Source organism: Actinomyces acetigenes (assembly GCF_031296635.1).
GTDB lineage: Bacteria > Actinomycetota > Actinomycetes > Actinomycetales > Actinomycetaceae > Actinomyces > Actinomyces acetigenes.
Genome location: NZ_JASPFC010000010.1, coordinates 57,672 through 102,215, shown reverse-complemented (window position 1 = coordinate 102,215; position 44,544 = coordinate 57,672). Strand labels below are relative to the sequence as shown.

General features: G+C 69.0%; 36 protein-coding genes, 1 tRNA gene and 1 CRISPR repeat array (1 of these 38 cut by a window edge). Of the genes, 23 read left to right on the top strand and 14 right to left on the bottom strand.

Translation table 11 applies throughout. The annotated features are described in order from the left end of the window. A partial coding sequence (locus RIV14_RS05915; protein WP_309325013.1) for an alpha/beta hydrolase occupies positions 1 to 408 on the bottom strand: 408 nt, incomplete at its 3' end. A 40-nt stretch (positions 409 to 448) separates the two neighbouring features. Here RIV14_RS05915 and RIV14_RS05910 point away from each other — a divergent pair. Beyond that, the gene (locus tag RIV14_RS05910; protein ID WP_178387896.1) at positions 449 to 931 is read left to right on the top strand and encodes an S-ribosylhomocysteine lyase; all 483 of its coding nucleotides are present in this window, start codon (positions 449 to 451) and stop codon (positions 929 to 931) included. Between the two features lie 218 nt (positions 932 to 1,149). After that, complete coding sequence (locus tag RIV14_RS05905) at positions 1,150 to 2,109, top strand: AlbA family DNA-binding domain-containing protein (protein ID WP_428978864.1); 960 nt, start codon at positions 1,150 to 1,152, stop codon at positions 2,107 to 2,109. Positions 2,110 to 2,389: 280 nt separating this feature from the next. On the opposite strand, the gene RIV14_RS05900 is transcribed toward RIV14_RS05905, so the two are convergent. Continuing rightward, positions 2,390 to 4,735, bottom strand: coding sequence for an MMPL family transporter (locus RIV14_RS05900; protein WP_075372998.1), 2,346 nt, complete (start codon positions 4,733 to 4,735; stop codon positions 2,390 to 2,392). A gap of 129 nt (positions 4,736 to 4,864) precedes the next feature. On the opposite strand from RIV14_RS05900, the gene RIV14_RS05895 reads away from it, so the two are divergent. The 4 genes from RIV14_RS05895 to RIV14_RS05880 all read left to right on the top strand — a co-directional run bounded on the left by RIV14_RS05895 (position 4,865) and on the right by RIV14_RS05880 (position 8,581). Further along, complete coding sequence (locus tag RIV14_RS05895; RefSeq protein WP_075372999.1) at positions 4,865 to 5,488, top strand: TetR/AcrR family transcriptional regulator; 624 nt, start codon at positions 4,865 to 4,867, stop codon at positions 5,486 to 5,488. Between the two features lie 285 nt (positions 5,489 to 5,773). Then, positions 5,774 to 6,517 (top strand): 5'-methylthioadenosine/S-adenosylhomocysteine nucleosidase, encoded by a 744-nt coding sequence (gene mtnN, locus RIV14_RS05890; RefSeq protein WP_075373000.1) that lies wholly within the window; start codon positions 5,774 to 5,776, stop codon positions 6,515 to 6,517. Positions 6,518 to 6,782: 265 nt separating this feature from the next. Further along, positions 6,783 to 7,922 (top strand): AAA family ATPase, encoded by a 1,140-nt coding sequence (locus RIV14_RS05885; RefSeq protein ID WP_075372142.1) that lies wholly within the window; start codon positions 6,783 to 6,785, stop codon positions 7,920 to 7,922. After that, the gene (locus RIV14_RS05880; protein ID WP_075372141.1) at positions 7,922 to 8,581 is read left to right on the top strand and encodes a DUF4276 family protein; all 660 of its coding nucleotides are present in this window, start codon (positions 7,922 to 7,924) and stop codon (positions 8,579 to 8,581) included. Before RIV14_RS05885 ends, RIV14_RS05880 begins: the two co-directional genes overlap by 1 nt. Positions 8,582 to 8,617: 36 nt before the next feature. Here the strand turns inward: RIV14_RS05880 and RIV14_RS05875 are convergent, their stop codons facing one another. Further along, entirely contained in the window at positions 8,618 to 8,965 is a 348-nt protein-coding gene (locus tag RIV14_RS05875; protein WP_075372140.1) for a winged helix-turn-helix transcriptional regulator, read from the bottom strand. A 64-nt stretch (positions 8,966 to 9,029) separates the two neighbouring features. Here RIV14_RS05875 and RIV14_RS05870 point away from each other — a divergent pair, with 64 nt between their 5' ends. The 3 genes from RIV14_RS05870 (at position 9,030) to RIV14_RS05860 (ending at position 11,000) form a co-directional block, all read left to right on the top strand. Further along, complete coding sequence (locus RIV14_RS05870; RefSeq protein ID WP_075372139.1) at positions 9,030 to 9,896, top strand: NmrA family NAD(P)-binding protein; 867 nt, start codon at positions 9,030 to 9,032, stop codon at positions 9,894 to 9,896. A 148-nt stretch (positions 9,897 to 10,044) separates the two neighbouring features. After that, a complete protein-coding gene (locus tag RIV14_RS05865; protein ID WP_075372138.1) occupies positions 10,045 to 10,575 on the top strand; it encodes a MerR family transcriptional regulator in 531 nt (176 codons plus the stop codon). Continuing rightward, entirely contained in the window at positions 10,572 to 11,000 is a 429-nt protein-coding gene (locus tag RIV14_RS05860) for a carboxymuconolactone decarboxylase family protein (protein ID WP_075372137.1), read from the top strand. The genes RIV14_RS05865 and RIV14_RS05860 overlap by 4 nt, the downstream gene beginning before the upstream one ends. Before the next feature lie 256 nt (positions 11,001 to 11,256). On the opposite strand, the gene RIV14_RS05855 is transcribed toward RIV14_RS05860, so the two are convergent. Further along, positions 11,257 to 12,840: an aspartate:alanine exchanger family transporter gene (locus RIV14_RS05855; RefSeq protein ID WP_075372136.1), complete on the bottom strand. Its 1,584-nt coding sequence runs from the start codon at positions 12,838 to 12,840 to the stop codon at positions 11,257 to 11,259. A 273-nt stretch (positions 12,841 to 13,113) separates the two neighbouring features. Here RIV14_RS05855 and RIV14_RS05850 point away from each other — a divergent pair, with 273 nt between their 5' ends. The 3 genes from RIV14_RS05850 (at position 13,114) to RIV14_RS05840 (ending at position 16,410) form a co-directional block, all read left to right on the top strand. Further along, entirely contained in the window at positions 13,114 to 15,504 is a 2,391-nt protein-coding gene (locus RIV14_RS05850; RefSeq protein ID WP_075372135.1) for a carbon starvation CstA family protein, read from the top strand. Beyond that, positions 15,501 to 15,788: a CstA-like transporter-associated (seleno)protein gene (locus tag RIV14_RS05845; protein WP_075372134.1), complete on the top strand. Its 288-nt coding sequence runs from the start codon at positions 15,501 to 15,503 to the stop codon at positions 15,786 to 15,788. The genes RIV14_RS05850 and RIV14_RS05845 overlap by 4 nt, the downstream gene beginning before the upstream one ends. Before the next feature lie 82 nt (positions 15,789 to 15,870). Further along, positions 15,871 to 16,410 (top strand): antibiotic resistance protein VanZ, encoded by a 540-nt coding sequence (locus tag RIV14_RS05840; RefSeq protein ID WP_081379449.1) that lies wholly within the window; start codon positions 15,871 to 15,873, stop codon positions 16,408 to 16,410. A 278-nt stretch (positions 16,411 to 16,688) separates the two neighbouring features. On the opposite strand, the gene RIV14_RS05835 is transcribed toward RIV14_RS05840, so the two are convergent. Next, positions 16,689 to 16,772 (bottom strand) — tRNA-Leu (locus tag RIV14_RS05835). A gap of 257 nt (positions 16,773 to 17,029) precedes the next feature. On the opposite strand from RIV14_RS05835, the gene RIV14_RS05830 reads away from it, so the two are divergent. The 7 genes from RIV14_RS05830 to pknB are packed head-to-tail and all read left to right on the top strand — an operon-like array spanning position 17,030 to position 25,929. After that, complete coding sequence (locus tag RIV14_RS05830; RefSeq protein WP_075372133.1) at positions 17,030 to 17,737, top strand: FHA domain-containing protein; 708 nt, start codon at positions 17,030 to 17,032, stop codon at positions 17,735 to 17,737. Further along, entirely contained in the window at positions 17,734 to 18,210 is a 477-nt protein-coding gene (locus RIV14_RS05825) for an FHA domain-containing protein FhaB/FipA (RefSeq protein WP_070658866.1), read from the top strand. The genes RIV14_RS05830 and RIV14_RS05825 overlap by 4 nt, the downstream gene beginning before the upstream one ends. After that, positions 18,207 to 19,616 (top strand): PP2C family serine/threonine-protein phosphatase, encoded by a 1,410-nt coding sequence (locus tag RIV14_RS05820; RefSeq protein ID WP_075372132.1) that lies wholly within the window; start codon positions 18,207 to 18,209, stop codon positions 19,614 to 19,616. Before RIV14_RS05825 ends, RIV14_RS05820 begins: the two co-directional genes overlap by 4 nt. 1 nt (position 19,617) lies before the next feature. Further along, positions 19,618 to 21,315, top strand: coding sequence for an FtsW/RodA/SpoVE family cell cycle protein (locus RIV14_RS05815; RefSeq protein WP_075372131.1), 1,698 nt, complete (start codon positions 19,618 to 19,620; stop codon positions 21,313 to 21,315). Further along, a complete protein-coding gene (locus RIV14_RS05810; RefSeq protein ID WP_075372130.1) occupies positions 21,312 to 22,814 on the top strand; it encodes a peptidoglycan D,D-transpeptidase FtsI family protein in 1,503 nt (500 codons plus the stop codon). The genes RIV14_RS05815 and RIV14_RS05810 overlap by 4 nt, the downstream gene beginning before the upstream one ends. Continuing rightward, entirely contained in the window at positions 22,811 to 23,938 is a 1,128-nt protein-coding gene (locus RIV14_RS05805) for a serine/threonine-protein kinase (RefSeq protein ID WP_075372129.1), read from the top strand. The genes RIV14_RS05810 and RIV14_RS05805 overlap by 4 nt, the downstream gene beginning before the upstream one ends. Continuing rightward, positions 23,935 to 25,929, top strand: a complete 1,995-nt coding sequence (pknB, locus tag RIV14_RS05800; protein WP_081381814.1) for a Stk1 family PASTA domain-containing Ser/Thr kinase — start codon at positions 23,935 to 23,937, stop codon at positions 25,927 to 25,929. Before RIV14_RS05805 ends, pknB begins: the two co-directional genes overlap by 4 nt. A gap of 565 nt (positions 25,930 to 26,494) precedes the next feature. Here pknB and RIV14_RS05795 read toward each other — a convergent pair. Beyond that, a complete protein-coding gene (locus RIV14_RS05795; RefSeq protein WP_081381813.1) occupies positions 26,495 to 27,256 on the bottom strand; it encodes a response regulator in 762 nt (253 codons plus the stop codon). Positions 27,257 to 27,390: 134 nt separating this feature from the next. Further along, positions 27,391 to 28,908: an ATP-binding protein gene (locus RIV14_RS05790; protein ID WP_075372128.1), complete on the bottom strand. Its 1,518-nt coding sequence runs from the start codon at positions 28,906 to 28,908 to the stop codon at positions 27,391 to 27,393. 554 nt (positions 28,909 to 29,462) lie between these two features. On the opposite strand from RIV14_RS05790, the gene RIV14_RS05785 reads away from it, so the two are divergent. Together RIV14_RS05785 and RIV14_RS05780 are read left to right on the top strand one after the other, a co-directional pair. Then, positions 29,463 to 30,221: a DUF4352 domain-containing protein gene (locus RIV14_RS05785; RefSeq protein ID WP_075372127.1), complete on the top strand. Its 759-nt coding sequence runs from the start codon at positions 29,463 to 29,465 to the stop codon at positions 30,219 to 30,221. Between the two features lie 131 nt (positions 30,222 to 30,352). Beyond that, on the top strand, positions 30,353 to 31,570 hold the full coding sequence (locus RIV14_RS05780) for a Fic family protein (RefSeq protein ID WP_075372126.1): 1,218 nt from the start codon (positions 30,353 to 30,355) through the stop codon (positions 31,568 to 31,570). A 559-nt stretch (positions 31,571 to 32,129) separates the two neighbouring features. Here the strand turns inward: RIV14_RS05780 and RIV14_RS05775 are convergent. After that, a complete protein-coding gene (locus RIV14_RS05775; protein WP_075372125.1) occupies positions 32,130 to 33,320 on the bottom strand; it encodes a phosphoglycerate dehydrogenase in 1,191 nt (396 codons plus the stop codon). 113 nt (positions 33,321 to 33,433) lie between these two features. Further along, positions 33,434 to 34,513 (bottom strand): 3-phosphoserine/phosphohydroxythreonine transaminase, encoded by a 1,080-nt coding sequence (gene serC / locus RIV14_RS05770; protein ID WP_075372143.1) that lies wholly within the window; start codon positions 34,511 to 34,513, stop codon positions 33,434 to 33,436. A 312-nt stretch (positions 34,514 to 34,825) separates the two neighbouring features. Here serC and RIV14_RS05765 point away from each other — a divergent pair, with 312 nt between their 5' ends. Continuing rightward, positions 34,826 to 36,382: a DUF4832 domain-containing protein gene (locus RIV14_RS05765; RefSeq protein ID WP_075372124.1), complete on the top strand. Its 1,557-nt coding sequence runs from the start codon at positions 34,826 to 34,828 to the stop codon at positions 36,380 to 36,382. A 161-nt stretch (positions 36,383 to 36,543) separates the two neighbouring features. Continuing rightward, positions 36,544 to 37,470: an ADP-ribosylglycohydrolase family protein gene (locus RIV14_RS05760; RefSeq protein WP_075372123.1), complete on the top strand. Its 927-nt coding sequence runs from the start codon at positions 36,544 to 36,546 to the stop codon at positions 37,468 to 37,470. A gap of 944 nt (positions 37,471 to 38,414) precedes the next feature. Beyond that, positions 38,415 to 38,747: a CRISPR direct-repeat array (repeat unit 28 nt; unit sequence CCTCTACCCCCGCATGCGCGGGGCTGAC). A gap of 259 nt (positions 38,748 to 39,006) precedes the next feature. Here RIV14_RS05760 and csb2 read toward each other — a convergent pair. From csb2 to cas3g, 5 genes are all read right to left on the bottom strand, one after another. After that, positions 39,007 to 40,323 (bottom strand): type I-G CRISPR-associated protein Csb2, encoded by a 1,317-nt coding sequence (csb2, locus tag RIV14_RS05750; protein WP_075372122.1) that lies wholly within the window; start codon positions 40,321 to 40,323, stop codon positions 39,007 to 39,009. Continuing rightward, positions 40,316 to 41,527, bottom strand: a complete 1,212-nt coding sequence (gene cas7g, locus RIV14_RS05745) for a type I-G CRISPR-associated RAMP protein Csb1/Cas7g (protein ID WP_075372121.1) — start codon at positions 41,525 to 41,527, stop codon at positions 40,316 to 40,318. The genes csb2 and cas7g overlap by 8 nt, the downstream gene beginning before the upstream one ends. Before the next feature lie 64 nt (positions 41,528 to 41,591). Further along, positions 41,592 to 42,167, bottom strand: coding sequence for a type I-E CRISPR-associated protein Cas6/Cse3/CasE (locus tag RIV14_RS05740; RefSeq protein WP_075372120.1), 576 nt, complete (start codon positions 42,165 to 42,167; stop codon positions 41,592 to 41,594). 24 nt (positions 42,168 to 42,191) lie between these two features. Continuing rightward, positions 42,192 to 43,103, bottom strand: a complete 912-nt coding sequence (locus RIV14_RS05735) for a hypothetical protein (protein WP_256699169.1) — start codon at positions 43,101 to 43,103, stop codon at positions 42,192 to 42,194. Continuing rightward, positions 43,096 to 44,544, bottom strand: partial view of a type I-G CRISPR-associated helicase/endonuclease Cas3g gene (cas3g, locus tag RIV14_RS05730; RefSeq protein WP_075372118.1) — the 3' portion only. 1,329 nt of this gene lie beyond the right edge of the window; 1,449 of the gene's 2,778 nt are visible here — the last part of the coding sequence; the start codon falls outside the window, past its right edge; its stop codon occupies positions 43,096 to 43,098. Before cas3g ends, RIV14_RS05735 begins: the two co-directional genes overlap by 8 nt.

Here is a 44,544-nt window from a genome sequence, read left to right as displayed (position 1 = left end):
GCGGGTGCCGAAGCGGGCGGGGTCCTCCAGGACGACGCCGCAGACCAGGTCGGGGCGGCGGACGGCAGCCACCATGGCGGTGGCCGCACCCATCGAGTGGCCGATGACGACCGGGGCCGGCGGCGTCGGCAGACCCAGGGCGGCCCGGCCGCGCGAGGCGGCCTCCAGGTCCTCCAGGACGGCGATGAGGTCGCCCACGAGGACCTCCCCGGCCCGCTCGAGCTGGGCCGGCGTCCACCGCGGGGACAGGCCGTGCCCGCGGGCGTCAACCGCGACGACCCGGTAGCCGTGGCCCACCCAGTGGTCGATGGCCTCGGCCAGGGAGACCGCGGAGCCGGTGATGCCGTGGAGCAGGACCAGGGTGGGGGCGGCGTCGGGCCCCGCGACGATGCGCGCCAGTGAAGTCATGCCCCCATCCTGCCTCGTGACCGCCCCGTAGGCTGAGCCCATGAGCGAGACGAGCCAGCAGAGCATGCCGAGGATGAACGTCGAGTCCTTCAACCTGGACCACACCAAGGTGGCCGCGCCCTACGTGCGCGTGGCCGACCGCAAGGAGCTGCCCGGCGGGGACGTGCTCGTCAAGTACGACGTGCGCTTCTGCCAGCCCAACCGCGCACACCTGGAGATGAAGGCCGTGCACTCCATCGAGCACCTGAGCGCCGAGCTCATGCGCAACCACACCGACCGGCTCATCGACTTCTCCCCCATGGGCTGCCAGACCGGCTTCTACGCCCTCATGCTGGGGGTGGGGACCGAGGAGTTTCTGCCGCTGCTGGAGGCGACCTTCCGCGACATCCTCTCCGCCCAGGAGGTGCCGGCGGCCAACGAGGTCCAGTGCGGCTGGGGGGCGAACCACTCGCTGGCCGCCGCCCAGGAGGCGGTGCGCGACTTCCTCGCCGCCCGCGAGGAGTGGACGCAGGTCATGGCCTGACACAGCCGCCAAGACCAGGAGCCGAGGAGAGGACAGTCCTCACAGTCTGGCAACACCGGGCCCGGCACAGTGACGGGGTGAGACGTCGCGCCGTCGCCGGGCTCCGACGTCGGCCCGGATCGACGGGGCCGGCACCGTATCCTGACGCTGTTCCGCACGCGCCCACTGGGGCGCCAACCCACCGATTTCCCGAAAAGCGACGAGAAGCATTGACAACCATGGAGAGCACCGTCATCGCCAATCCCGCCAACCCCATCCTCATCTGGTGGGTCATCGCCCAGCCGCTGCTGCTCCTGCTGTCCTACCTCGTGGGACAGGTGACGCGGTTCCTGCTGCGCGGACGGGTCTCCGTGTCGGATGCGGAGGCCACGCTCATCGCGCTCATCGGCCTGTGGCTGGGGCTGCTGCTGGCGGGGTGGATCTTCGACGAGGGCGACCTGTTCTCGGTCAAGATGCTGGCGACCTCCTGCGGCGTGGCAGTCGTGGTGCTGGTGGCGACCTCCGCGGTGCTGGCGCGCGTCCAGCACCGTCGCACCCTGTTGCCGATCGCGGAGGTCGCCCAGATGGGCGAGTCCGACCGCCTGGAGTTCAAGTCCTCGGCCCGCTGGAACCTGCGCACGGACAAGCGCGATGAGGCGATGGAGGAGATCGTGGCCAAGACGGTGGCGGCCTTCATGAACTCCGCGGGCGGCACGCTCCTGCTCGGCGTCGATGACGGCGGCACCCTCATTGGGCTCGGCCCCGACTACGCGACCCTCAAGCAGCCCGACGCCGACCGCTTCGAGCTGTGGCTGCGCGGCATGTGGCGCACGCGCATGGGCACGAACGCGGCGGCGCTGCCGCAGGTGGACTTCGCACCCACACCGGACGGGACCGCGGAGGTGTGCCGGGTGACGGCGCCCCCGTCCCCGCTGCCGGTCTACCTCAAGCCGGCCAAGGGGCGCGACGGGGCGGCGCTGTGGGTGCGGGTCGGCAACTCGACGCGGCGCCTGGAGGTGGACGACGCCGTCGACTACGTCATGCTGCGCTGGCCGCGGATCAACCACGTGACCTGGCCGATCCGGCTGGGGAACTTCCTGCTGCGCCGCGACCAGTCCCGCCGGGCGCTGCCCATCAACCCGGCGGCGGCCGTCACCGCCGCCACGGGCTCCCGGGACGACGAGGGTACCGATCAGTAGGCCGTCGTAGGCCACGGGCCGCCGGAACACAGCGGGCCCCGGGTCCTGGTGATGGGGCGCGGCAAGGCAAGGCCCAGCGGTGGGACGAGGCGAGGCCCGGTGGACCGGTCCAATGCGTGCGGGGACATCCTGCGCGGCCGGGGACGGGATTCCTGTCCCCGACGGCGTCGAATGCCCCGCCCGGAAGGACACGCACCCGGTCGCGCGCAATGTCCCCGGCGAGGGCGGGCCGGCAGCAATCCACCTGACCCGCCCTCGCCAGACACCGCGGCCACCGGCCTCAGGACACGACAGCGGCCTGCCTACCCTCGGCGTCCTCGCCCTCAGAATCCTTGCCCCGATCGTCCGAGCAGTCCGTCACCGGTCGGGCGGACTGGCCGGCATCGGCCTCCTCCTGCTCCAGTGCCTGCTCCAGGCCCTCCCCCTCGACGTCGACGACGGGGAGCAGCCGGTCCAGCCACGCCGGCAGCCACCAGGCCTTCTCCCCCAGCGCCGCCATGAGCGCGGGGATGAGGGTCATGCGCACGAGGAAGGCGTCGGCGGCGATCCCGACGGTCAGGCCGAGGGCGATGGGCTTGACGTACACGTTGTCGGTGTGGACGAAGGCCATGAAGACGCCGATCATGATGACGGCCGCCGCCACGACGACCTTCGCGCTGCCCTGGAACCCCGCCTTGACCGCCGCCGCGGCCGCCTCACGGCGAGCCTCGGGCGTCGCGGCAGTCGCGTCGCTGCGCCGTCGGGTCCACTCCTCGCGCATGCGTGAGACGAGGAAGACCTGGTAGTCCATGGCCAGCCCGAACAGGACTCCCATGACGATGACCGGCAGGAAGGAGATGACGGCACCGACCTTGGAGACGGCCAGGAGGTCGGCCGCCCAGCCCCAGCCGAAGACGGCGCCCACGGCCCCCATGCCCGCACCCAGTGACAGCAGGTACCCGAGGGTCGCGGTCACGGGAACGGCGACGGAGCGGAAGACCACCATGAGGAGGATGAGCGAGAGGCCCACCACCACGATGCCGAAGGGGATGAGGGCGGCGTTGAGCTCCTCGGCGACGTCGATCGCGACGGCGGTCTGGCCGGTGACCATGACGTTAGTGAGTCCGTAGCGGCTCTCGTAATCACCGGCGTGGGAGCGGATGTTGCGCACGAGCTCCATCGTGGAGGGGTCGGTCTGCGACTTCTCGGGGCGGAGCTGGACGAAGGCGAGCGTCCCGTCCTCGTTGGGGGTAGCCAGGGAGACTCCCTCGACGCCGTCGAGCTGGGAGAGGTCGTGGGCCAGGCCCTGGACCGCGGCGACCGAACCGGAGGGCTGAGAGACGTCGGCGATCACGACGATCGGGGAGTTGTAGCCCTCGCCGTAGGCCGCGGCGACGGCGTCGTAGGTCTCGCGCTGCTGCGTCCCCTTCTCGGCGAAGCCGTTGTCGGTCAGGGCCAGGCGCAGGCCGCTGGCGGGGACGGCGCACAGTCCCAGGAGGACGACGACGGCGCCGATAGTCACCCACGGGCGGCGGGTCACCGTGCGCACCCAGCGGGACGCCGGCCTCCGGTCCGCGTCCGCACCGACGTCGGCGGCCTTGCGGCGGCGCGGGAGCAGGCGCTGACCGAGGAGGCCGATGAGTGCGGGGACGACCGTCAGGGCCACGAGCACGGCCACCGCCACGACCGCCGCCGAGGCCAGGCCCATCGTGGTCAGGAACCTGATGCCGGCCACGCTCAAACCGCACAGGGCCACGATGACCGTGGTGCCGGCGAAGACGACGGCCCCTCCGGAGGTGGCGGTGGCCCGCCCGGCGGCCTCGGCCGGATCGACGCCGTCGGCGAGGTACTCGCGCGCCCGCGAGACGATGAACAGGGCGTAGTCGATGCTGACCGCCAGTCCGATCATGACGGCCAGGACCGGGGTGGTGGAGTTGATGTCGGTGATGCTCGCCGTCGCGAGGATGCCGAGCATGCCGACGCCCACGCCGACGGCGGCGGCGACGAGCGGGGTACCCGCGGCTGCGAGGGAGCCGAAGGTGATGAGCAGGACGATCGCGGCGATGGCGACGCCGACGAGCTCAACGGCGGAGATACCGATCCCCACCTCCTGGTCGATGTTGCCGCTGCGCTGGACCGTCAGGGACGGGTCCATGGCCTCGGCGCGCTCGGCGAGGGTGTCGAGGTCCTGGGCGACGGTCTTGGCCTTCGGCGTGGTTCCGGTGGTGATGGAGCCGACCGAGGCGTCCGTCTGCACCTGGACGAGCACGTGGGTGCCGTCGGCGGAGACGGTTGACGCGACCCCGGCGGCCTGGTTCCCGAAGGGTGGGGAGACCGTGGCGACGCCGTCGATCTGCGAGGCCCGAAGGGCGAAGGCGTTGACCGCCGGGGCGTGGTTCTCGATGCGGCCGTTGGAGCTGGTGATGAGGACCTGCTCGCTGGTGCCGGCCGCCTGGGGCAGCCGGTCGGAGAGGACCTCCAGGCCCCGCATCGACTCGGTGCCGGAGATGGTGAAGGTGTCGTCGAGCTGGATGCCGGTGGTGGCGACAACGCCGCCGAGGGCAGCGATGAGCAGCGCCCAGGCGGCGAGGACCCGGGTGGCGTGACGAGCGCACCATCGCCCCAGGGATAAGAGGAAGTTGGACATGGCAGGCCTTCCAGAAGGTACGGAGATGATCGAATTCGATACGAAAACGTACTGGATACAGTCATGTATTGAAACCCGGGACGTTGTGACTCCTCACACCCCCACGGCGCCGGTAAGGTGGGCGGTCTCATGACACCGAGCACCGACCCGCCCGCCGCTGAGCGCACGCTGCGCAAGCGGGAGAACACCCGCGCCCGCCTCATCGAGGCGGCTGCGGACATCGTCGCTTCCAAGGGCATCGCCAGCACTCGCATTGACGACGTCGTCAAGCAGGCCGGCTTCACCCGGGGCGCCTTCTACTCCAACTACTCCTCGCTCCAGGACATCCTCACCGAGGCCATCGTCACGCGCTCCAACACCTTGCTGTCACGGGTCACGCAGGCCATCGACTCCTTCGAAGGCGCCCCCACGATGGACTCGCTCATGGAGCTGCTCGAGGCCATCCGCCCCGAGGCTCGCACCATCTACCTGCTGACCACGGAGTACTCCCTCTTCCAACTGCGCAACCCCGACAGCCCGACGATCCCCGGCACGGCGCGCGCCGATTTCACCGCCAGACTGTCCGGGACGGTCGAGAAGGTTCTCGCCCGCATGGGGCGCCGCCCCACCGTCCCCACGGCGAGCCTGGCCGATATCGTCAGCCTGCTCTTCATGGACTCGATCGCCGCGAACATCGACTGTGGCAGGCTGCGCGACCTCATCGAGGCGGTCATCATCGGGCTGAGCACGCCGACGCAAGCCGGCGACGCCTGACGTCGCCCCGCACCAGAGCTTGCCTCCTGACGAAGCGACGGATTCCACCCCGACAGAAGGCCACCGCCCCACCGACCCCCACTGCACGCTCTCTACAGCGCCTCGACAGAGCTGCCGTGCGGCGAATCTGTCCAGATGGGACGACTTTGAATCACGGCAGCCGCACCGCGGTTGGCAAAAGCCCAGGTCATCGCCCTGTTACTTCCTGATAGTGGCTGCGATCAACCGCCAAAGCCGTCCCATCTGGACACTTTCAGGGCTCGGCCGCCCCTGTAGGCTCGGCGTGTGAGTCGCACCTGTGCCGCGCCCGTCATCGTCTCCTGCGCCATGGCCGAGGAGGTTCAGCCCTTCTTGGACACCCTGCCCGAACGCGCGGCGGCCCAGGCCCCGACCCTGCCGGGGGCCGCACGCGCCTGGTCCCTCCAGCTTCCCGGCGACGAGCACGAACTCATCGTGGTGCGCAGCGGCATCGGGCTCGTGGCGGCCGCGAGCGCGCTGGCGACGGCCCTGGCCCGGGTCCGTCCCAGCGCCGTCATCTCGGCGGGAACCACCGGCGGGCTCGGCCGGCAGGTCGAGGTCGGCGACGTGTGTGCCTCGGCGAGCCTGGCCTACACCGATGCCGACGCCACCGCCTTCGGCTATGCCCGCGGCCAGACCCCGGGCCAGCCGGAGACCTTCGCTGGCGACCCGGCTTTGCTGGAGCGCCTGGAGCAGGTGGGCCAGGAGGCCCTGCGCGGCGCCACGGCGTCGTCGGGCTCGGCGCGGCTGCGTGTCGGTCAGATGCTGGCCGGCAACTCCTTCGTGACGGCCGCGAACGTGGCCGACACCCGCGAGGTCTTCCCCACGGCGCTGAGCACGGACATGGAGTCGACGGCGCTGGCGCAGGTGGCGGCGGGCGCTGGCATCCCCTTCGTCTCGGTGCGCGGCGTGTCAGACCTGTGCGGCCCCGAGGCGGGCCAGGACTTCCACATCGCCGCCGAGGAGGCTGCCGCCCGCAGCGCCGCGGTCGTCCTGGCTCTGCTCGGATGAGTCGCCGACACCCCGCGCCTCACCGACTTTTTCTTCATAGATCGACCTTTTCTTCAGAAACGACCCGGAGCCGCGTCGTTTATGAAGTTTTGGTCGGTTTGCCGGGCGCCGCTCAGTCGGCCTGACGCAAGCGCGCCTCACCGGCACGAGTCGCACCTCGCCATGAGGGCCGACGACGACGTCGGGCGGACACGAGCCGGCACTCCGGGCGGGTCGGCAGCGAGGGCGCCCTCCGCATCAGTTGATTGTTGGCTAGGCTCGGCATATGACTGCTGCACTGGGACGCCTTGTCGTGGAGGGATTCAGGTCGATCCGGCACCTCGAGCTGGACCTGACCACCGACGTCACCGTGCTCATCGGCGCCAACGGCTCCGGCAAATCGAACCTGGTGAGCGCCCTAGAGCTGGTCTCACGGGTCGTTGACAACACAGCGACCGACCGGCTGACAAGGCAAGCGGGTGTCGCCCGCCAGTATTTCGACGGTCCGTCCGGATCGGTGGATTCGATCCTGATCGAGCTCACTCAGGAGAAGTCAAGCAACAACGACCTCTCACTGACATATAGAACGCGCATCGAGAACGACATCAACGATCATCCACTGTACACGGAGGAACTGGCATTCCAAGACAGCAGTGGTAATCCTCGGCTTTTCTGGCAAGAGTTCGGGCCCTCCCAACGCAGTGAGCTCCAGCGAATCGCCTGCAACCCAGCACATGAACTTTATGGGGCAGTAGAGTCGTTCATCCCCCTTGTCTCGAGTTGCCGCGTTTTCCACTTCGATGATGTCAGTGCAAATGCCCCTGTCAAAGGTTTCTCGACCGTGGGCGACGACGTCTACCTGCGCTCGGACGCGGAGAACATCGCCGCTTACCTCTTCAAGGTGCGCAACGATCACCCCAGGCACTATCAGCGCATCGTCTCGGCGGTCCGCCATGTCACGCCGTTCTTCGACGACTTCGTGCTCGTCCCGGATCCCTCGGAGCGGATTCGGCTGCGCTGGAAGCAGCGCGGGCTGGACCGCACCTTCCTGGCTCATGAGGCCAGTGACGGCACCTTGCGGTTCATCTGCCTGGCCACGCTGCTGCTGGGACCGGACCTGCCAGCCACCGTCGTGTTGGACGAGCCTGAGCTGGGGCTCCACCCGGCCGCGATCGGCCTGCTCGCGGAGATGACGCATATCGCGGGCAGGAACGGGCACAAGGTCATCCTGGCCACCCAGTCGGTGCCGCTGCTGTCCCACTTCGCCCTGGAGGAGGTCGTGGTCCTGGAGCGGGTCGACGGCGCCACCCAGGCCACTCGCCCCGACCGCGCGGCCCTGGAGGGTTTCCTGGAGGACTACTCCACCGGCTCGCTGTGGGAGATGAATCTCCTGGGTGGGCGCCCGGCGCGTGAGGGACGGGCCTGATGAGGCAGGTCGTCATCCTCGTGGAGGGACAGACCGAGGAAACGCTGGTCAACGAGGTCCTGGGCCCTGCGGCCTCGATGCGCGGAACGTACGTGACGCCGGTCGTCGTCACGACCTCGGCAACCCCCACTGGCGCCCATCACGGCGGCGGCCACTGGAAGCACTACCACGCCAAGCTCCAGGCTCTTCTCAAGGCGTCTCACTATGAGCGAGTAGGCCTTCTCCTCGACTACTACCAGTACCCCAAGGGCGCACCCGGGCGAGAGGTGACGACGCCTTCCGAGAGTCTCGACAGCGCCGGCCGGCAGTCGGCACTCATGGCTGCTCTGCGCGCCGAGTACCCGGACCCGCGCTTCCGTCCGCTCGTCGTCCTCCATGAGATCGAGGCCCTCGTCCTGGCGGCGGTCGACGCCGGGCAGGGGGACGAGCTGCTCCCCCAGCAGGGACTCGCTGAGCTGCGGCAGGCCATCAGCCGAGCGGGCGGCCCCGAGCGGGTCAACCACGGCCCCAGCACCGCCCCGTCCAAGCGCCTGGAGGCGGCCGACCCCGGCTACATGAAAACTGTCACCGGACCTCTGCTCGTCAGCGAGGCCGGGCTTCCCGCGATCCTGGAGCGCTGCCCCACCTTCAAGGACTGGTGGGACGACCTCCTGGCCTGACCGGCCGCTCCGCCCCCGCGCCCGGCGTCGCCGCACTCACCGGCGCGAGTCGGGCTGCGGCGTGAAGGCCGACGTCGGGCAGCTGGCGCCCCACTCATTCATCGCATCGAGCACGGGCCTCAGGCTCCTGCCGAGGTCGGTGAGCTCGTAGACAACGCGGAGCGGCACCTCGGGGTAGGCGTGCCGGGTGACGATCCCGCGCGACTCGAACATCCGCAGCCGGCTGGTCAGCGTGTGCGCGCTGATCCCCGGCAGGGCGTCGCGCAGCTCCCCGAAGCGCTGCGGGCCGTGCATGAGCTCACGCACGATGAGCGTCGCCCAGGGCCCGTCGAACAGCAGCAGGAACCTCGCCACCCCACACTCGGGAAGATCGACCTCACTCACGACATCGAATCTACCCCAATAGTGCAGTTGACGTAACTAGTGCATCGTATGCACTAATGGCGCCATGGCTGACATCGTTCATGGCGCCACGGGCGCCCAAGGCTCTCCCGTCCTGTCCGCTCTGATCGCCGCCGGGCACACCGCCATCGCTGCGGTCCGCCGTCCTGAAGCGGTCCCCGCCGACATCGCCGCCCGGCAGGTCGACCTGGCCTCGGCGGGCTCCCTCACCTCGACCTATGAGGGCGCCGACGGCCTCTTCATCCACCTGCCCATGGGTGCACCCGAGGCGGCGGCCGCCCAGGCCCGGGCTGTCGTCGAGGCGGTCACCCGGGCCCGCCCCGGCCGCGTCGTCATCTCCACCAGCGGGCAGATCGTCGACCAGCCGGGATCGCCGCTGCAGGCGCCCGCGGACAGCCCCATCATGACGCTCATCGACGGCGTGACCGGCAGCGGCATCCCCACGGCCGTGGTTGCTCCGCGCCTCTACCTGGAGAACCTTCTCCTGCCGGTCGTCCTGGGCCCCGTGCGCGAGGAGGGCGTGCTGCGCTACCCGCTCCCGGCGTCGTTCCCGGTCTCCTGGAGCTCGCACTTGGATGTGGCCGAGGTCGTCGCCCGCCTGCTCACGGATGCCTCCCCCACCACGGGCACGGTCGGCGTCGGTCACCTGCCCGGACTGACGGGAGCGGATCTGGCCGCGGCCTTCTCCAGCCGCCTGGGCCGCGAGGTCCGTTTCGAGGGCATCACGCCCGAGGCCTTCGGTGAGCTCATCACGCCGCTCTTCGGGCCGGCCGCGGCGCCGGTCGTCGAGCTCTACCGGGCCCTCAACGCACAGGACGGCAACACCATCGCCGAGGACAGCAGCGCCCAGGAGCTGCTGGGGCTCCGGCCGCGCTCGATCGGGCAGTGGTTGGAGGACCTGGCAGTCTCGTAGCCGTAATCACCGACTTTTTCTTCATAGATCGACCTTTTCTTCATAAACGACCCGGAGCCGCGTCGTTTATGAAGATTTTGTCGGTTTGTCGGGCGCCGCTCCAAGCGTTCTTGCCTTCGAGCGCACTCGAAGCTCTACGGTCTCAGGCATGACCAGCACGATCGCCCCAAGCAGCGAGCCCGACGACGCCCGGCTCCGCGAGGTGCTCCGGCTCGCCTCCGTCCCACGCAGCGACGACATCGGACCGGCGGCCGGGCCCGGTGCGGCCGGATGGGACATCGCAACCACCGCCGAGCGCCTGGGGGTGAGCGCCCACACTCTGCGCTACTACGAGCGAATCGGGCTCGTGCGGGTCGGGCGCGACGCCTCCGGGTACCGCCGCTACGACGCCGCGGCCGTGCGGCGCCTGGTCTTTCTTACCCGGATGCGTACCTCGGGCATGACGATCAGCGACCTGCAGCGCTATGTCGACATGGTCGAGGCCGGTCGGGACACGGTACCCGAGCGCCTGGCCATGCTCACCGAGCACCGCAGTGTCCTGCGCACCCGAATCGATGAGCTCCAGCTGGCGCTGTCCGCCACCGACTACAAGATCGCCGCCTACACGCGGGAGCTGCAGGAGCAGGCCACCACACACGACATCGACACCTTCGACACTGACAAGGAGAACCCCTCATGACCGCTGAGACCACTTACCCCCAGCACGACGTCAACAGCCCCGAGAACCTGGCCCGGCGCGAGCGCGGCCTGGAGGTCGCCCGCTCGGTCGACGGCGAGGCCGCCCGGGCCGTCATCGACTCCCTGGCGGACATCAGTCCGGCGCTCGGCCACCACATCGCGGCCTTCGGCTTCGGGGACGTCTACGCCCGCCCCGGCCTGAACCCGCGCAGCCGCCAGCTCGTCACAATCGGCGTGCTCACAGCCCTGGGTGGCTGCGAGCCGCAGCTGAGGATCCACATCGGCGCTGCGCTCAACGTGGGGCTGACCCGCGAGGAGATCGTCGAGGCGATCCTGCACGCCTCGGTCTACGCCGGCTTCCCGCGAGCGCTCAACGCCACTTTCGTAGCCCGCGAGGTCTTCGCCGAGCGCGACGCCGCCAACTGATCGTCCGCATCGGCCCGTATCGCGCGGCCTCAGCAGGTCGCGACAGAGGCGTACGTGTCCAAATCTGTGACAAAGAGGTCCAAGCACCTTTTACTGAGCAGCAGGAACCGCAGGACCATGCGGTTTCATCTGGCACGCTCAGCGCCTGCCCCCGCCTTTGTCACAGATTTGGACACCGTTACGTTCCTCGGCGCCAGATCGACAGCCGATTACGTCACCAGCACTCCGCACCATCATCGCGACCCGATGCACGCGCCTACAGCGCCACGAGGACCTGAACCATGACGATCTTGACGACGATAGCCAGGGCGAACAGGGTCGCGTAGCCGGCCTCAATGCGCTCGTCATCGCGTTTGGACAGGGCGAAGGCGAGGATCGCGGGCTGCCCGACGAGCCCGGCCAGGCCGCCGGCGGCGCGCTGCGCGGACACCCCGGCCCACCGCGCCCCGGCCAGCAGGATGATCGCGTTGACCGCCACGATGAGCGCGGCGAGCACCCCCACCTTGAGCCCCGTCATCGAGAAGGCCGAGGCCGCGAAGTCCGGCCCCGAGGCCAGCCCGATCGCGGCCAGGAAGAACAGCAGTCCCAGCTGGCGGATGGTGGAGTTGGCGGCATGCGGCAGCCCCCACACGAAGGGCCCGGTGCGCCCCACCCACCCCAGGACCATGCCGACGACGAGCGGCCCGGCCGCCACCCCGAGCCGCAGGGTGATGCCACCGGGCAGCGGGATCGCCACCAGCCCCAGGAGCACGCCGAGCGCCATGCCTGCCCCGACGGAGAAGGCATCGATCTGGGCGATGGAGCGCTCGGAGTCGCCGAACCAGTCGGCGGCCTTCTCCAGCTCGTCACTGGGGACGACCGCCAGCACCCGGTCGCCGAGCTCCAGGACGAGGTCCTCACGGGCCAGCAGGTCCAGGTCCCCGCGCTTGACGCGGGTGATGACTCCCTGGAAGCGCCCGGGCATGTCCACCTCGGCGATGGTGCGCCCGGCCACCCGCGTCGAGGAGACGGTCAGGCGCCGAAAGTCGACGACGGTGCGGTCCTTGGCCAGGCACTTGTTGAGCCCGGTGCCCAGGTCGTGCACGGCGGACTCGACGGCGGACGGCGCCCCGACGATGACGACCTTGTCCCCGGGCAGCAGCTCCTCACCGGGGGCCACGACCCGGGTCTCGCCGTCGCGCTCCAGGTAGGAGATGCGGATGCTGCCCTCCTTGAAGGCCTTCATCTCGCCGAGGGCCACCCGCTGGAGGAGGTAGACGCTGGTGGCGGTGATGCCGTCGGCGCTGGCGGGCCACGGGTCGCGCCGCCCGGGCCAGGTGCGCCCCACGACCCCGGCCACGATGAGGATGGCGACAGCGACACCCACGGGGTAGGCCAGGGCGTAGCCGACGGCGGGCTCCTGGGTGCCGGCCGCCTCGATGGCGGCGTCGAGCACCGGCGAGGTCAGGGCCCCCGCGTAGGCGCCGGAGTCCATGGCGGGGCTCACGCCGGCCAGGTGGGAGTAGAGGCCGCCCGCCGCGCCGGCGATCACGAGCGCGACGACGCACATGGCCATGAGCGGCAGCTGTCTGCGCAGGTCGCGGAAGAAGGTGTTGCCGGCGGCCAGGCCCACGGTGTAGCAGAACAGGGCCAGGCCGAGGCTGCGCAGCAGGGTGAGGTTCGCGCCGAGCCGGGGGTCGAGGGCGCCTACCGCGAGGCCCACGAAGAGCGCCCCGGCGGCGCCGAAGCGGATCGGCCCCAGCGGGATCTGCCCTGCTGCAGTCCCCAGGCCGATGACGAGGAAGACGGTGAGGATCGGCGCCTGCGCGAGGACGTCGAGGACGGGATGGAGCACGGACACGACGCCAGGGTATCCGTATGCCTCGAAGGCCCCGAACCGCGCACCACCGGTTCCCGGCCCAGGCTCGGCAGCGTCATGCGCGACGCCGCGAAGCGGCCACCGGAAGCACTGTTCAATGAGTGGGATAAATGGTGCTGATATCAAGGCCGAGATGCGAACGCCCCGCCGCCGGACTCGCTATTGCTTCCCTTCTGCGAGCGGGAGGAATACCCTGGACGAGTCACCGAGGACGATGACCTCGTACCTTTTCTCGACGACGAGAGCGGAATCCCGATGCCCCAGAAAGAAGCCTCTCTGCCCACCTACTCACCGCAGGAGGAGAAGCGGATCATCCGCAACGCCGCCGGCGTCCCCGTCGGCATACGTCCTGACAATCGATGGACACCCGCGCGGATCGCCGCCTGGGTGGCCATCACCGCCCTGGGCGTCCTGGGGTGGTGGATGCTGGCGATTGTGCGCGGCGAGCACGTCAACACCATCTGGTTCGTGGTCACCGCCGTGTGCACCTACGCGATCGGATACCGCTTCTACGCCCTCTACATCCAGCGGCGCATCATGCGCCCCGACGACACCAACGCCACCCCGGCCGAGCGCATCAACAACGGGCGCGACTTCGACCCCACCCACCGTGTCGTCCTCTACGGCCACCACTTCGCGGCGATCGCCGGCGCCGGCCCGCTGGTCGGCCCGGTCCTGGCCGCCCAGATGGGATACCTACCCGGCACCCTGTGGATCATCATCGGCGTGCTCGTGGCCGGCGCCGTCCAAGACATGCTCGTCCTGTTCTTCTCCATGCGCCGCGGCGGCCGCTCCCTGGGCCAGATGGCCACTGACGAGATCGGCAAGGTCGGCGGCATCGTGGCCACCGTCGTCGTCTTCGTCATGCTCATGATCGTCCTGGCGGTCCTGGCCATGGTCTGCGTCAACGCCCTGGCCGCCTCCCCCTGGGGCGTCTTCTCGGTGGGCATGACGATCCCGATCGCCATCGCGATGGGCCTGTGGCTGCGCTTCGTCCAGCCCGGCAAGATCACGCAGGTCTCCTTCGTCGGCTTCGGCCTGCTCATCGCCGTCATCATCGGCGGGCGCTGGGTGGCCGAGTCCTCCTTCGGCCGCTACCTGCACCTGTCCCCCACCACCCTGGTGTGGGCCATGATCATCTACGGCTTCCTAGCCGCGGTCCTGCCGGTGTGGGTCCTGCTCACCCCGCGCGACTACCTGTCGACCTTCATGAAGGTCGGCACCATCACGATCCTGGCCCTGGGCATCATCATCGTGCGCCCCTTGGTGGAGATGTCCGCCGTCACCGAATTCGCCTTCAACACCGCGGGCCCCGTCTTCGCCGGCACCCTGTTCCCCTTCCTGTTCATCACCATCGCCTGCGGTGCCCTGTCCGGCATGCACGCCATGGTCTCCTCGGGAACCAGCCCCAAGATGGTGGAGAAGGAGACCCAGGTCCGCATGATCGGCTACGGCGGCATGCTCATGGAGTCCTTCGTGGCCATCATGGCGCTGGCGGCCGCGGTCTCCCTGAGCCCGGGCATCTACTTCTCCATGAACACCTCGACGGCGACCATGAACAAGCTCGCCGGCCCCGAGACGGTGGCCGCGGCCCCCTGCAAGACCACCAACGACCCCGAGCACCACTGCGAAAAGCTCGCCGAGGCCGCCGTCGCCAAGCTCGGCGTCACCGACGCCCAGGGCCGCAAGCCCACCCCCGAGTGGGACTCCTGGGACGATCAGGGCAACCCCAAGACCTACACGGGCGCTGAGGCCCTGGAGCGCCTGGCCAGCGACGTCGGCGAACCCAACGTCGTCTCGCGCACCGGCGGCGCCCCCACCCTGTCGGTGGGTATCGCCCACATCCTCCACCAAATCGGCGGAGGCCGGGCCATGATGGGCTTCTGGTACCACTTCGCCATCATGTTCGAGGCCCTGTTCATCCTCTCGGCCGTCGACGCCGTCACCCGCGTGGCCCGCTTCCAGCTCTCCGACGCGCTGGGCAACGCCTTCCCCAAGTTCAAGGACCCCTCCTGGCACGTGGGCGCCTGGGGGACCACGGCAGTCGTCGTCGCCTCCTGGGGTGCACTACTCCTCATGGGCGTGACCGACCCGCGCGGCGGCATCCAGACGCTCTATCCGCTGTTCGGTATCGCCAACCAGCTCATCGCGGCCGTGGCCCTGCTGGTGGTCACCGTCATGGTGGTGCGCAAGGGCTACACGAAGTGGGTGTGGATCCCCGCGATCCCGCTGGTCTTCGACACCGCCGTCACCTTCACGGCCTCGTGGCAGAAGATCTTCTCCACCGACCCGCTCGTGGGCTACTTCCAGCAGCATCGTGAGGCCGTGGCCAAGCTGGGCACGCTCACCGACCCGGGCAAGGTCGAGGAGACCCGGGCCATCGTGCGCAACACGATGATCCAGGGGACGCTGTCGGTCGTCTTCCTGGTCATGGTGGCCTTCGTCATGGTCTGTGCCCTCATCCGCATCGTCCAGACGATCCGCAACGGGGACACGACGACGTCGGAGGACCCGTACCAGGAGTCCAACTTCTACGCGCCCGAGACGATGATCGCCTCCTCCCTCATGAAGAAGGTCTCCCGGGAGTACGAGCAGGTGGGCGACCCGGCCCTCATCCCGCACAAGGCCCACGCGGAGAAGTCATGACACCTCCTCCTTCGACGCCGCAGCCGGCGGATCGGGTGAGCGCCCGACGTCGGGTCCGCCAGGTCCTGAGCCGGGCCCGCACCCTGTGGCGGGACATGACCGGGGAGTCCGCCTATGACCGTTACCTGGAGCGCTACGCCCGCGAGCACGCACAGTGCCCCCACGGGCACGGGGGCGCCCAGGAGCCAGGGCACGGCTCTGGGCACGGCCCCATGAGCGAGCGCGAGTTCTGGCGCGCCCGGGCCAAGCAGGCCGAGACGGAGATCAACGCCAGCTGCTGCTGAGCCGGGACACGCTCTGCGCTCTGTTGTGCTCTGATCGTTACCGCCCGCCTTCCGGGATTCCCGGACGGCGGGCGGTAGCGTCGTGAGCGTGCCTGCCCCGCAGCCCGCGCCCGACGCACTGACGTCCGCCGACTCCCCCGACACCTCCCGGGGGACGACACCGGCGTCGGCCGGCCGCGCCACGGTCCCGAACCCGCCCAAGCCCCTCCCCCCGAGTACCTCCCCTTACGAGCGGATCGCCCGCGTCGCGGCGGTCATCCTCCTGGCCATTGTCTGCGTGGCGGTCGTGTGGCCCTCCGGGCGCGAGGTCGCCGAGCTCAAGGACGCCGTGGGACCGGCTTTCCTCAGCTCCGAGGGCAAGGACGTCGTCCTCAACCTGGTGATGCTGGCTCCGGCCACCTTCTGCGCGGTCGCGGGCTGGCGGGACATCCCCTGGTGGATGTGGGCGCTGGTGGGCTGCGTGGTCGGGCTGAGCGCCGAGGTGCTTCAGAGCCTCCTGCCGATGCTGGAGCGGCGCCCCTCGCTGGCTAATGTCGGCCAGAACGCCGTCGGCGCCTGGGCCGGGGCCCTGGCCGCCTGGTACCTGCTGCGCCGCCTGCACCCCCGGCCCGCCTCCGCCTGACTCCCCTGTCATCACTGGAACGACGCCGCACCGCCACGCACGGACTGCGTTGACTCAAGGGGGACGTCAGGCACCATGCGCGCACTGCACGAGGGTGGGGTGCTACTGAAAGAGGGTCGGGGGTACTTCGGGTAGGTGGGGCCCTCGTGCAGTATGCACAACCCTCGGCCAGTAGATCCCGACCCTCGTGGAGTAGGCCGACCCGCACTGCAGACCGGGCACGGAGACCCCGAGACGGCGAAAGACCCGGACCATGTGGCCCGGGCCTTTCGATTCTGTGCGCGGGGGGGGACTCGAACCCCCATGATCGTAAGATCACACGGACCTGAACCGTGCGCGTCTACCAATTCCGCCACTCGCGCGAGAAGCGAGCATGAGACTAGCCTGCCATCCCGGCCCGCGTCCAATCCTCACCGTCATATCCGGCCGTGAGACCGCTCACGACACAATTACCTCACACAGAGGGGGCCGTCTTCCCTGCGATGGCTTCGCTACCGTTACGATGGGAACGGTATCGACCTGCACGCAGGTCCGTGCAGGCCCATAGCGAGGCGGGACAGTCCCGTCTCCCGGCTCCATCCCGGGGGCCGCCACACCAAATTTGGGGGAGGTACTGTCCATGGGATTCCTGGACAAGTTCGAGAAGGGCGTCGAGAACGTCACGAACCGCGCCATGTCCCGTTTCTCGGACGACATCGAGCCCATCGAGATCGCTTCGAAGCTCCGCGAGACCATGGACAAGCGCGCCGCGTCCTTCGCCCGCGACCGCTCCGTGGTTCCCAACATCTTCCGCATCCACCTCACCCCGCCGAGCATCGAGCGCATCACCGCCTGGGGCCAGGACGAGATGGTGCGTCAGATGGAGGAGGTCGCCACCTCACACGCCGCGGACCAGGGCTACTCCTTCGTCGGCCCGGTCGAGGTCTCCTTCCTCGTCAACAACAACCCCAACGCCCCGGCGATCGAGATCGAGTCCTCCACGCGGCGCGGCGCCGCCGCCCCGGCCGCCGCCGCCACCGCCACCCCGGCGCACCCGATCGTCGACATTAACGGCCAGCGCTACCTGCTCACCGGGCCGGTCACCGTCATCGGGCGCGGCTCGGAGGCAGACATCATCGTCGACGACTCCGGCGTCTCCCGCCGTCACCTGGAGATCCGCCTGACGCACGGCAACGCCATCGCCAGCGACCTAGGCTCCACCAACGGAACCTTCGTCGAGGGCCAGCGGGTTGACGCCGTCACGCTCGTGGACGGCAACACTCTCACCATCGGCCGCACCCAGATCCTGTTCTGGGATGGCACCCAGAACAGCGGAGTCAACGGTTGAGCGCACTCGCCTTCACGATCCTGCGGCTGGGCTACCTGGTCCTGCTGTGGTTCTTCCTGTACCTCATCGTGCGCGTCATGCGCCGCGATATGGCCGACTCCCCCGTCGCCGGCCCGTCACGTCGACGCTCCATGGGCGGCTCCGAGCAGCCCTCGGGCCCTCCCCCCAGGGGACGACGCCGCAGCGCCACCCGCCTGGTCATCACCGAGGGCCCCCTGGCCGGATCGACCGTGCCCCTGAGCCCCTCGTCGATCATCATCGGCCGCTCGCCTTCCTGCACCCTGGTCCTCGATGACTCCTACGCCTCATCGCGCCACGCCCGCGTCTTCCCCAAGGACGGCACCTGGTGGCTGGAGGACCTCGGATCCACCAACGGAACCATGATGGACGGCCGCCCCGTGCACGGCGCCGTGGAGCTCCCCATGAACATTCCTGTCAGAATCGGCCAAACGACGCTGGAGCTGCGCTCATGACCATCTCCCTGCGCTTCGCCGCACGCTCCGACGTCGGCCTGGTCCGCCAGTCCAACCAGGACTCGGGCTACGCCGGCCCCCACCTGTGCCTCCTGTGCGACGGGATGGGCGGGCCTGCGGGCGGAGACATCGCCTCGGCGGTCGCCGTCGAGCACCTCATGCCCCTGGACGCCGACTCCCACCAGGCCGGCGAGCTGCTGGGCCTCATGCGCGACGCCGTCCAGGCCGCCCACACCGAGCTCGTCACCCTGTCCTCGCAGGACCCTGACCTCGCCGGGCTGGGCACCACCTGCATCGGCGTCATGCGCAGCGGCAACAAGCTCGCCATGGTCCACGTGGGCGACTCGCGCGCCTACATGCTGCGCGACGGCACCCTCACCCAGGTCACCACCGACCACACCTTCGTGGAGTACCTCGTGGAGACCGGGCGCCTCACTCGGGACCAGGCCCGCCAGCACCCACAGCGCTCGGTCCTCCTGCGCGTCCTGGGGGACACCGAGGGCGAGGTGCAGCTCGACGAGTCGATCCGCGAGGCCGTTCCCGGCGACCGCTGGCTGCTGTGCTCCGATGGTCTGAGCGGCCCGGTGACCGCTGAGACCATCGGCGAGGTCCTGGCCGGCGTCGCCGACCCCGGTCAGGCCGCCGACCAGCTCATCGACCTGGCCCTGCGCGCCGGCGGACCGGACAACGTCACCGCCGTCGTCTTCGACGTCGTCAAGGACGACCCCGAGCCCCAGACCGTCCCGCAGGTGGTGGGCAGCGCCGCCACCGAGCGCCTGGCCCAGGAGCGTGCCGCCGCCGCCCACCGCGCGGGCGACGGGCAGGCCGAGGACAAGGAGACCGAGGCCGCCAGCCCCGCCGCCAAGGCCGCGGCCCTCATGGCCACCCTGGAGGACAAGCCCGAGGCCGCCTCCACCAAGGAGTCCTCCGAGGTCAACGAGGCCATCGCCGCCGAGGCCGCCACCCAGGAGAAGGCCCGACGCCGCCACCGCCGTCGGGTCCTCGTGGGCAGCCTCGTCCTGCTGGCCACGCTGGTCGGCGCCAGCGCCCTGTTCTACCGCTGGACCCAGACCCGCTACTACGTCTCCACCAACGACGGCAAGGTCGCCATCTACCAGGGGATCCCCCAGTCCATCGGCCCCCTCAAGCTGAGCCACTCGGTCAAGACCTACGACGACCTGCCGGTGAGCAACCTCGATCACAACATCCGCGAGCGCCTGGACGCCACCGTCACCCAGTCGTCCATGAACGACGCGGAGACCTACGTGGACAAGACGGTCCGCTCCTACCGCAAGCAGGCCCCCGCCCCGCAGGGCACCTCGAACCCCACGGCCAAGCCCTCCTCCACCCCGTCGCCTGCCCCTGCCACACCGACCCAGCCCGCGAAACCCGGGCAGGAGGGGTGAGATGACTGCTGCTCCCAGCCCCCTGGGCGCCCCCGCGGGCGTCGCGACCATCCAGCCCGCCGGCGTCGCGAAGTACCCGGGACGGTGGGCGGAGGCCGCGCTGCTCGGCGTCGCCCTGGTCCTGGGGCTGGGCGGCTTCGTACTCACCGCCCTCAACCGCACCGGCTCCTCCCCTGCGCAGACCGTGGGCGTGGCCATCGCCTTCCTCGTCCTGACCGTCCTCATGCACCTGTGTGTGCGCTACGCCGCCCCGTGGGCCGATCCGGTCCTCCTGCCGACGGCGGTGGCGCTCAACGGGATCGGCCTGGCCATGATCCGGCGCCTGGACCTGGCCTATGAGGCCAACGAGCAGTGGCAGTTCTACGTGGGCTCCAAGCAGCTGGTCTGGACGCTGCTGGGCGTCATCCTCTTCGCCGTCACGCTCCTCCTGCTGCGCGACTACCGGCGTCTGAGGCGCTGGGACCGTTGGGCCATGTGGTCCGGCCTGGTCTTCCTCGTCCTGCCCTTCATCCCGGGGATCGGCCAGAGCATCAACGGCGCCCGCATCTGGATCCGGATCGGCCCGATGAGCTTCCAGCCGGCCGAGCTGTCCAAGGTGCTGCTGGCGGTCTTCTTCGCCTCCTACCTCGTGGCCAACCGGGACAACCTGGCCCTGGCGGGCCGCAAGGTCCTGTGGATGAGCCTGCCGCGCGCCCGGCACCTGGGCCCCCTGTTCATCGTGTGGGTCGTGAGCATCTGCGTCCTGGTCCTTCAGAAGGACCTGGGCTCCTCGGTGCTGCTGTTCGGCCTGTTCGTCGTCGTCCTGTACGTGGCCACTGACCGGCCCTCCTGGCTGCTCATCGGCGGCGCGCTCTTCCTTCCGGCGGCCTGGTTCGCGGCGACGCACCTCCACCACGTCCAGCAGCGCATCAGCGGCTGGCTCCACGCCACCGACGACGCCGTGTACAACGCCGCCGGCGGTTCCTGGCAGCTGCTGACGGGCATGTTCGGGATGTCCTCGGGCGGGCTCATGGGCGCCGGCTGGGGCAAGGGCTCACCGACCCTGGTCACCTTCGCCAACTCCGACTTCATCTTCGCCTCACTGGGTGAGGAGCTGGGTCTGACCGGCACACTCGTCATCCTCGTGCTCTACCTCGTGCTCATCCAGCGGGGCCTGCGCACCGCCATGTTGCTGCGCGACGGCTTCGGCAAGCTCCTGGCCGTGGGCTTGTCCTTCGCCGTCGCCCTGCAGATCTTCGTGGTCATCGGTGGTGTCACCCGGCTCATCCCGCTGACGGGACTGACCCTGCCCTTCCTGGCCTACGGCGGCTCCTCACTCATCGCCAACTGGGTCATCCTGGCTCTGCTGCTGCGCCTGTCCGACGCCGCTCGGCGGCCGGCCACCCATGCGCCGCGGATCATTGACACGGCCGAGCTGCCGCTCTCCCTGCGCCGCCGGGTCCAGGACGCCGGAGCCGAGGAGTCGATGGCCGAGGCCGGCAGCGATGCACCCGCCGAAGGCGCACCGGCCGACGCCGGGGGCTACGCGTCCCCGCAGGCCGCACCCGGCTTCGGCGACCTGGCGGATGACGCCCGCCCCACCGTTGCCGTCAGTCCGGAGGCGCCGCCTCCGCCGCACACCGCACCGGACGGGGCGACCCTGCGCTCATCGCGGGCCCCGGGCTTCACTGAGGACTCTGACAGGAGGCAGCTGCCATGAACCGACAGATCCGCCAGGTCGCCTTCCTGGTGCTGGTCATGTTCACCACGCTGGCCCTGTCTGTCACGAGCGTCCAGGGCCTGGCCCGTCCCTCCGTGTGGGAGTCGTGGTCGGCCAACGGGGCCCTCAACTCCGACCCGCGCAACCGCCGCACCGTCAGCCGCAACTTCGACACCGAGCGGGGCCCGATCCTCGTGGCCGGTGGCACCACGATCGCCAGCACCCAGAAGTCCGACGACGGCCAGGGCTCCGAGGACTACCAGCGCGTCTACGCCAACGGGCCGCTCTACGCCCCGGTGACCGGGTACTTCTCGCCCGCCTTCGCCTCCATGACCGGCATGGAGAAGGAGGGCAACTCCGTGCTCAACGGGGACGACCCCTCCCTGTTCTCCTCGCGGATCAAGACCCTCATCACCGGTGACTCCCAGCGGGGAGGGGCCGTTGAGCTGACTATCAAGCCCGAGATCCAGCAGGCCGCCTACGACGCCCTGGCCGGGCGCGAGGGCGCCGTCGTCGCTCTGGACCCCAAGACCGGGGCCATCCTCGCCCTGGTCTCCACCCCCTCCTACGACCCCTCGGCCTTCGCGACCCGCAACGGGAACGCCGCCAATGAGGCCAACACGACCCTCAGCCAGGACTCCTCCCGCCCCCTGGACAACCGGGCCATCGCCGGCAACCGCTACCCGCCGGGGTCGACCTTCAAGATCATCACGACGGCGGCGGCGCTGCGCACCGGCAAGATCACCCCGGATCAGGAGGTCGACGCCCCCGACTCCATCACCCTGCCGGGCACCAGCCACTCCCTGGAGAACTACGGCGGGGAGTCCTGCGGCGGTGGTCGGACCAGCTTCTCCCACGCCTTCGCCGAGTCCTGCAACACCCCCTTCGCCCAGCTGGCCATGAACGTCGGTGACGAGGAGCTCTCCAAGGAGGCGAAGAACTGGGGCTTCGACTCCGAGCTGTCCATCCCGCTGAAGGTCACGCCGTCGACCTACCCGGACAACGACTCGCAGGCGCAGACCGCGATGGCGGGCATCGGTCAGGCCTCGGTGCAGGCGACCCCGCTCATGATGGCAATGGTGGCCGCCACCGTGGCCAACAAGGGCGAGCAGATGACCCCCTACCTGGTCTCGCGCACCCTGGACCCCGACCTCAACGAGGTCAGCTCCACCTCCACGAAGGTGGCTCGCACCCCGATCGACTCGGCCACCGCCACCTCCCTGTCCTCCCTCATGCAGGAGGCCGTGGCCACCGGCACGGGCACGAGCGCCCAGGTCTCCGGGGTCCAGGTCGCCGGCAAGACCGGTACCGCCGAGACCGGCTCGGACAACGGCCCCACCACCTGGTTTGTGGGCTTCGCCGGCACCGACATCAACAAGCCTGAGATTGCCCTGGCCGTCGTGCTCGACGGCAATACGGAGACCGAGGACGGCGCCACCGGCGGCACGGTGGCCGGACCCGTCGCCGCCAAGGTCATCGATGCGGCGGTGAACCAGTGAAACCTGTTGCCGGGCTCCAGCTCCAGGGCCGCTACGAGCTGGTCGAGCAGATCGCTCTGGGCGGCATGGGCCAGGTGTGGCGAGCCACCGACCTGCGTTCGGGCCGGGCGGTGGCCGCCAAGATCCTGCGCCCCGAGCTGACCGGCGACGAGATCTTCCTGTCCCGCCTGCGCGCAGAGGCCAAGAACTCGAAGGGCCTGCGCCACCCGAACCTCGCCGTCGTCCTGGACTCCGGGGAGAAGGACGGCACCGGCTGGCTCATCATGGAGCTCGTCCAGGGGCGCGCCCTGTCCGACATCATCGCCGAGAAGGGGACCCTGTCACCCGCCGAGATCCTGCCGGTCCTGGCGCAGGTCGCCCGCGCCCTCCAGGTCGTCCACGACTCCGGCGTCGTCCATCGGGACGTCAAGCCCTCCAACATCCTCATCAACCGCGAGGGCCTGGCCAAGCTCACCGACTTCGGTATCTCCACCGGCATCAACCAGCGCCCGCTGACGGCCTCCGGCATGGTGATGGGCACCGCCCAGTACCTCGCCCCCGAGCAGGCCATGGGCAATATGGCCACCCCGGCCGGGGACCTCTACGGGCTGGGCATCATCGCCTACGAGGCCCTGGTGGGGCGGCGCCCCTTCAGCGGAGCCACCCAGGTCGATATCGCCTTCGCGCACGTCAACGAGGAGGTGCCCGCCCTCCCCGACACCGTCCCGCCTCAGGTCCAGGCCATCATCCTCAAGCTGCTCGCCAAGAAGCCCTCCGACCGGCCGCACTCCGCCCGCGAGGTGGCCCGCGCCCTGGACCGGGCGGTGGTGAACCTGCCCACGGATGCGTGGGATCCCCGTGAGGCGCTCAGCTGGGAGTCCACCGGCCGCCGTGGCCCGCAGACCCGCGAGCTGCCCCAGCCCGCCGCCGTGCGTCCCGGCCGTCACGCAGCCGAGAATCCGACGCCGTCGCGCACCGCCCGGCACGCCTCAGGACGCTCTTTCCTCGGCCTCAACCTGCTGACGCTGAGGGTCATCATCCCGGTCCTCTCGCTCATCGCCCTGCACAGCACGGGTACGCTTGCCCATGCGCATCAGGTCATGCCAGCCTTGATGCTGAGCATCCCTGTCAAGGAGGTACTGTGACCAGTCAGTTCCCCCAGGTCCTCGCGGGCCGTTACGAGATCCGCGACCTCATCGGACGTGGTGGTATGGCAGAGGTGCACCTCGGCTACGACACTCGCCTGTCGCGGGTCGTGGCCATCAAGCTGCTGCGTTCGGACATCGCCGGCGACCCCACCTTCCAGGCCCGCTTCCGCCGGGAGGCCCAGTCCGCGGCGGCACTCAACCACCCCGCCGTCGTCGCCGTCTACGACTCCGGGGAGGAGGAGCTCCTCCAGCCCGGTGGCGCCAGCCGCACCGTCCCCTACATCGTCATGGAGTACATCGAGGGGCACACGGTGCGTGAGCTCCTCAGCGAGGGCGAGGCCGTCCCGATCCCGGAGGCGGTGGAGATCGTCTCCGGGGTCCTGGACGCCCTGGAGTACTCCCACCGGGTGGGCATCGTCCACCGTGACATCAAGCCCGGAAACATCATGCTGACCTCCACCGGCGCGGTGAAGGTCATGGACTTCGGCATCGCGCGGGCCATTGAGGACTCCGCCTCCACGGTCACCCAGACCCACACGGTGGTGGGCACCGCCCAGTACCTCTCCCCGGAGCAGGCCCGCGGCGAGTCCGTGGACGCCCGCTCGGACCTGTACTCCACCGGGTGTCTTCTCTACGAGCTGCTCACCGGCCAGCCGCCTTTCCAGGGCGACTCCGCCGTGGCCATCGCCTACCAGCACGTGCGGGAGATCCCCAAGCGCCCCTCGTCGCTGGCGGCCGATGTGCCAGAGTCCCTGGACCGGGTGATCCTCAAGTCCCTGGCCAAGAGCCGCGAGGACCGTTACCAGGACGCCGCCCACATGCGCGCCGACCTGCAGGCGGCCGCCCGGGGCCTGTCCGTGGCCGCGCCGGCCGCCGACTCCTGGTCCCCGGCCACCTCGGTCATGGCCTCACCGGCCACCGAGCCGGTTCAGCCCACCTCCACCTTCGCCCAGGTGGCCTCCGAGCCCTCTCCGGCGTCCACGGTCAAGGAGAGCGAGGAGCCCGAGAAGCAGTCCAAGAGCCACGCCTGGATCTGGGTCCTCGTGTTCCTGCTGTTCGTGGCGCTGGCCGTCGTCGCCGGACGGTGGGCCTCGGGGGCCTTCGACAACGTGCCCACTCCGACGCCGAGCCCGACCATCAGCAAGGTGGAGGTCCCCGACACCAAGGGGCAGGACGAGGACTCGGCCAGGAAGACCATTGAGGGCGCCGGCCTGAAGTTCGCCAAGGACGAGGTCGCCAACGAGGAGGTCAGCGCGGGCCTGGCCGTCTCCTCCGACCCGGGCAACGGTACGAAGGTCGAGCCGGGCTCCACCGTCACCGTGCACTTCTCCACCGGATCGGCCATGGTCAAGGTTCCCGACCTGTCCGGCAAGACCCAGGAGGACGCCCGCAAGGCCCTCAAGGATGTCGGGCTCGAGGGTGGAAACACCTCCCAGGAGGACTCCGCCACGGTCGCGAAGGACCGGGTCATTTACACCAACCCGCAGGCGGGGAACTCCGTTGCGCGCGGTACCACGGTGGACCTGGTGCTCTCCACCGGCAATACCTCCGTCCCCGACGTCTCCGGCCAGGACGAGGCCACGGCGAAGAAGACCATCGAGGACGCCGGCCTGCAGTTCAAGAAGGGCAACGACGTCACCTCCACCGACGTCGAGCGCGGCAAGGCCGTCTCTTCCGACCCGGCCGCGGGCACCAGCGCCTCCTCGGGAGACACGATCACCGTGCACTTCTCCAGCGGCGCCGGGGCAACGCCGACGCCGAGCCCGGCTGCCACAGGAGATCCCAACGCCACCACCATGCCGGACGTGAACGGGAAGGACTCCAAGGCCGTGAAGTCCGATCTTGAAGATCGAGGTTTCAAGGTCAGGATCGAGAAGCAAAAGTCCGACGATCCACAAGTTCAACCTGGAATGGTGATCAGTTCCAACCCGCAGCAAGGTCAGCAGATCAGTCCCGACAAGGAGATCATTCTGTACGTCGCCAAGTAGTTGCCGCGGCGCCAAACCCCTTGGTCCCCACAACGTGGTGACTGGCGCCTCAGGCTTTCCTGGCCTGGGACGCCGGCCGCATCCTTTCGATGGGGCCGTGTGGTAACGATCAACGTCGACCCCAGAGGTGCGGCCAGCTCTGCGCGCCGGGATGCACCCGCTGTCGTCCTGTCACTCCTTGCGCGCGGACAACCGACCCTGGGATCCGTCGCCAGCGCACCCCGTCCTCGGCCTATGACACCTTGCACGCAGACAGGTGAACAGCGCGTCGTCGAGAACGCGCCTCAGTCTGTGAGTACGGCCCTTCGGCTACAGACCGCGCGCTTTCAGGTGCGTCGTCGAGCGTCTGGGCACCCGAGTCCGTCAGGCTCTCGCTACCGACGGAGACATTCCACGCGGCCGGGTGCGTGTCGTCCCGGGCGGGGGCATTCGACGCCGTCGGGGACCGCAATCCCGTCCCCGAACGCGCAGGATGTCCCCGGCCGTACAGAAATGTCCCCGCACAGGCGCCAGAAGCGACCAGGCAGGTGCGCGCCACCGGCCCTCACCGGTTGGGTGGACGCCCCTATCCCAGCAGCCCGGCGCGCTCGGCGAGGACCGCCAGGTGCACCCGGTTACGGGCACCGACCCGCTCCTGCGCGCTGCGCAGGTGGGCCTTGACGGTCGAGACCGAAATGTACAGCCGGTTCGCGATCTCCTCAGTGGTCAGCCCCTCGGCGGCCGCCGCAATGACCTCAAGCTCGCGTCGACTGAGCCCTGCCGCTGCCTGCCGGGCCTGAGCCACCGCGTGCTGACGCTCCTGAGAGCGAACGTCATAAGCCGCAGTCGTCGGTGTCGTCGGCTGGCAACGCACGTATCGCAGCAGCTCAGCAAGTGCCCCCGGCGAGAGCACCGACTCACCCGCCATGACCCGACGCAACCCGGCATGGAGCTCCTCGGAGGCGGAGTACTTGAGCAGGTAGCCCACGGCACCGGCCTCAATAACGCGCACGACGGCGTCGTCGACGTCCCAGGTCGTCAGCGCCACGACGTGGGGGTGGCGCGGTGCCGCACAGATCTGGCGTGTGGCCTCGATCCCGTCCATGACGGGCATACCCAGGTCCATAAGCACGATATCGGCCTCGATACGGTCCACCACGTCGATCGCCTCACGGCCGTCACCGGCCTCGGCGACCACGACGTAGTCCTCGCGCGGCCGTAGGAGCGGCTTGATGGCGGCGCGGGTCAGTGGGTCGTCGTCGACGAGGATGACACGGACCGGGCAGGCCGGTGCGGGGGACGCGGACCGGGAGGCCGAGGAGGCCGGGGCGGCGGAGGGATCGGGCACGGAGCCCAGCCTAGGTGCGTGCGCCCACACAATCACCATCCCAACGGCCCAGGCCCCGGATGGTGCAGGCCGGTGAACTGCGCACCGACCGGTATCTCCGATCTCGGGCTGTTCAGATACTGGTTGGCGGCCGCTCAGCGGTCGGTACGGGGTGACTCCGCCGAGCGCCAGGGCAGGTGCGCGTTCACGACGAACCTGCCCTGGCCGTCGGGGCCGGCGTGGAACGTGCCGCCGCAGATCGCCGCCCGTTGGGCCATGCCGCGCAGGCCCGAGCCGCCCTGGGGGTCACCGACGACGACTCCGGGTCCTGACGCTGCACCTCGGTCAGCGCCCGCGGCCTGCGGCGCCTCACCGGCCTCTGCGTCGTCAGCCTCCGGCTCGGTCCGAGAGATCCGGTTGGAGCAGGTGATGTCGATACCGGTGTCCGGGCCGCCCTCGACGCGCAGCTGGACACTTGTACCGGGCGAGTGCTTGCGGGCGTTGGTCAGGGACTCCTGGACGATCCGGTAGACGGCCCGCGAGAGCACCTCGTCGGCCTGCGCAGCGCGGTCGAGGTAGATCGAGGAGCTGAGCGGCTGGCGGGCGGCAAGGACCCCGTCGACCACCTCTCTGAGGTCCTCCAGGCGCGGGGCGGGCTCGACCGCCCCCACTGGCTCACGCAGCACGGCGAGCAGGGAACGCAGGTCCCGCATGGCGCCCTGGGCCTCCTGCCGCACGCGCTGGGCGGCGGCCCGCGGATCATCCTCACCGACGGCGTCGGCTGAGTCCGGGGCCTGCGAGCCCTCTGGGGCATTCGCGTTCTCTGACGTCTCCAGCACGCCTTGTTCCAGGGCGGCGGCGTGGAGGGCGAGCAGCGACAGGCGGTGACCGAGTCCGTCATGCACCTCGCGAGCCACGCGCTCACGCTCGGCCTGCAGGCTGACGGTGTCCGCCAACCGGGTGGAGGTCCGGGTCTGCTCCTGGGCGGTGCGCTCGGCCTGGGCTGAGGCGTCGGCCGCCTCCTGGGCGCGGCGTCGGGCCTTCTTCTCCCCGTCACGTGCACGCAGCCACAGTCCGACGGCGACCGGCAGGGACATGGCCACCACCGCGAGAAACAGTACCTGCGGCACCGACACATGGGTCACGGCATGGGGAGCAGGGGAGGAGGAGTTGATGACGCCGATCATCGAGTTCCCGGTGGAGCCCTGGCTCGCGTCTCGGAAGAGCGCCGTCAGGGTGCCGACGGCGAGCAGCGCGCCCGTGGCCCACGGGACAGGGTCGCGCAGGGACCGGGCCCGGCGCACCACGGTAGTGAAGGCGATGAGTCCCACGGTGGTGTCCAGGTAGACCCCGATGCCCGCGAGCGCCGAGGCAACTGTGATCGCCACCGGCCAGCGCCGGCGCAGGAAGACCGCCACGAGGAGCGCTAGCCCTACCAGAAACCCTGCGACATCAAGGACTGGGTTGCTTGTCTTAAGAGCCTGCTCATGACCGAGGTGGTATCCCAGTGCGCACATGGAGGCGAGCAGGCACAGGGCGAACAGGCCCAGGGACCGCAGGATCGTCAGGGTGACGTGCAGGACGCGGCGTTGCGACGGGGACAGGGACCCCGTGAACGACGGAGCCGGTCTTACAGGCGTGTACGGCGCAGGGCTGGCGGGAGCCGCAGTCATCGGGGAGCGGAGGCGCGGGCCCGGCGCCGCAGGAGTACCGGGGGCAGTGGGAGGAGCGGGGTATGAGGGATGCGGGGCGAGTCCCGCATACCCCGCGTACCCCTGGTACCCCGGATAGGCGGGGTAGGGGTAGGCCCGTGGGCTCGGCGGGTATGGCAGGGCCCGCGCCCCGAAGGGGGGCGCAGTGGGCTCAGTCCGACCGCCCCCAGGGCCACCGCTCCAGCCCGGCACGGGTGGCGTGCCGGGTGCAGGAGTGGGCGGGTAGGTGGGGACTGACATGTGCTCACTGTAGAACCGGGCACTGACACGCATGATCGCCCGATAGGACACGATTCGGGCGCTAGGGCGCGGGAGGCATCGTCCTTTCGGACAGTCGCGATGAGTGCCCTTTCGGACGGCCGCCTCGGACTCATCGGTCGATGTGCGCGCCGCACGTCCGGGGCCATCGTTGTTCCCGTCAGCTGATCCCGTCAGCTCCGGTGACGACTCACACCGTGATGGGCACTGCCGCATCCCGCTCAGTGCCTCACCTCCCGCATCTCGAAGGACCCATCATGACCAGCCCCGTCAACCCAGTCCCGTCCTCGCCCGCCGGTGTCCCCACCGGTGTCCCCGCCGCGGGCTTCCCCGCCCCGGCCGCAGGCATGGGCATGCCCGCCCCCGAGCCGAAGCGCTCCTGGTTCGCCCGACACAAGATCCTCACCGGTATCGGCGCCTTCGTCGCCGTCGGCATGATCGCCTCCGCACTCAACGGTGGTGGGGGCTCGGGCGACTCGAGCACTACCGCCACCCCGCCCTCCGTCCAGTCGATGGCCAGCGCGCCCGCTCAGGAGACCGCCGGCCAGGACTCCGCAGCCGCACCCAGCCCGCAGCAGCAGGAGCCGGCAAAGGACGGCGATAAGTCGGACTCCGGGTTGAGCTTCCCCGGGAAGCAGAGCAGCGACGTCGTCGGAAACGCCGGTGACACGATCGACGACGGCGGCATCAAGGTCAGTGCCACGCCCGTGGCCGCGGGCGACGCCACCCTGGGCCCCACCGCCTGCTCGACCATCACGATCACCAACGGCTCCAAGAACACCCTGGACGTCAACGCCCTGGACTTCACCTTGCAGGACCCGGCCGGGGCGATCAGCAACAGCGGCTTCCTGGGGTCGAGCAACCACCTGTCCTCCTCCAAGCTCATCGCGGGCGGCTCGGTCAGCGGCGATGTCTGCTTCGATGCCGACGTGTCGGCCGGAGGACAGTACGTGCTCCTCTACAAGCCCACACTCTCGTTGTTCGGCCACCGCCGGGCCTGGATCAACAACCTCTGACATCCCTTGGGGCCCGCAGGTGCATCTGGCACGTGCGGGCCCCACTGGCCGCAGGACAAACAAGGCTCGACACTCATTCTGTTGACACTTATGGTGGTGAACTGTCATCAGATTGTCCGGGGGTGTCAGAAATGGATCATGCAGCCGCCACTGCCTCGTGGCCGCGCGTGACCTGGGAGACCCTGCCCTGGCGCCCCCGGGACGGCGCTGCCCTCAGCGCCCGGCAACGCTCTCGTCTGCCGCGCACCTACGACTCGGCCGTCGTACCGAACATCGCCGACGCCGCCATCGAGCTCCCCACCGAGGTCATGGCACGCGAAGCGGCTGCGGTGTCCGCCATCACGCGCTTCGATACGACGGCGGCCTGCGCCCTGCTTCCCTTCACGCCCCTGCTTCTGCGCAGCGAGTCGAGCGCGTCCTCACGCATTGAGCGCCTGACGTCGTCGGCACGCCGCATCGTGGAGGAGGAGACCTTCGGCAGCGACCGCAGCAGCGGAAACGCCGCCCTCATCGTGGCCAACACCCGAGCGATGGAGGCGGCCACCAAAGCACCCTGGCCCCTGGACCTCAGCTCCCTGCTGTCCATGCATCGGGCCCTGCTGGGGGACTCTGCCCCGACGATCGCGGGTCGGCTCCGGCAGGAGCCGGTATGGATCGGTGGCTCGGACCTGTCTCCGGCAGGAGCCATATTCGTCCCTCCACACCATGAACGAGTGCCGACCGCACTGGAGGATCTGCTCTCCTTCTTGCGGCGCTCGGACCTGCCGTCCTTGACCAAGGCAGCGCTGGCGCACGCCCAGCTGGAGACGATCCATCCTTTCGCAGACGGCAATGGCCGCACCGGGCGGGCGCTGATTCACGTCGTCCTGTCAGGGGAAGGACTGTCCCTCAACGCGCCGCTGCCGCTGTCGGCAATCCTCCTGACCAATGTGGGGACCTACTTCCGAGCCCTGGACGAGTACCGAGCAGGGGCGCCGCTGACGGTGGTCGAGCTGTTCATCAATGCGGCGCAGCGCGCGGCGGAGCTCGGGGCCTGGGCGAGCCGGGAACTCGACGGCGTACACAGGCAGATGCAGGAACGTGTGTCCTCCCGTGCCGGGACCCCCGACCGTGACCTCGTGCATCATCTGGTCTCCCAGCCGGTGACGGATGTTCGCGGGGCGGCCGCCGCGGTGGGAGTCTCGGAGCAGGCGGCGCGGCGCGCGCTGGAGCGCTTGGAGAACGCCGGCGTTGTTCGGGGCTACCAGGTCTCCCGGGGCCGCCGAGCCTGGAGGGCCCAGGACGTCCTGGACCTCATGGATGAGGTGGCCGAGGGACTCGGGCGCCGACAGACGCCCACGGACGTGTGACAGGACGCCGCCACGCCGCGCCCGGCTCGCGTTGCGAATGTGGGAGCGGTCCCCGGGGAACGGCCGACCTCGGGAGTCGGGGCGCACCCCGCCATCCTCCTGTCACTCCTTGCACACAGTCAGGTGAGCCGCACGTCGTCGAGAACGCACCTGAGACTGCGAGTACGGCCTCCGCGGGTGCTGTGCTGTCTCCTCATTTCTGAGACGTTTGGTGGCCTCGACGCAGCACTCGCTTCGGCCCGAGTCCCGCCTCGGGGCGGTCTACTGCACGAGGGTGGGGATCTACTGGCCGGGGGTTGTGCGTACTGCACGAGCCCCCGACCCCCATGGAGTACACCCGACGCTCGTGCAGTGGCGCCCCACCCTCGTGGAGTGGACGGAGTAGACATCAGGCAGAGGGTGGGATCGAGTCCGTGGTGTCTTGGCGGCGAAGTCGGCCGCGTAGGCCGCCGTCGCGTTCGTACCTTATGCCTCGCGTTCGGGGGTTCAGGGTACGAACCGGCGACCTACCCTACGAACGCGACGCGCTCGCCCAAGGGTGAGCCCCGGGGACCCCGGCTCAGATGCAGCGCGCGGACAGCACGCCGTCGATCGCGCGCAGCTCCTCAAGGACCTTGGGCTCGATCTCACCCTCGACGTCGACCAGCATCACCGCCAGCTCACCACGCGACTTGTTGAGCAGGTTGGCGATGTTCTGCTCCTGCTGGGCCACGATCGTGGAGACCTGGCCGACCATGTTGGGCACGTTGCGGTTGACGATGACGAGCCGGTGCGTGCCCTCCTGGCGCGCCATGACGGCCTCGGGGAAGTTCACCGAGTTGTGGACCTGCCCGTCCTCGAGGAAGCCGCGCAGGGAGTCCACCGCCATCATGGCGCAGTTGCGCTCGGCCTCCTTGGTGGAGGCGCCCAGGTGCGGCAGGGAGATGCACTTGGGGTGCTTGTGGACCTTCGTGGAGGGGAAGTCGCACACGTAGCCGCCCAGCGCGCCCTCGTCGAGGGCGGCCACGACGGCGTCGGTGTCCACGATCTCGGCCCGCGCGAAGTTGAGCAGCACCGCGGTCTCCTTCATGAGGGCCAGGCGCTGGGTGCTCACCAGCCCGCGGGTGGCGGGGATGAGGGGCACGTGGACGGTGAGGATGTCGGCGCGGCGGAAGACCTCCTCCATGGAGTCGGCCCGCTCGACCTCGGCGCTCAGGTGCCAGGCGTGCTCCACGGAGATGCCCGGGTCGAAGCCGACGACGTTGAGCCCCAGCCCCAAGGCCGCGTTGGCCACCTGCACGCCGATGGCTCCCAGCCCGATGATGCCGAGCGTGCGGCCGGGCAGCTCGAATCCGACGAACTGCTTCTTGCCGGCCTCGACGGCCTTGGCGATCTCGGCGTCGTTGCCCTCAAGGGTGTGGGCGAAGCGGGCCGCCGGGATGAGGTTGCGCGAGGCGATGAACAGACCCGCCAGGACCAGCTCCTTGACGGCGTTGGCGTTGGCGCCGGGGGTGTTGAACACGGGCACGCCGCGCTCGGTGAGCGCCTCAACCGGGATGTTGTTCGTGCCGGCGCCGGCGCGGGCCACGGCCAGGACCGAGTCCTCGATGGGGGTGTCGTGGAGCTTGGCCGAGCGCACCAGGAGGGCGTCGGGCTCCTCCACGGAGCCGCCGACCTCGTAGAGCTCGTCGGGCAGGCGGGACAGGCCGGCCCCGGAGATGGCGTTGAGGGTACGGATGCGGAACTTGTGGTCAACGCTGCTGGTGGTCACGGAACTACTTTCTGCAGAGCGGTCCGGGTGGGGACGAGGTTGTGACGGGCGGCCGGGCTCACGGGCCGGTGGTCGGGCCCGCAGGCCGGCCGGGACGGCAAGCCGGTGGGCGCTCAGGCCCGGGCGGCGAAGTCGGTCATGTAGTCGATGAGGGCGCGCACGCCCTCGATCGGCATGGCGTTGTAGATGGAGGCGCGCATGCCGCCCACGGAGCGGTGGCCCTTGAGGTTGGTGAGCCCGGAGGCCTGGGCGCCGGCCAGGAAGTCGGCGTCGCGGGCGGGGTCGGCCAGGGTGAAGGGCACGTTCATCCAGGACCGCGAGCGCTCCTGAACCGGGTTGGTGTAGAAGTCGGAGGAGTCGATGAAGCCGTAGAGGAGCTTGGCCTTGGCGCGGTTGCGCTCGGCCATCGCCTCCAGGCCGCCGCCGTCCTCGAGCCAGTGGCCGATAAGCCCCAGCAGGTAGATGGCGAAGGTGGGGGGCGTGTTGAGCATGGAGTCGGCGTCGGCCATCTTCTGGTAGTCCAGGATGGTGGGGGTCACCGAACGGGCCCGCCCCAGCAGGTCCTCGCGCACGATGACGACGGCCAGGCCCGAGGGCCCCATGTTCTTCTGGGCGCCGGCGTAGATGAGGCCGTAGCGGGAGACGTCGATGGGCCGCGAGAGGATCGTGGAGGAGAAGTCGGCCACGAGCGGGACGTCTCCGGCCTCGGGCACGTAGTCGAACTCGACGCCACCGATGGTCTCGTTGGGCGTGTAGTGCAGGTAGCGGGCCGCCTCGGGCACCGTGAAGGAGCCGGGCTCGGGGGTGGTGGTGTAGGAGGAGGCGGCCTCGTCGGCGGGCACGACGACGTCGAGCTCGTAGGCGCCAGCCTGCTTGATGGCCTTGGCGGACCACTGGCCGGTGTTGAGGTAGGCGACCGTGTCACCGGGGGCGGTCAGATTGAGGGGGATGCCGGCGAACTGGGCGCTGGCCCCGCCCTGGAGGAAGAGCACACGGTAGTTGTCAGGGACGGACAGGAGGCGGCGCAGGGTGGCTTCGGCGTCGGCCGCGCAGGCCACGAAGTCGGCCCCGCGGTGGGAGACCTCCAGGATGGACATTCCCGATCCGCCCCAGCTGGTGAGCTCGGAGGCGGCCTGCTCGAGGACGGGCAGGGGGAGCTGGGCAGGACCGGCGGAAAAATTGAAGACGCGCACGGAGTCATCATGGCCGCTTATGCGCGCGGCGGCAATCTCATCCCGCATGGCGACGACGCCTCTCATTGCGTCCCGCCCCGGAAGGCCTCGTCGATCCCCTCGACGTTCTGCCTGGCCGACGCCACCCGCCGACGTCGGACCGCAGCCGAAACGAGGCGCAGCGCGGCACGAAGTTCTCATGTCCGCCAAAAGTACGAGTGACACAGACCCTCCACCCCGTCAACTGGGCACGTTGTCAGCGATAGCACAGGTGGACCGCTCAACTGGCCGGTAGGGTTTACCCACACCCAAATCCCTACCTGACAAGTTTTTATGATCGATTCACAGCACGACGAGACCACTTCTGCAGCAGCTTCCGGTTCCAAGCCGAGGGCCGCGCAGCAATCGCACGGCCCAGGTTCTGATCGCACGCCCTCCCTGGGACGCCAGATGCTCGACCGGCTCCGCAGGGGGCGCAAGCCGCGCTTGGGCGCCGTCCTCGTGGCGCTCGTCGCCGTGGTGTCCCTGGCCACCGGGTTCCGGGCCTGCAACTGCAACCGGGCCTGGACGGAGGTCTCCGCGGCGGCCACGCCGGAGGCCAACCCGCTCAAGGGCATGATGCCCTTCGCGCCGTCGGACGCCTCCCACTCGCCGGCACTGCAGGACAACGCCCCGCCCTACACGATGGAGTGGCTGACGCTGCCGGTCAGCGACGTCGTCACCGGGCCCGGCTCGTACTCCTGGGACAAGCTCGATGCGCACCTCAACGCCATCGCCTCGCGCGGGCACCAGGCGGTGCTGCGCTTCTACGTCGACTACCCCGGGCGCCCCAGCGGCATACCGGCCTACCTGCTGAGCTCCCACGCGGTGGCGACCCACGAGTACACGTTCAACGGCAACGCGCCGGGCCAGTCGCTGGCGCCGGACTACAACGACCCCGAGATGATGTCGATGCTCACCGGCTTCATCTCCGCCTTGGGCCAGCAGTACGACGGCGACCCGCGCCTGGCCTTCATCACCCACGGCCTGGTGGGCTTCTGGGGTGAGGGGCACACCTACCCGATGAACGGCAAGGTCTCCGGGGAGAACCCCTCCGGCGAGAACTGGATGCCGTCGGCGGCCAACCAGAACACCCTCATCGACACCTGGGACGGAGCCTTCCAGGTGACGCCGACGCTGGCGCGCTACCCGTCCGCGGAGACGGTCAAGCGCGGGGTCGGCTACCACGACGACTCCTTCGGCTACGCGACGATGGACACCGCCGACTGGCACTTCCTGCCGCAGCTGAAGCAGGCCAAGGCGGACCAGGCCTGGCAGCAGCACCCGATCGGCGGCGAGGTCTACCCGGGCATCCAGGAGTGCTCCGTGCGCAACCCGGGCAGCTGCATGGCCTCGGGCTCCAACGGAGGAACGGTGGACATCAACGCCTCCATCAAGGCCACGCACGCGAGCTGGCTGGTGGACAACTGGGCCTTCACCACGACGCTCAACAGCTCCGAGCGCGAGCGGACCGTGCAGGCCTCCGCCGAGACCGGCTACGACCTGGCGGTGGCGCGCTGGCGGATGCGCAACGGCAAGGTCGAGGTGCAGATCGCCAACAACGGGGTGGCGCCCTTCTACTACAACTGGAGCGTGGAGGCGGTGGCCATCAACACCTCCAACGGCATGGAGGTCGGGCGCACCACGCTCAGCGGCGATCTGCGCAAGATCGCGGTCGGCAAGACCCAGACCTTCTCCGGGCAGCTCCCGGCGGACCCTGCCGGGGAGAACACGATCCTGGTGCGCGTGGTCAACCCGCTGGAGTCGGGTCAGCCGCTGCGCTTCTCCAGCGCCGGCCAGGACCAGACGCTTCCCGGCTACCTCACCCTGGGCCGCACCCCCACCAAGTAGGCCGGGCCCGACGGCAGGGTCCTGACGGAATGCCGGCGGGGCCCGGCGGGGCCCGGCCTGGAGCCGGCTCGGAGCCGGCCGCCCCGAGCCGGGTCCGGGCGGCCGCCTGAGGCGCCGTCATTCCCCGGTCGTCCTCCGCTCATCCTCTGTACTGTGGTCCCATGCATGAGGATCGGATTGTGGGCAGTCTCCTGGGGCTGGCAGTGGGCGACGCCCTGGGCACCACCGTGGAGTTCCAGCCCCGCGGCTCCTTCCCGCCCATCACCGACATGGTGGGCGGCGGGGTATTCGGTCTGGCGCCAGGGCAGTGGACGGACGACACGTCCATGGCGCTGTGCATCGCAGCGAGCCTGGTGGAGACCGGGACCTACGATCCGGGCGACCAGCTGGCCCGGTTTGTCCACTGGTACCGCGACGGGTACCTCAGCAGCACGGGCCGGTGCTTCGACATCGGCAACCAGACTCTCACCGCCCTGGGGGAGTTCGAGACCACCGGCGAGCCCTACCGCACGGCGGCCGGTGGGATGAGCGCGGGCAACGGGTCGCTGATGCGCCTGGCACCGGTCGCAATGGCCTTCTGCGACGACCTCGAGACTGCGGAGCGGCTCTGCGCCGACAGCTCGCGCACCACCCATCCCGCCGTCGAGTGCGTCGAGGCGTGCGGGGCCTACGGCCGGCTGATCGCGGCCGCCATCCAGGGGGCGTCGCACAAGGATCTGTACGTGCTGGCCGCCGACCTGGCCGGGCAGGTGACCAGCCCCGGGCTGGCGGCGATCCTGAGTGGCTCCTACCGGGTCAAGGAGCGCGAGGACATCTCGTCGTCGGGCTACGTCCTGCACAGCCTGGAGGCAGCGCTGTGGGCTTTGGCCAGGACCGACACCTTCCTCAACGGGGCGCTGCTGGCCGTGAACCTGGGCGACGACGCCGACACCGTCGGGGCCATCTACGGGCAGCTGGCGGGGGCGCTGTACGGGCGCAGCGGCATCCCGGAGGGCTGGCTGGCCCGTCTCCACGACGCCAGGATGATCGAGGACCTGGCGGCGGGGATCGCGGCACGGGTCGGAGCCTTCGAGGTCGCGGCCAGCTGAGGAGCAGGGCGTTCACGGCGGCCTGGCGGGGCGTCGGTGTCCATGACGCTGACATTAACGCCGCACCGATGCCGCAAACCCAAGAAAGAACCACGGAATTCCAACGATCCCCGCTGGGCACCTCGACGGCGGGACCGCTAATGTCAGCACCGTGGACACTGAACTGCTGACGTGCTCGACTCCGCGAGGTCTTACAAGGTCTTAGCGGTGGGTCCGGGCGCCCTCGCCCCAGGGGGACGCGCAGCTAGTAGCCGACCTGGAAGCGTAGGTGGGTCCGGGCGCCTCACCCCAGGGGCCGGCCCCGCCTTCCCCAGCCTGGCTTCTGACCGGGCCCTTTCTGGTTGCCGCCTGGTTCCCGCGCAGCCTCCCGGCGGTGGCTCGACGTCGGCGCTAGCCCGCCCCGCCTCCAGCCGGTCCACTCCACGAGGGTGGGGATCTACTGGCCGAAGGTTGTGCGTACTGCACGAGCCCCCGACCCCCGCGGAGTAGCCCCAACCCTCTTCCAGTAGCACCCGACCCTCGTGCAGTAGGCGCCCTGGGCAGCTGACCGAGCCCAGGCAGCGTCAACCGCATGTCGATGTAGACCCCCGCGTACACGGGGCAGGCAAGTCACCCATGAGCGCCTGGCCCTTGGTGATCCCTCTACCCCCGCATACGCCGGGCTAACGCGGTCACGAGGCCGTCACCGGTGATCGTCGCCCCTCTACCCCCGCATACGCGGGGCTAACCAGACAGAGACGCGCGGCGTCGTGGCGGCGGCGCCTCTACCCCCGCGTGCGCGGGGCTGACCGTCTAGCAGCCTCAGTAGTGGTGGCAGTGGTGCCTCTACCCCCGCATGCGCGGGGCTGACCCAGGACCTCCCGAACCCACAACCGACCTCACCCCTCTACCCCCACATGCGCGGGGCTGACGTCGCCGACGCCGGCGGCAGCGCCGTCCCCGTCCCTCTACCCCCGCGTACGCGGGGCTGACACGGCGGCCCCGTCGGTGACGACGTGGGCGATACCTCTACCCCCGCATACGCGGGGCTGACAACTGCTCCTGGGCGTCAGCCCCGACCGCGGCGCCTCTACCCCCGTATGCGCGGGGCTGACCGGCCCCTTTCTGGGCTCGTTTCGGTGGGCTTGCCTCTACCCCCGCATGCGCGGGGCTGACCGTCCCGCTGGCCCCGGCACTCGTCACAGCTCCCCTCTACCCCCGCGTACGCGGGGCTGACCCGGCCTCAAGCCGCGCCTCCTGCCTGGGGGTGCCCCTACCCCCGCATGCGCGAGGCTGACGATCTGGACCAGGCCAATGACCTGGTGGCCCTGCCTCTACCCCCGATGCGCGAGGCTGACCGGGACACGGCCAGGAAGGCCGGCGTCGCCGTGCCTCTACCCCCGCATGCGCGGGGCTGACCCCTTGGGGGACGTCGTCGGGCCCGAGTCCGACCCTCTACCCCCGCATGCGCGGGGCTGACGCCACCATCGCCGAGCTCGTCCACCACATGCAGCCTCTACCCCCACATACGCGGGGCTGACCTGCTGACCTGCAATGTTAGTCGGTTCGGGGTCGCCGTGGGTTCACTGCCAAGGTGGTGGCTCCCAGGGGAACCATGAGGGTGCCGTCGAAGATCACCGGCCCGGGCACCTCCGCGTCGAAGGCGACCGAGACGTGCCAGCGCCCGTTGTCCTCCTGCCCATCGACACCTCCGTCGCTTCGTGAGTCGGAGTGACGCTCAGCCCCAACGAGTCCGCAGCCGAGCCCCGAGGCGCATTCCTCCAACAAGGACACAATGCGTTCAGGCTCTTCCGCCGTCGGCACAACGGTGGTCCACAGCGACGATGGAGCGGTGGCGGCCCGCAAAACTCGAGGTAGGGAAGCCATCGTCCTGGTCTCGGCGAGTCTGGCCTCAACCACCCCCGTTCTCACCGCGAGTCCCACGGAGGGCAGCCGAGAACCCCCGGCCACGAGCACCCCCCGCAGAACGGGCAGGTGACGGCGACCCAACCCACCGATGAGTGGCAGCATCCAGCCCGCCTCCCCAAGGGAGTCTCGCAGCTGCTCCATGACGAGAGCAGCGTCGGAGGCATGCACCAGAACTGCCCCTTGTCTCCCACTGTGGGGTATTCGGTAGAGCGAGCACGTGCGCAGCAGCTCCCGAGTATCAGGCGCAGGCACCTCACCCGACTTCTCACCCACGATCCGATAAGGATAGGTGGGGCGCACGCTCATATACGGATGCGTCCCCGTCACGGTGCTGCGGCGCCGCTCCTCCTCTCGGGCGTCCAAAGCAGCCAGGAGTCCTGCCGTTCCCACCCGCAGCCGAATCCAGCCCGTCGGATCCGGTTCCCAACAGGAATGGCCAGGTGGCACCTCGACAACACCGTCGACGACGTCGAGCAGCACGGGTGAGGTCGGACGCCCGAGGTACTCCACGGACCGCGCCACCTTCTGCAGAACGCCCAGATCGACCGGGCCATCGGCGGCGAAGGTCCAACGCACGACGTCGTCCCGGCCGGTACCGACCATCATGCCGCACTCGGGATCCTTCGCCTGCTTCTCCAGAAATCGCCAGGGCTTGTCGAAAATGTCGGTCGGCGAACCATTCTCAGCCGTCTTCACCTCATTGTTGACGGGAACCCACCGCCGGTAACCTATCTGACGCTCACCGGCCAGAGGGGCGGTGATCCGTGGAGGACGACATCGGAAGAGAGCCTCGACCTCGGTGATGCCTTCTCCGAGGCCATGGGCAGCGGACAGCATCGCGGCCAGTACCCGTGCTGGAGCCGGCGGCCATTCGGCGCGACCGTCACCATCGTGCGCGTTGAACTCTCCGAGGGGGAACGAGGCCGTGATGGTCAGATCACTCATCGCTGCGTCCGTCAGTCTTGCGCCCGTCGACGTCCAGGATGATCTTTCCCAGCGGGGAGTTGTGGGTGATCGTGACCGTGGTGGCGCCGTTCCAACCGATCTCCTGGCCCAGGTCACGCACGAGGTCCACCAGCTCGTCGACCTCCGGCAGTGTGAGGGGCTCGGAGGGTGCCCCGTGCCTCTCGACCTTGACCTCGAGGCCCGGCTCGCGCAGACGCAGCTCCGCCCCTGCACGCAGGTCCAGCTGTTCCTGAAGCAGTCGGTACAGCAGCAGGGTCAGGCTGACCACCAGCGCTCGCGCAGGCTCCGGGCGAGAGAAGGCGAATGTCCTCAACCCAGCAAGGGAAAAGAAGGCCTTCCCCACGATAGAGTCGTACGTTAAATCTGACGGAGCCTCAGAAATATCAAGCGGAGGTAACGACCCAATTCCCAGAGCGGAAAGCTTTACTCCACGAATCGTCGTTTTATTACTGGTTGCCGCGAAGAGTGGATCCGTTTTCCCGGCCATACGACGACGCTCAGACACGCCGGTCGCAATAATCTCCGATGTGAACAGTCTCGCAGAACGCGAATCCGCAGGATTCATGACGTAGTAACCAAGATATTTGTCTCGCGTCGCATTCAACTCACGAGCATCCTTGCGCCCACTTTTTTTCCCTCCCTTGTTAGCGTCATCAACAGCCTTCTGGGAGCGCTTCGTCTGCGAGTGCCACCACCCGAAGGGGATCGCTGTAGGGAATCCAGTGAGCAGGGCATCCGGCTGAGCTCGTGTGGCATTTTGGATTCCCTCAAAATCGATCCCCTTGGCGGTGAGCTCGTCTCGTATGAGCCTCCACGTGGCATCGGCCTGCCGGTGGGAGAGCTCCACGGAGGTGGTTAGCACCTCTCCTTCCTCGTCGACGAGGACCACCAGGGGAAACCCCACCACCTCAGCGAGAGTGGAGGTTCCCCCTCTGAAGCGACTGGCCAGAAGCGCCTCGCACCGCGAGGCCTGAGACCCCCACGTATCAATCGTGGCCGCCTTCTTACCTTTGGAAGTTTCAAAGAATCCGACAACCTCTCCCTCCTGACGGATTGTGCCCGCCGGCGGTGTCACAGTCATTCCCGACAATGAGTCGTATTGGCTGGTCACGCTGATTCCAGCCACCGCACCCTCCTCCATGAGGGCATCGATGGTGGAGAGAAATTCTTGAGCCGTTGCCATCGTTCAATCTCCTTATCTACATATCTATTGTCATACTGGTCGAACACAGTTCTCATTCACGCCCTCACAGCACCAAGGGCATTCCGTAGCCGTAGGCCTTCCCCCTCCCGATGCCCTGGCGGTAGGCGGATGCGCCAACCTCACTGATACTGCTCACAGTGCCGGTGAGGTCCCGGAGCGTGAAGGAGCGTCCGCCTCGTCGGCCCACGAACCACCTCGGCGAGACCGTCAGCTCACTGACCCCCAGACCATGGCGCTCCAGCAAATCGGTGGCCCAACCATGAGCCTCTTCGTCGAGGACGGCGCGAACGCGGTTCCTTCCCGATTCGTCGGCATGGCGTTTCTCAGCCACCACTCGAACAGTGAAGCGCTGACCAACAGCAAACCCTGACGGCGCCTCAATGGTCTGTGTTCCGGGCAGATCGAGATCGGCCCGGAATCTGATGACCAGGGAGCCCTTCTGCCCGCCGTACTCGGTTGGTAGGGCCAGGCGGTAGAGGACACCGAGGTCTGCGCGAATCGACCGCGAAGCGCCTCTGAGATCGGGCAAGTACGACATGGCGAGACGATGGACTGCATCCGGTGTTCCCAGGTCCGGTAGCGCCTTCGCCAGCGGGAGGACTGCGATGCGATCAGGCATGGGTTGTTGTCACCTCTTCCTCTCTCATGCCCCGGGGCGAGCGGGCGCGAACGATCTCACACTGGATGCGGTGTTGGTGCCGCGAATGAGGGATGTCCACCGGCGCCACGGCAGTTCAGGCGGCGGGGACTCGTGCAGATCGATGATTGCCTCCATCGTGAGGGGAACCGGATGCAGCACCCAGGAGAGGGCCTTGGCCGGATACTCTCGCTTCATCTCGCGCTGCCGCGGCTGGAGGAGCAGGTGCCCGCAGAAGGCCAGGAGATCCACGAGCGGGTACACATCGCACTCCTCCGATCCACTGGTAATACGTGGAGTCACCTGACTGGCGGAGAAGCGCAGCCCCGGCTTGGCCCGCGCAACAACAATCTCGCCGTGCACCAGTCGGTCAAGGTGTGCCGCCCCCGCAGCGACAGCATCGTCCGCAGTGGCCCGTGACGCACCCACGAGCCCCCAGGTGTCCTGCACCGACTTGACGGCATGACTCTTCCCACTGAACAGGGTCAACGTGGAACGCCAAACTTTGAGGTCCTGCGTTTTCCTGATCTCCCCACCCTGGACCGACGTCACCGACGCATCGAAGACGGCTACCGGCCCACATGCCCTGAGGTCGCTCGTCTTGTCAGCGGCCTGCCAGCCGGCATGTGACAGGACGTTGACCGCGGATCGCCTGGGCGTCGTCGTGGTGATGCCGCGCAATCCACCCTCCCCGAGGCCCCAGGTTCGCTCCACCAGGCCACGAGCGGCCGCCTTCACCAGCTCGTCCGTATCCCCGCCATAGCCGACGACGGGGACGCCTTCCCCGTCAAAGCGGAGCGTCGCCCCCGGCAGTAGCGATACCAGTCCCCAGGTCGCCAGGACATAGGCTGCACGATTTCCCGGCAGCGCAGTCAGGCGGTAGTCGGCCGCCTCATCAGGGCATGGCGCACTACTCATGGTTCTGCTCCAGTTCTTGCGAGACATCCCAGTCAGCCAGGCGAAGGATCGCCTCGACCAGCGCCAGGGTGTAGGGGCCGTAGCGATCATTGAGACGGTGGAAACGGTTCATGGCCTCAGCCCAAGAAGGGCCACACGGGTCCTGATGCCGTGGAGCTGTTCCGTGCTCGGGCAGGCACACCGGTCCTGGGCCTCGGAAGCGGCCGTGGTGACTGAGAACCAGATGCATCACCAGGTCGGGATCGTGCGCCGTCTGCTCACCTCTGTCGAGCTGTTCCTGGAGGAGATCCGCTGAGGCCGCTTCGTGCCTCCAGCCGAAGGGAACGCCGGCCATGCGCATGGAGCGGTTCCAGTACCTGCGAGGGAGCCGAGACTTGCTCAGCTGCCTTCGATGCTCCCGCTGAACCGGATCCTCCAGAAGGAGGAAGCCGCTCTCATCCACGGCAGCCCCGAGGGCGGCCTGCATCCTGGGATCGGCCTTGCCGTCGTCATGGTGACGCCCGGCCGTGACGAGGTCCTCCACCAGGTTCTCGGGCAGGCCGATGGCTCGGGCCCACTGTCCTGCACGCTCACCCACCTGGTCTCCGTGACCACACAGGGTGCGCTCGTCGGCGTCATCCTCGGTGCTCGCGGGACGTTCGGTGGCGGCCTCCACGAGCCGCAGGCGGAGCCACGGGTGAGGACTGTCGGCGCCAAGGACGTCGTCGACGATCTGCCAACCCGGTGGCACTGCGAGCAGGGCCGCCTCTTCCAGGAGGTCGGCGTACGGGTCGTCGGTTCGCAGGTCACCCTCGGACAGGTCCGTGAGGATGATCGCCTCCCTCCGGCTCGTCCCCGTCGCGAGGGACACCAGCTCCTTGGACACCTCCTCAGCCGTGGCGCCGGGCATGACGTGCTGCCCGGAGTAGTCACGGCCGGCGTCCTCCAGCGCGTAGGGATTGCTGCCATCACCCGGTGCCAGGACGAGGACCTGACCGGGAACCAGATCGGGAGGAGAGGCCCCGGCCTCAAGGACGCGCGGCTCCTGCGACGTCGGATCGATGATGACGAGGGGCTGCGTTTTCACCGCCTGTTTCGCTACCTCCTGAGCATCGTTCAGCGGGATGCTCCAGGCCTCGGCTCGAAGATCGGGCCGCCACCGAGTCAGGTCCTCTTGGAGGGCCTCGGGACTGACGCCGGCGAGGTCTCCCACACTCTTGCGGAAGACGATGAATGTGTCCGGCCGTGGATCGGCCAGCGGCCGGATCCACGGATGGACCGGGGCGTCGTTACGGGACCCCAGGGTGCGCAGATAGGCGGCGAAGACATTCGGAGGGATGATGACCGGGACCTGAGTCGCGTTCACCAGCTCCTCTCGCCCGTCAGCCTCATCGAGCCGCTTCACCACCTCACCGAGGGTGGTGGCTCCGTCGATCAGCTCGACGACGGCGTCTGCGGCTCC

Bases quoted from the DNA above. Each gene is read 5' to 3' on its own strand.
- RIV14_RS05760 (WP_075372123.1), top strand. From the start codon at position 36,544: ATGCATGAGGATCGGATTGTGGGCAGTCTCCTGGGGCTGGCAGTGGGC.
- RIV14_RS05830 (WP_075372133.1), top strand. From the start codon at position 17,030: ATGGGATTCCTGGACAAGTTCGAGAAGGGCGTCGAGAACGTCACGAAC.
- RIV14_RS05870 (WP_075372139.1), top strand. From the start codon at position 9,030: ATGGCTGACATCGTTCATGGCGCCACGGGCGCCCAAGGCTCTCCCGTC.
- RIV14_RS05810 (WP_075372130.1), top strand. From the start codon at position 21,312: ATGAACCGACAGATCCGCCAGGTCGCCTTCCTGGTGCTGGTCATGTTC.
- RIV14_RS05865 (WP_075372138.1), top strand. From the start codon at position 10,045: ATGACCAGCACGATCGCCCCAAGCAGCGAGCCCGACGACGCCCGGCTC.
- RIV14_RS05780 (WP_075372126.1), top strand. From the start codon at position 30,353: ATGGATCATGCAGCCGCCACTGCCTCGTGGCCGCGCGTGACCTGGGAG.
- RIV14_RS05850 (WP_075372135.1), top strand. From the start codon at position 13,114: ATGCCCCAGAAAGAAGCCTCTCTGCCCACCTACTCACCGCAGGAGGAG.
- RIV14_RS05860 (WP_075372137.1), top strand. From the start codon at position 10,572: ATGACCGCTGAGACCACTTACCCCCAGCACGACGTCAACAGCCCCGAG.
- RIV14_RS05820 (WP_075372132.1), top strand. From the start codon at position 18,207: ATGACCATCTCCCTGCGCTTCGCCGCACGCTCCGACGTCGGCCTGGTC.
- RIV14_RS05900 (WP_075372998.1), bottom strand. From the start codon at position 4,735: ATGTCCAACTTCCTCTTATCCCTGGGGCGATGGTGCGCTCGTCACGCC.
- RIV14_RS05895 (WP_075372999.1), top strand. From the start codon at position 4,865: ATGACACCGAGCACCGACCCGCCCGCCGCTGAGCGCACGCTGCGCAAG.
- RIV14_RS05815 (WP_075372131.1), top strand. From the start codon at position 19,618: ATGACTGCTGCTCCCAGCCCCCTGGGCGCCCCCGCGGGCGTCGCGACC.
- RIV14_RS05735 (WP_256699169.1), bottom strand. From the start codon at position 43,103: ATGAGTAGTGCGCCATGCCCTGATGAGGCGGCCGACTACCGCCTGACT.
- RIV14_RS05885 (WP_075372142.1), top strand. From the start codon at position 6,783: ATGACTGCTGCACTGGGACGCCTTGTCGTGGAGGGATTCAGGTCGATC.
- RIV14_RS05790 (WP_075372128.1), bottom strand. From the start codon at position 28,908: ATGACTGCGGCTCCCGCCAGCCCTGCGCCGTACACGCCTGTAAGACCG.
- RIV14_RS05740 (WP_075372120.1), bottom strand. From the start codon at position 42,167: ATGCCTGATCGCATCGCAGTCCTCCCGCTGGCGAAGGCGCTACCGGAC.
- RIV14_RS05845 (WP_075372134.1), top strand. From the start codon at position 15,501: ATGACACCTCCTCCTTCGACGCCGCAGCCGGCGGATCGGGTGAGCGCC.
- RIV14_RS05765 (WP_075372124.1), top strand. From the start codon at position 34,826: ATGATCGATTCACAGCACGACGAGACCACTTCTGCAGCAGCTTCCGGT.
- cas7g (WP_075372121.1), bottom strand. From the start codon at position 41,527: ATGGCAACGGCTCAAGAATTTCTCTCCACCATCGATGCCCTCATGGAG.
- RIV14_RS05880 (WP_075372141.1), top strand. From the start codon at position 7,922: ATGAGGCAGGTCGTCATCCTCGTGGAGGGACAGACCGAGGAAACGCTG.
- RIV14_RS05905 (WP_428978864.1), top strand. From the start codon at position 1,150: ATGGAGAGCACCGTCATCGCCAATCCCGCCAACCCCATCCTCATCTGG.
- csb2 (WP_075372122.1), bottom strand. From the start codon at position 40,323: ATGAGTGATCTGACCATCACGGCCTCGTTCCCCCTCGGAGAGTTCAAC.
- RIV14_RS05910 (WP_178387896.1), top strand. From the start codon at position 449: ATGAGCGAGACGAGCCAGCAGAGCATGCCGAGGATGAACGTCGAGTCC.
- RIV14_RS05785 (WP_075372127.1), top strand. From the start codon at position 29,463: ATGACCAGCCCCGTCAACCCAGTCCCGTCCTCGCCCGCCGGTGTCCCC.